General features: G+C 60.6%; 51 protein-coding genes. 27 read left to right on the top strand and 24 right to left on the bottom strand.

Going from position 1 to position 49,165, the window contains the following annotated elements:
- The 4 genes from ACIONG_RS21400 to sutA form a co-directional block, all read left to right on the top strand.
- Window positions 1-272, top strand: a 272-nt coding sequence (locus ACIONG_RS21400) for a P-II family nitrogen regulator (RefSeq protein ID WP_401302553.1), incomplete at its 5' end; no start/stop codon positions are given.
- A gap of 38 nt (window positions 273-310) precedes the next feature.
- The gene (locus tag ACIONG_RS21395) at window positions 311-1,648 is read left to right on the top strand and encodes an ammonium transporter (protein WP_201236321.1); all 1,338 of its coding nucleotides are present in this window, start codon (window positions 311-313) and stop codon (window positions 1,646-1,648) included.
- 216 nt (window positions 1,649-1,864) lie between these two features.
- A complete protein-coding gene (locus ACIONG_RS21390; RefSeq protein WP_102901435.1) occupies window positions 1,865-2,290 on the top strand; it encodes a secondary thiamine-phosphate synthase enzyme YjbQ in 426 nt (141 codons plus the stop codon).
- 102 nt (window positions 2,291-2,392) lie between these two features.
- Complete coding sequence (sutA, locus tag ACIONG_RS21385) at window positions 2,393-2,719, top strand: transcriptional regulator SutA (RefSeq protein ID WP_007920420.1); 327 nt, start codon at window positions 2,393-2,395, stop codon at window positions 2,717-2,719.
- 197 nt (window positions 2,720-2,916) lie between these two features.
- Here sutA and ACIONG_RS21380 read toward each other — a convergent pair whose 3' ends face one another.
- From ACIONG_RS21380 to ACIONG_RS21355, 6 genes are read right to left on the bottom strand one after another with little or no spacing between them, the layout of a single operon-like run.
- Window positions 2,917-3,621 carry an HAD family hydrolase gene (locus ACIONG_RS21380; RefSeq protein ID WP_401302550.1) on the bottom strand — a complete coding sequence of 235 codons (705 nt, stop codon included), beginning with the start codon at window positions 3,619-3,621 and terminating at the stop codon, window positions 2,917-2,919.
- A complete protein-coding gene (gene xerC, locus ACIONG_RS21375; protein ID WP_039757393.1) occupies window positions 3,618-4,517 on the bottom strand; it encodes a tyrosine recombinase XerC in 900 nt (299 codons plus the stop codon). Before xerC ends, ACIONG_RS21380 begins: the two co-directional genes overlap by 4 nt.
- A 2-nt stretch (window positions 4,518-4,519) precedes the next feature.
- Window positions 4,520-5,245 (bottom strand): DUF484 family protein, encoded by a 726-nt coding sequence (locus ACIONG_RS21370; RefSeq protein ID WP_103302558.1) that lies wholly within the window; start codon window positions 5,243-5,245, stop codon window positions 4,520-4,522.
- 13 nt (window positions 5,246-5,258) lie between these two features.
- Entirely contained in the window at window positions 5,259-6,089 is an 831-nt protein-coding gene (gene dapF / locus ACIONG_RS21365) for a diaminopimelate epimerase (RefSeq protein WP_103302557.1), read from the bottom strand.
- Window positions 6,090-6,092: 3 nt separating this feature from the next.
- Window positions 6,093-7,340: a diaminopimelate decarboxylase gene (gene lysA, locus ACIONG_RS21360; RefSeq protein WP_103302556.1), complete on the bottom strand. Its 1,248-nt coding sequence runs from the start codon at window positions 7,338-7,340 to the stop codon at window positions 6,093-6,095.
- A 9-nt stretch (window positions 7,341-7,349) separates the two neighbouring features.
- Window positions 7,350-7,523 (bottom strand): lipoprotein, encoded by a 174-nt coding sequence (locus ACIONG_RS21355; RefSeq protein WP_042561715.1) that lies wholly within the window; start codon window positions 7,521-7,523, stop codon window positions 7,350-7,352.
- Window positions 7,524-7,841: 318 nt separating this feature from the next.
- On the opposite strand from ACIONG_RS21355, the gene cyaY reads away from it, so the two are divergent.
- From cyaY to rnk, 3 genes are all read left to right on the top strand, one after another.
- A complete protein-coding gene (gene cyaY, locus ACIONG_RS21350) occupies window positions 7,842-8,174 on the top strand; it encodes an iron donor protein CyaY (protein WP_008084571.1) in 333 nt (110 codons plus the stop codon).
- 4 nt (window positions 8,175-8,178) lie between these two features.
- The gene (locus tag ACIONG_RS21345) at window positions 8,179-8,397 is read left to right on the top strand and encodes a DUF1289 domain-containing protein (RefSeq protein WP_103302555.1); all 219 of its coding nucleotides are present in this window, start codon (window positions 8,179-8,181) and stop codon (window positions 8,395-8,397) included.
- 258 nt (window positions 8,398-8,655) lie between these two features.
- Window positions 8,656-9,066, top strand: coding sequence for a nucleoside diphosphate kinase regulator (rnk, locus tag ACIONG_RS21340; RefSeq protein WP_103302553.1), 411 nt, complete (start codon window positions 8,656-8,658; stop codon window positions 9,064-9,066).
- A gap of 6 nt (window positions 9,067-9,072) precedes the next feature.
- On the opposite strand, the gene ACIONG_RS21335 is transcribed toward rnk, so the two are convergent.
- From ACIONG_RS21335 to ACIONG_RS21325, 3 genes are all read right to left on the bottom strand, one after another.
- The gene (locus ACIONG_RS21335) at window positions 9,073-11,916 is read right to left on the bottom strand and encodes a class I adenylate cyclase (protein ID WP_401302546.1); all 2,844 of its coding nucleotides are present in this window, start codon (window positions 11,914-11,916) and stop codon (window positions 9,073-9,075) included.
- 183 nt (window positions 11,917-12,099) lie between these two features.
- Window positions 12,100-12,345 carry a TIGR02647 family protein gene (locus ACIONG_RS21330; RefSeq protein WP_039757399.1) on the bottom strand — a complete coding sequence of 82 codons (246 nt, stop codon included), beginning with the start codon at window positions 12,343-12,345 and terminating at the stop codon, window positions 12,100-12,102.
- Window positions 12,346-12,601: 256 nt separating this feature from the next.
- Window positions 12,602-12,886 (bottom strand): hypothetical protein, encoded by a 285-nt coding sequence (locus ACIONG_RS21325; protein ID WP_103302551.1) that lies wholly within the window; start codon window positions 12,884-12,886, stop codon window positions 12,602-12,604.
- Window positions 12,887-13,010: 124 nt separating this feature from the next.
- Here ACIONG_RS21325 and ACIONG_RS21320 point away from each other — a divergent pair, with 124 nt between their 5' ends.
- A complete protein-coding gene (locus tag ACIONG_RS21320) occupies window positions 13,011-13,670 on the top strand; it encodes a glutathione S-transferase family protein (protein WP_401302544.1) in 660 nt (219 codons plus the stop codon).
- Window positions 13,671-13,790: 120 nt separating this feature from the next.
- Here ACIONG_RS21320 and argH read toward each other — a convergent pair whose 3' ends face one another.
- Window positions 13,791-15,185, bottom strand: coding sequence for an argininosuccinate lyase (gene argH, locus ACIONG_RS21315; RefSeq protein ID WP_401302542.1), 1,395 nt, complete (start codon window positions 15,183-15,185; stop codon window positions 13,791-13,793).
- Window positions 15,186-15,654: 469 nt separating this feature from the next.
- On the opposite strand from argH, the gene ACIONG_RS21310 reads away from it, so the two are divergent.
- The 7 genes from ACIONG_RS21310 (at window position 15,655) to rsd (ending at window position 22,046) form a co-directional block, all read left to right on the top strand.
- Window positions 15,655-16,401: a LytTR family DNA-binding domain-containing protein gene (locus ACIONG_RS21310; protein WP_103302550.1), complete on the top strand. Its 747-nt coding sequence runs from the start codon at window positions 15,655-15,657 to the stop codon at window positions 16,399-16,401.
- Between the two features lie 138 nt (window positions 16,402-16,539).
- Window positions 16,540-17,481, top strand: coding sequence for a hydroxymethylbilane synthase (gene hemC / locus ACIONG_RS21305; RefSeq protein ID WP_103302549.1), 942 nt, complete (start codon window positions 16,540-16,542; stop codon window positions 17,479-17,481).
- Entirely contained in the window at window positions 17,478-18,245 is a 768-nt protein-coding gene (locus ACIONG_RS21300; RefSeq protein ID WP_315445059.1) for a uroporphyrinogen-III synthase, read from the top strand. The genes hemC and ACIONG_RS21300 overlap by 4 nt, the downstream gene beginning before the upstream one ends.
- Before the next feature lie 16 nt (window positions 18,246-18,261).
- Window positions 18,262-19,404: a uroporphyrinogen-III C-methyltransferase gene (locus tag ACIONG_RS21295; RefSeq protein ID WP_103302547.1), complete on the top strand. Its 1,143-nt coding sequence runs from the start codon at window positions 18,262-18,264 to the stop codon at window positions 19,402-19,404.
- Entirely contained in the window at window positions 19,401-20,639 is a 1,239-nt protein-coding gene (locus tag ACIONG_RS21290; RefSeq protein WP_401302538.1) for a heme biosynthesis protein HemY, read from the top strand. Before ACIONG_RS21295 ends, ACIONG_RS21290 begins: the two co-directional genes overlap by 4 nt.
- A gap of 218 nt (window positions 20,640-20,857) precedes the next feature.
- Window positions 20,858-21,409, top strand: a complete 552-nt coding sequence (locus ACIONG_RS21285; RefSeq protein ID WP_401302536.1) for a disulfide bond formation protein B — start codon at window positions 20,858-20,860, stop codon at window positions 21,407-21,409.
- Window positions 21,410-21,587: 178 nt separating this feature from the next.
- Window positions 21,588-22,046: a sigma D regulator gene (rsd, locus tag ACIONG_RS21280; protein ID WP_103302544.1), complete on the top strand. Its 459-nt coding sequence runs from the start codon at window positions 21,588-21,590 to the stop codon at window positions 22,044-22,046.
- Between the two features lie 58 nt (window positions 22,047-22,104).
- Here the strand turns inward: rsd and ACIONG_RS21275 are convergent, their stop codons facing one another.
- Window positions 22,105-22,770 (bottom strand): FKBP-type peptidyl-prolyl cis-trans isomerase, encoded by a 666-nt coding sequence (locus ACIONG_RS21275; protein WP_401302534.1) that lies wholly within the window; start codon window positions 22,768-22,770, stop codon window positions 22,105-22,107.
- Between the two features lie 192 nt (window positions 22,771-22,962).
- Between ACIONG_RS21275 and ACIONG_RS21270 the strand changes: the two genes are divergently transcribed.
- The gene (locus ACIONG_RS21270) at window positions 22,963-24,162 is read left to right on the top strand and encodes an AlgP family protein (RefSeq protein WP_401302532.1); all 1,200 of its coding nucleotides are present in this window, start codon (window positions 22,963-22,965) and stop codon (window positions 24,160-24,162) included.
- Here the strand turns inward: ACIONG_RS21270 and ACIONG_RS21265 are convergent.
- Window positions 24,159-24,620: a TIGR02444 family protein gene (locus ACIONG_RS21265; RefSeq protein WP_103302541.1), complete on the bottom strand. Its 462-nt coding sequence runs from the start codon at window positions 24,618-24,620 to the stop codon at window positions 24,159-24,161. The two genes, ACIONG_RS21270 and ACIONG_RS21265, sit on opposite strands and share 4 nt — an antisense overlap.
- A gap of 50 nt (window positions 24,621-24,670) precedes the next feature.
- Here ACIONG_RS21265 and ACIONG_RS21260 point away from each other — a divergent pair, with 50 nt between their 5' ends.
- The 3 genes from ACIONG_RS21260 (at window position 24,671) to ACIONG_RS21250 (ending at window position 27,993) form a co-directional block, all read left to right on the top strand.
- Window positions 24,671-26,581 carry an ATP-binding cassette domain-containing protein gene (locus ACIONG_RS21260; protein ID WP_401302530.1) on the top strand — a complete coding sequence of 637 codons (1,911 nt, stop codon included), beginning with the start codon at window positions 24,671-24,673 and terminating at the stop codon, window positions 26,579-26,581.
- Entirely contained in the window at window positions 26,581-27,162 is a 582-nt protein-coding gene (locus ACIONG_RS21255) for a mechanosensitive ion channel family protein (RefSeq protein WP_213026928.1), read from the top strand. The genes ACIONG_RS21260 and ACIONG_RS21255 overlap by 1 nt, the downstream gene beginning before the upstream one ends.
- 198 nt (window positions 27,163-27,360) lie before the next feature.
- Window positions 27,361-27,993 carry a LysE family transporter gene (locus ACIONG_RS21250; RefSeq protein ID WP_103302538.1) on the top strand — a complete coding sequence of 211 codons (633 nt, stop codon included), beginning with the start codon at window positions 27,361-27,363 and terminating at the stop codon, window positions 27,991-27,993.
- Between the two features lie 193 nt (window positions 27,994-28,186).
- Here ACIONG_RS21250 and ACIONG_RS21245 read toward each other — a convergent pair whose 3' ends face one another.
- From ACIONG_RS21245 to ACIONG_RS21225, 5 genes are all read right to left on the bottom strand, one after another.
- A complete protein-coding gene (locus ACIONG_RS21245) occupies window positions 28,187-28,930 on the bottom strand; it encodes a penicillin-binding protein activator LpoB (protein ID WP_213026927.1) in 744 nt (247 codons plus the stop codon).
- Between the two features lie 3 nt (window positions 28,931-28,933).
- The gene (gene lpoB / locus ACIONG_RS21240; RefSeq protein WP_103302536.1) at window positions 28,934-29,521 is read right to left on the bottom strand and encodes a penicillin-binding protein activator LpoB; all 588 of its coding nucleotides are present in this window, start codon (window positions 29,519-29,521) and stop codon (window positions 28,934-28,936) included.
- A 36-nt stretch (window positions 29,522-29,557) separates the two neighbouring features.
- Entirely contained in the window at window positions 29,558-29,932 is a 375-nt protein-coding gene (locus ACIONG_RS21235; RefSeq protein WP_011336502.1) for a YcfL family protein, read from the bottom strand.
- A gap of 15 nt (window positions 29,933-29,947) precedes the next feature.
- A complete protein-coding gene (locus ACIONG_RS21230; protein ID WP_103302535.1) occupies window positions 29,948-31,342 on the bottom strand; it encodes a COG3014 family protein in 1,395 nt (464 codons plus the stop codon).
- Between the two features lie 208 nt (window positions 31,343-31,550).
- Window positions 31,551-32,942 carry a COG3014 family protein gene (locus tag ACIONG_RS21225; RefSeq protein WP_401302526.1) on the bottom strand — a complete coding sequence of 464 codons (1,392 nt, stop codon included), beginning with the start codon at window positions 32,940-32,942 and terminating at the stop codon, window positions 31,551-31,553.
- A gap of 178 nt (window positions 32,943-33,120) precedes the next feature.
- Here ACIONG_RS21225 and ACIONG_RS21220 point away from each other — a divergent pair, with 178 nt between their 5' ends.
- The 3 genes from ACIONG_RS21220 to ACIONG_RS21210 all read left to right on the top strand — a co-directional run bounded on the left by ACIONG_RS21220 (window position 33,121) and on the right by ACIONG_RS21210 (window position 36,565).
- A complete protein-coding gene (locus tag ACIONG_RS21220; RefSeq protein ID WP_401302524.1) occupies window positions 33,121-34,020 on the top strand; it encodes a LysR substrate-binding domain-containing protein in 900 nt (299 codons plus the stop codon).
- 85 nt (window positions 34,021-34,105) lie between these two features.
- Window positions 34,106-36,001: an FTR1 family protein gene (locus tag ACIONG_RS21215; RefSeq protein ID WP_401302522.1), complete on the top strand. Its 1,896-nt coding sequence runs from the start codon at window positions 34,106-34,108 to the stop codon at window positions 35,999-36,001.
- A 108-nt stretch (window positions 36,002-36,109) separates the two neighbouring features.
- Entirely contained in the window at window positions 36,110-36,565 is a 456-nt protein-coding gene (locus ACIONG_RS21210; RefSeq protein ID WP_315445066.1) for a YaiI/YqxD family protein, read from the top strand.
- Between the two features lie 140 nt (window positions 36,566-36,705).
- Here ACIONG_RS21210 and elbB read toward each other — a convergent pair whose 3' ends face one another.
- Window positions 36,706-37,374, bottom strand: a complete 669-nt coding sequence (gene elbB / locus ACIONG_RS21205; RefSeq protein WP_103302530.1) for an isoprenoid biosynthesis glyoxalase ElbB — start codon at window positions 37,372-37,374, stop codon at window positions 36,706-36,708.
- Between the two features lie 115 nt (window positions 37,375-37,489).
- On the opposite strand from elbB, the gene ACIONG_RS21200 reads away from it, so the two are divergent.
- Complete coding sequence (locus tag ACIONG_RS21200) at window positions 37,490-38,725, top strand: sterol desaturase family protein (protein ID WP_401302519.1); 1,236 nt, start codon at window positions 37,490-37,492, stop codon at window positions 38,723-38,725.
- Here ACIONG_RS21200 and ACIONG_RS21195 read toward each other — a convergent pair.
- Window positions 38,706-39,356, bottom strand: a complete 651-nt coding sequence (locus ACIONG_RS21195) for a DedA family protein (protein ID WP_103302528.1) — start codon at window positions 39,354-39,356, stop codon at window positions 38,706-38,708. The two genes, ACIONG_RS21200 and ACIONG_RS21195, sit on opposite strands and share 20 nt — an antisense overlap.
- 207 nt (window positions 39,357-39,563) lie before the next feature.
- Here ACIONG_RS21195 and hemB point away from each other — a divergent pair, with 207 nt between their 5' ends.
- Window positions 39,564-40,577: a porphobilinogen synthase gene (gene hemB / locus ACIONG_RS21190; RefSeq protein ID WP_401302517.1), complete on the top strand. Its 1,014-nt coding sequence runs from the start codon at window positions 39,564-39,566 to the stop codon at window positions 40,575-40,577.
- An 18-nt stretch (window positions 40,578-40,595) separates the two neighbouring features.
- Window positions 40,596-42,821, top strand: a complete 2,226-nt coding sequence (gene ppk1, locus ACIONG_RS21185) for a polyphosphate kinase 1 (protein ID WP_103302526.1) — start codon at window positions 40,596-40,598, stop codon at window positions 42,819-42,821.
- A 180-nt stretch (window positions 42,822-43,001) separates the two neighbouring features.
- Here ppk1 and ppx read toward each other — a convergent pair whose 3' ends face one another.
- The 5 genes from ppx to ACIONG_RS21160 form a co-directional block, all read right to left on the bottom strand.
- On the bottom strand, window positions 43,002-44,504 hold the full coding sequence (gene ppx, locus ACIONG_RS21180; protein ID WP_103302525.1) for an exopolyphosphatase: 1,503 nt from the start codon (window positions 44,502-44,504) through the stop codon (window positions 43,002-43,004).
- Between the two features lie 235 nt (window positions 44,505-44,739).
- Entirely contained in the window at window positions 44,740-45,477 is a 738-nt protein-coding gene (locus tag ACIONG_RS21175; protein WP_401302514.1) for an amino acid ABC transporter ATP-binding protein, read from the bottom strand.
- Window positions 45,464-46,114, bottom strand: coding sequence for an amino acid ABC transporter permease (locus ACIONG_RS21170; RefSeq protein WP_401302512.1), 651 nt, complete (start codon window positions 46,112-46,114; stop codon window positions 45,464-45,466). Before ACIONG_RS21170 ends, ACIONG_RS21175 begins: the two co-directional genes overlap by 14 nt.
- The gene (locus tag ACIONG_RS21165; RefSeq protein WP_213026920.1) at window positions 46,111-46,779 is read right to left on the bottom strand and encodes an amino acid ABC transporter permease; all 669 of its coding nucleotides are present in this window, start codon (window positions 46,777-46,779) and stop codon (window positions 46,111-46,113) included. Before ACIONG_RS21165 ends, ACIONG_RS21170 begins: the two co-directional genes overlap by 4 nt.
- Window positions 46,780-46,800: 21 nt before the next feature.
- Entirely contained in the window at window positions 46,801-47,586 is a 786-nt protein-coding gene (locus tag ACIONG_RS21160; RefSeq protein ID WP_103302521.1) for a transporter substrate-binding domain-containing protein, read from the bottom strand.
- 255 nt (window positions 47,587-47,841) lie between these two features.
- Between ACIONG_RS21160 and ACIONG_RS21155 the strand changes: the two genes are divergently transcribed.
- Window positions 47,842-48,549: a FadR/GntR family transcriptional regulator gene (locus tag ACIONG_RS21155; RefSeq protein WP_401302510.1), complete on the top strand. Its 708-nt coding sequence runs from the start codon at window positions 47,842-47,844 to the stop codon at window positions 48,547-48,549.
- A 120-nt stretch (window positions 48,550-48,669) separates the two neighbouring features.
- Window positions 48,670-48,999 (top strand): thioredoxin TrxA, encoded by a 330-nt coding sequence (gene trxA, locus ACIONG_RS21150; protein ID WP_003206727.1) that lies wholly within the window; start codon window positions 48,670-48,672, stop codon window positions 48,997-48,999.
- The last annotated feature ends 166 nt before the right edge of the window (window positions 49,000-49,165 follow it).

Raw genomic sequence — 49,165 nt, 5'->3', positions numbered from 1 at the left:
CCCAATCTCCCCCCCCGCCACACCGCGGGGGGCCCCCCGGCGCCCGGCCGAGGGGCCACCCCGTGCTTAACCGCGGCGCGGAATATGTGGTCGATTTTCTGCCCAAGGTGAAAATCGACGTGGCCATCGACGACAAGGATCTGGATCGGGTTATCGAGGCGATAACCAAGGCGGCCAACACCGGCAAGATCGGTGACGGCAAGATCTTCGTGGTCAATCTGGAACAGGCGATTCGCATCCGTACCGGCGAAACCGATACCGACGCGATTTAAACGCCGCCACAAACCCCAACGCCCCAGGAGAAAACAATATGACTCTGCGTAAATTCGCAGGGCTAGGAGCCCTGTTGTCCATCGTAATGCCAAGCCTTGCTATGGCGGCAGACGAAGTGGCGGCCCCGGTCCTCAATTCCGGCGACACTGCCTGGATGCTCACCTCGACAGCCCTCGTGCTGTTCATGACCATCCCGGGCCTGGCGCTGTTCTACGGCGGCATGGTTCGCTCGAAAAACATTCTTTCCGTGATGATGCAATGCTTCGCCATTACCGGTCTGATCAGTGTCCTGTGGGTCATTTACGGCTACAGCATCGCGTTCGACACCACCGGCATGGAGCAGGGCGTCGTCAACTTCAACTCCTTTGTCGGCGGCTTCGGCAAGGCGTTCCTCGCGGGTATCACGCCAGCCAGCCTGACCGGGCCTGCGGCGTTGTTTCCTGAGGCAGTGTTCGTCACCTTCCAGATGACCTTCGCGATCATCACCCCGGCGTTGATCGTTGGTGCATTCGCCGAGCGGATGAAGTTCTCCGCGATGCTGATCTTCATGGGCATCTGGTTCACCCTGGTTTACGCACCGATCGCGCACATGGTCTGGTCCGGCAACGGCGGCCTGCTGTGGGACTGGGGCGTGCTCGACTTCGCGGGCGGCACCGTGGTGCACATCAACGCCGGTGTTGCCGGTCTGATCTGCTGCCTGGTTCTGGGCAAGCGCAAAGGTTTCCCGACCACCCCGATGGCTCCGCACAATCTGGGTTACACCCTGATGGGCGCGGCGATGCTGTGGGTCGGCTGGTTCGGCTTCAACGCCGGTTCTGCTGCTGCGGCCAATGGCACTGCCGGCATGGCGATGCTGGTCACCCAGATTGCTACCGCTGCTGCTGCACTGGGCTGGATGTTTGCCGAGTGGATCACTCACGGTAAGCCAAGCGCACTGGGCATCGCCTCGGGTGTGGTTGCCGGCCTCGTAGCGATTACTCCGGCTGCCGGCACCGTGGGCCCGATGGGCGCACTGGTGATCGGTCTGGCGGCGGGCGTGGTGTGCTTCTTCTGCGCCACCACCCTCAAACGCAAACTCGGCTATGACGACTCCCTGGACGCGTTCGGCGTGCACGGCATCGGCGGTATCCTCGGCGCGATCCTCACCGGTGTGTTCGCCGCACCGTCGCTGGGTGGCTTCGGCACCGTCACCGACATCGCCGCACAAGTGTGGATTCAGTGCAAAGGCGTCGGCTTCACGGTTATCTACACCGCGATCGTCACCTTCATCATCCTCAAGGTTCTGGATGCTGTGATGGGTCTGCGTGTGACCGAGGAAGAAGAGTCGGTGGGCCTCGATCTGGCACAACACAACGAACGCGGCTACAACTTGTAAGTACGCGCATTGAAAAAATTTGCCCGGCTCGCCGGGCATTTTTTTGTCTGGAATTTGTCGATCACGATACAGCTGAAAGGATTTTTCGTACGCCTTTGGTCGTGTTTACGACGGGTGTTTTTCTGCGGGCAATGGCTTACATGATTGCAGGAATATTAGGGCCTTTGTTTTTTCCCAGAGCGCGCTAGAATGCGCCCCGAACGTGCGGAGAACTGTATGTGGCAACAGACTCTGATAACCCTGCGGGCACGGCCCCGGGGCTTTCATCTGGTAACGGACGAGTTGATCAAAGGCCTGCCTGAACTCAGGGAGTGCCGGGTCGGTCTGTTGCATTTGTGGCTGCAGCATACCTCGGCGTCGTTGACCATCAACGAGAACGCCGATCCGGCGGTCCGTCGCGACTTCGAACGATTTTTCAATCGTCTGATCCCACAAGGAACAGACGGCTATGAGCATAACGACGAAGGCCTGGACGACCTCCCGGCGCACTTCAAGGCCAGCGTGCTTGGCTGTCAGATCAGTCTGCCGGTTTCGGCAGGCCGTTTGGCACTGGGCACCTGGCAAGGCGTTTATCTGGGCGAGCACCGTGATCATGGCGGTGCTCGAAAAGTCCTCGCCACCTTGCACGGTGAAGGGGCATAAACCGTTGGTCACCAATGGTTACTGATTTTTTAACGGCGACTTTCGACAGTTGCCAAAGCTGGTCTATAACTAATCTGCTTTTCGCAAGTCATGAGGTAGAACATGAGCGACGATGATCTGGAAAACGACGACCTCGAAGTAGGCGACGAAGACGAGGCCGAGGAAGGCCTGGAAGCAGCAGCGGAAGACGTTGCTGACGACGATGGCGGTGACGATACGCCGGCGCCGGCTGCCAAAGGCAAAGCCAAGGCTGCGGTGTCGGTAGACGAGTTGCCGAGCATTGAAGCCAAGAACAAGGAACGCGACGCCCTGGCCAAGGCCATGGAAGAGTTCCTGTCGCGCGGCGGAAAAGTGCAGGAAGTGGAGGCCAACGTGGTCGCCGATCCGCCCAAGAAGCCGGACAACAAGTACGGCAGCCGCCCTATCTGAGGCCTGCCGCTTGCTTGCTGAAAAAGCCCGCCGTCGCTGCGGGCTTTTTCATGCCTGAAATAAACATTTGAAGGCGATGCAGACCCTGTGGGAGCTGGCTTGCCAGCGATGGCGGCCTGTCAGACAACATTGATGTTGAATGTGCTGGCCTCATCGCTGGCAAGCCAGCTCCCACAGGGGATGAGGTGAATTCAGGGTCAGTGCTGGGCATTCCAGCGGGCAAGCACCGCTGGCAAATCGGTCAGGCTGCGAACTTCTGCATCCGGCAGGCGATCCGCTTCCCAGACTTTTCCCGCCGGGTTAAACCAGATAGCCCGCAACCCGGCTTGCTGCGCCCCGGCGATGTCATCGCCCGGATGATCACCAATATGCACGGCTGTTTCAGCCGTGGCGCCACCGCGTTGCAAGGCTTCGTGGAACAACCGGGCATCCGGTTTGGCGATGCCGATGTCTTCCGCACACAGCGCAAACTTGAAGTAATCCGCCAGCCCCAGCCGACTTACATCGGCATTGCCATTGGTGACCACGCCAAGCGAGTAATGATTGGCGAGAATCTCCAGCACCGGCTCGACTTCAGGAAACACCTCAATCTGATGTCGCGCATGCAGAAACACTTCAAAACCCTTGTCTGCCAAGTCGTTGGCTTCGCCATGGGCGTATCCAGCGTCTTCCATCGCATGAAACAACACCCGCCGGCGTAACGCACTGATCCGATGCTTGAGACCTGGCTCGTTTGCCAATACACGCTCACGAATCGCCCATAGATGCTCCACCGGTACCGCGCCCAGGTTCGGTGCATGTTCGCTCAACCATTCGCGCAATACGGCTTCGGCGCTGACGATCACCGGGGCGGTGTCCCACAGGGTGTCGTCGAGGTCGAAAGTGATCAACTGGATGCTCATGAATCATCGCCTTTCATGCGTTTGGCCCGTGGGTGGGCACTGTCGTAGACCGCCGCCAGGTGCTGGAAGTCCAGGTGGGTGTAGATCTGCGTGGTCTTGATGTCCGAGTGTCCGAGCAGTTCCTGCACCGCGCGCAAGTCCTGCGAGGATTCCAGCAAGTGGCTGGCGAAGGAATGACGCAGCATGTGCGGGTGCAGGTTCTGCCCCAGTTCACGCTCGCCAGCCAGTTTCACTCGTACCTGAATGGCTCGCGGACCGAGGCGTCGGCCTTGCTGACTGACGAACACGGCATCGTCCGCCGGGTTGGTCATGGCTCGCAGCGGCAGCCACTGTTCCAGAGCTTCACGGGCCTTTTTGCCGACCGGCAACAGACGGGTTTTACTGCCCTTGCCGAGTACCTGAACCATGCCGTCGGCGAGGTCGAGTTGATCAAGATTGAGTCCGGTCAGTTCGGAAAGGCGCAGGCCGGAGGAATAGAACAACTCCAGAATCGCCTGATCGCGTCGCGCCAGAAAATCATCCTCGACCGCGCCCTCAAGCAGTTGCAGTGCACGGTCGGTGTCGAGTGTTTTTGGCAGGCGACGTTCGCCTTTCGGTGGCGCCAGACCGGTCGCCGGATCGTGGTCGCAGAGGCCTTCGCGATTCAGATAGTGATAGAGCCCGCGCACCGCCGAGAGCAGTCGCGCGAGGCTGCGCGAGGACTGGCCCTGCGCGTGCAGGCGGGCGATCAGACTGCGCAGGCGCTGAATATCCAGCGCGGCCCAGCTGCCGATGTTCTGCTTGATGCACCAGCCGAGGACTTTATCGAGGTCGCGGCGGTAGGCCGACAGCGTGTGCGGCGACACCTGCCGCTCACTGCGCAGGTGTTCGCAGTAAGCGTCCAGTTGTCGTTCCATGCTCAGCGTACCGAGCGCAGGGAGCTGTTGACCCGTGGCAGCACGCGGCCCATGACTTCGGCGATGTAGCTCAGGAACAGTGTGCCGACCGAGCTCTTGTAGTGCTGCGGATCACGGCTGGCAATCGCCAGAATCCCGTGGATGCCTTGATGACTGACCGCGACCACGGCGGTCGAACCGATCTGCTTGCGCTGTTCTTCGCCGAAGAGGAAATCCAGTTCATGTTCGCGCAGGTTGCCGCTGACGCTTTTGCCTTCGGTGAGCAAACCGCCGATGGCCGTTTGTGCGTCGGCGTGGGTCACCCAGCGACCGACCGGCGCCGGGTTGTCGCCGAGCAGAATCAGGCTGACGAAGGGCACCTGAAAGTCCTGACGCAGGCTGTCTTCGACACTGATGACCACGTCTTCCAGGCTGGCGGCGTCCATCAGCGAGAGGATCAGGCGGCGGGTCTTGTCGAACAGGCGATCGTTGTCACGGGCGACATCCATCAGATGCGAGAGGCGGTGACGCATCTCGACATTGCGGTCGCGCAGGATGGTCATTTGCCGTTCGACCAGCGATACGGTGTCGCCGCGCTGATGCGGAATACGCAAGGCCGGGAGCAATTCTTCATGTTCGACGAAGAAGTCCGGATGAGCCTCCAGGTACGCGGCAACCGCTGCCGCCTCCAGGCTCTCGGACGCTGATTCGTCGGACTGTCGGGCGGGTACCTGAGGCTTATCGGTCATGGCTTCTGCTCACTCAAAGACGCACTTGTCCTTCGTATACACGCACTGCCGGACCGGTCATCAGCACCGGTTGGCCAGGGCCTGCCCATTCAATGGACAGACGCCCGCCGGGCAAGTCGATCAACAGCGGCGAATCCATCCACCCCTGACTGATTGCTGCGACAGCCGCCGCACAGGCGCCGGTACCGCAGGCCTGGGTTTCCCCGGCGCCGCGCTCCCAGACGCGCAATTGCGCGCGGTTGCGGTCGATGACCTGGAGAAAACCGACATTGACCCGTGCCGGGAAGCGCGGGTGGTGTTCGATCTTCGGTCCCAGCTCATGCACCGGAGCACTGTTGATGTCCTGCACGCGCAACACCGCGTGTGGATTGCCCATCGACACCGCCGCCAGTTCGACCGTGGTGCCGTCGACTTCCAACTGATAGCTTGCGGCCTGCGCCGGTGCTTCGAACGGAATGTCCGCCGGCACCAGGCGCGGGGCGCCCATGTTCACGCCGATCTGGCCGTCGTTACGCACGTCCAGCTCGATGATGCCGCCCTTGGTCTCGACGCGGATCTGGCGCTTGGCGGTCAGACGCTTGTCGAGCACGAAACGTGCGAAGCAGCGCGCACCGTTGCCGCACTGTTCCACTTCGGAACCGTCGGAGTTGAAGATCCGATAACGGAAATCCACGTCCGGGTTGCTCGGCGCCTCGACGATCAGCAACTGGTCGAAGCCGATACCGGTGTGCCGGTCGCCCCATTGCTTGGCGTGCTTTGGCTGAATATGCGCGTGCTGGCTGACCAGGTCGAGAACCATGAAGTCATTGCCCAGGCCGTGCATTTTGGTAAAACGCAGCAGCATGGGTTACTCCGGCAGCAGGCTTTCGCCGGCAAACAGCTCGGCCACGGTTTCGCGGCGGCGCACTTCAAATACCTGATCACCGTCTACCAACACTTCAGCGGCACGGCCACGGGTGTTGTAGTTGGAACTCATCACGAAGCCGTAGGCACCGGCCGAATGAACCGCCAGCAAGTCGCCTTCTTCCAGTGCCAGCTCGCGGTCCTTGGCGAGGAAGTCGCCGGTCTCGCAGATCGGGCCGACCACGTCGTACTTGCGCGCAGCAGTGTCACGCGGTTTGACCGCAGTGACATCCATCCAGGCCTGATACAGCGCCGGGCGGATCAGGTCGTTCATCGCCGCGTCGACGATGGCGAAGTCTTTGTGCTCGGTGTGCTTGAGGTACTCGACCTGCGTCAGCAGTACGCCGGCATTGGCGACGATGAAACGGCCCGGCTCGAACACCAGCGCCAGATCACGACCGTGCAGACGCTCACGCACGGCTTTGATGTAGTCGGCAGCCAATGGCGGCTCTTCATCGCGATAACGCACACCCAAGCCGCCACCGAGATCGATGTGGCGCAGATGAATGCCGCAATCGCCGAGACGGTCGACCAGATCGAGCAAGCGATCAAGGGCATCGAGGAACGGCGGCAGGGTGGTCAGTTGCGAACCGATGTGGCAGTCGACACCGACCACTTCCAGGTTCGGCAGATGCGCGGCGCGCACGTACACATCTTCGGCGTCGGCAATGGCGATGCCGAACTTGTTCTCTTTGAGACCGGTGGAAATGTACGGGTGGGTGCCAGCATCGACATCCGGGTTCACACGCAGCGAAACCGGTGCGCGAACGCCCAGTTCGGCGGCAACCACTTGCAGACGCTCGAGCTCGTCGGTGGATTCGACGTTGAAGCAGTGCACGCCGACTTCCAGCGCACGACGCATGTCGTCTCGGGTCTTGCCGACACCGGAAAACACGATCTTGTCAGGGCTGCCGCCAGCGGCGAGTACGCGCTCCAGCTCGCCACGGGAAACGATGTCGAAACCGGCGCCGAGACGGGCCAGGACATTCAGTACACCGAGGTTGGAGTTGGCTTTGACCGCATAGCACACCAGATGCGGCATGCCGGCCAGCGCATCGGCGTAGGCCAGATACTGGGCTTCGATGTGTGCGCGCGAGTAAACATAGGTGGGCGTGCCGAAACGGTCGGCGATGGCGGACAGCGCCACACCTTCCGCGAACAGCTCCCCGCCACGGTAGTTAAAAGCGTCCATGGCGATCCCTTAGTAAACGTCGTGCTTGTGTGCCTTGGAGGCAGGCTGCTTTTGCGAAGACTGGGCTTGCTCGGCCGGGTCCTGATCGTCATCGGGCAGGTACAGCGGGCCTTTTTGACCGCAGGCCGAAACGAGGCAGGCAACCGCGACGAGCGCAGCAAGGGAAGAGATCAGGCGCTTCATGGCGAAATCCTTGAAAATGCGTTAATTGCGCCGGAGTATACCGGCCACCCGGCGGCTTGCCTATGTGATGGCCCACCCGTCCGGCGGGGCTCGTCCGCCAGTACGTAGAACCCTGTGGGAGCGGGCTTGCCCGCGATTGCGGTGGTTCAGTCGACATTGATGTTGAATTTGCCGGCCTCATCGCGGGCAAGCCCGCTCCCACAGGTACGGTGTTTACAGTGCCATAGAGGTGCTTGGTCGTTAATCTTTGCAATCGGCCAGCGGCGTCCGTATCTTTCGGCGCTTGAGCCTGATCAGACATTTTTTGAGGTTGCCGCAATGAGTTTGTCCGAAGCCCGTTTCCACGATCTGGTCGATGAAACCCAGGAAAAACTGGAAGACATCTTTGACGAAAGCGACCTGGATATCGACATGGAGAACTCGGCCGGTGTGCTCACCGTCAAGTTCGAAAACGGCTCGCAGCTGATCTTCAGCCGTCAGGAGCCACTGCGTCAGCTGTGGCTGGCGGCGGTGTCCGGTGGTTTCCACTTCGACTACGACGAAGAGAGCGAACGCTGGATGTGCGACAAGAGCGAAGAGCAGCTAGGCGAAATGCTCGAGCGCATCGTCAAGCAGCAGGCCGGCGCTGATTTCGATTTCGAAGGTCTGTGATTCCGTGACTGACACCGCTCCTGTTCGTCCGCCCAAGCCGCTTTACAGCAACGTCAGCCCGGCCGTTCCTTCGCCGTGCAGCGGCGTGTGCCGACTGGATGAACAGAAGGTTTGCCTCGGTTGTTTCCGGCATGTTGAGGACATTCGCGAATGGCGCTCGGCAGACGACGAGCGGCGGCGGATCATCTGTCAGCAGGCTGCCGCACGAAAATCCCTGACTTGACTTGACCCTGTGGTGAGGGGATTTATCTCCGACAGACTGCGCAGCAGTCTCAAAAGCTTGGGGCCGCTGCGCGACCCATCGGGGATACATCCCCTCCTCACAGGGGGTTCTTGCCAGATCAAAAGTGGGTGGCTTGTATATTTTTTGAGCTGTGATAGTGTCCGAACACGCCTCAACCCACCGAGGCTCGGTGAAAACCCCGTCTTTTTTGGCGGGGTTTTGCTTTTTTTGTGCAGAAGAAAGGAGTCTGCCCGGATCATGACCGCACCTTCCATCACCCTTACCCGTCTGGACGTACAACGTCTGGAGCGCCTGATCGACAGCCTGGATGACTCGCTGCCGGGCGTGATTGCGCTGCAAACCGAACTGGACCGCGCCGATACAGTGGTCGGTCACGATGAAGTCCCCGCCGATGTCGTGACGATGAATTCCCGCGTGCATTGCCGCGAAGAAGGCAGTGGCAAGGATTACCACCTGACGCTGGTCTATCCCAAGGATGCCAACGCCGATGAAGGCAAGATCTCCATTCTGGCGCCGGTCGGCAGCGCGCTGCTGGGCCTGAAGGTCGGTCAACACATCGACTGGCCGGCTCCCGGTGGCAAGACCCTGAAGCTGACCTTGCTGGAAGTTGAATCGCAACCGGCCAACGGTGGTGATTTTCGCGAGTGACCCGCCTCAGACCTGTTCGAGCGCCTCGTTCAGGGCGCGCTCCAGGTCGGCCTTGTAGCGCAGATACAGATTGCTTGAACTTTGCCCGTCACCGAGCAGGCCCGAAAGGTCCAGATCGGTGATGTAGCACCGATAGCGCTCGGTCTCGCGGCGCTGCTCGACGATCTCCCGTGCGACCACGCTGAACAGCTGGTCGCCATGTTCCAGCTCGCTGAATTCCCGTTGATTGCAATACAGAGTGACCTGCACTTCCCCCGGTGCGGCTTTGCCGACGATCGCCTGCACGTCGTAGAACGGTTTGTTCACTGGCGTCTGCGGCGCCGGCCGCGCTTCGACCCGTCGCGCCCGTCCCGGCCCCGAAGGTAATAACTGGTAATACAAAGTCTCAAGGCTTGCCGAAGGCGCGGCGTCCATCGGCAGCGACGCTTCGCGTCGATACTGGATCGATTGCAGGAAACGCTGCATGGGCACCAGCAGACTTTGCTCATCGTGATACGGCAAATGCTGCTGCCACAGCGCGTTGAATTCATCCAGCACGTACAGCTCGGCTTGCTGTTCGGTGATCCTGTAGAACACCTGAATGCTTTCCGGCTGGCCCATTGGCAGGATCAGCGCGAGGTCGTGATCCTCCAGCGCCATCGGGTCCAGGTGCAGTGGGCTGTAGCGCGGCTGTTCTTCGCCGAGGTAATCGAGCAATGCCGGCAGTGTCGCGAGGGCGACGTGGTTGATTTGCCCCGGCACCAGTTCCAGAACGTGGTAGTGCTGCTGCACCTGAATCAGGTAGCGGTGATTCAATTCGCTGAGCAGCAGGTTCTGCGCGGTATCGACAATTTCTTCCACGCGACGGGCGATGAACTGCGCACGGTTATGGCAGAAGCAGCGCACCTTCAACGACGGTTGCAACGGCCCGCGCGGCAGATTGTTGAGGTAGTCACGCAGGCAGTCGAGCAGGGCGTGGGGGCCGTCGAAGCGGTTGACCAGCACTTCGTTCCAGCTGTTGAGCGTGACCTGATCGAGGGTCAGCACGAGGTTTTCGCGCACCCCGGCGTAACTCAGCGAATCGGTGCGCTCGGTGGTCATCAGAATATTGAGGTCGCGGTGATGCTTGAGCGGATCGACGCCGACGTTGACCAGCATCAGCACTTCGCTCGGCACGGCTGCGCGCAACAGCGGTTCTTCAGCCACGGTGGGCAAGGGCAGGGCGATGCACTGTTGCAGGCTGCCGAGCAGATTGAACAGTTCGAACTCGCTCAGGTCGCTGGTGCCGGGGTGCAGGGCCAAGCGGGTGCTGCTGTCGATCACGCCGTTGCGATGGCACCAGGTCAGCAGTTCGAGCAACTCGCGGCTGCGCTTGATCGGCGCAAAGTGTTCCCATTCCAGCGCCGTGAGGCTGCCGTTGTACAAGCCCCACTGGGTTTGCCCGGGTTCCTTCTTGTTGCGCGACTGCACCAGGGTCAGGGTGTCTTCAGCCAGATCGGGGGCGATGCCTGGGTTGATGAACTCGACCTTGTCGGCCTTGCGCTCGAACGCGGCATAAAGCCTGCGACCGAGCACATTGAGATCGCGCTTGTTGATCAGGCTGACGGTTTGTTCGGTGCGGGCGAACTGGGTCAGGAAGCGATAGCTGTAATTGAGCTCGTTCACCAGAGCACGACGTTCGGCGCTGACCTGACGGACTTTCCACTGGCTGCGACTGTCGAGCAGCGCCAGTTGTCGCTGATCCCAATGCCATTCGTTGGCCAACCGTTCCAGCAGCGAACGTTGCCAACCCTGGCTGCGACTGCTGCCGGTGAGCTTGCGATTGACCTTCAGGTACAGCGCGCGGCGCACCAGCTCCAGACGCTCCGGCTCGTTGCGCGCGATGAGGTATTCCTCGATGCGCCGGTACACGACCATGTAGGGGTCGAGCTCATCAAGATCGAGCTGATTGGCAAACACGGCTTTTTTGAAGCGCAGGCTCAGACACTGCACCTTTGGGTGTTCGCTGGCGTAAACCTCGGTCAGCAGCAGTTTGAGCACTGACTTGTACGGCGACTCGATGCCCTTGAACAGCTGCCACAGTCCGGCACCGATGAATTCTCCCGGCGGAATCGTCGCCAGATGGCCGAGATCCAGGGTTTCGTCGGCGCGGATGAAGCGCTTCGACAGCAGCGTGTGGGTGTAAAGGTCGTAGGCGTTTTCTTCGTAGACCGGCACCAGCCACCAGATCGGTGTGCGCCCGGCCAGCCAGATTGCGGTGCGGTAGAACTCGTCCAGCAGTAGAAAGTGCTGAGTGGTACCGCAGTTTTCCGAGCTGAGTTGGGTGTCGCGTTCGCCTTTGACGAAGCGCACCGGGTCGATCAGAAAGAAATGCGCCTCGGCGCCCTGACTCGCGGCCCAGGTTTCCAGTAGCTGGCATTTCTTGCTCAGCTCGGCCAGTTCGCTTTCAGTCAGGTCCGGCGCATGACAGACCCACACGTCCATGTCGCTCTGATCGGCCTGGGCCAGGGTGCCGAGGCTGCCCATCAGGAACAGCCCGTGAATCGGTCGCGGCGGATTGCTGCCGTGGCGCGGCTTGTAGGAAAAGGAACGGGTCAGGCGCTGGGCTTCAGCGAGGGTGCTGGCATCCGGCTCGTAATTCGACAGGCCGGCCGGCGTGCTGCCCGAGACATAGCCTGGCAGCAGCGGATGATTGACGTGGAAGAACAGCGGCAGCAGCGTCAAAACGCCTTGCTGGCGTGTCGACAGCCCCTCCATTGCACGGCCCAGGCGACCTTCGTTGAGTTTGAGAAAACGTGCGCGCAACTGGCTGAGGACCTTGCGGTCGATTCCCTCGTCCAGATCGGGGCGGATTTCATGGGTGCGCGTCATGTCAGCTCAAACCGGCTCGCAGGCTCGGACGTAGAGGGTCTCGGAATGTGGGAGAGTTTAGCCTTTGCGCAATGGGACTTTTAAGCTGAATTTGTTTTTTGACGTCAGATTTTTATCGTGGGGTGACTTGGTGGGCCCGCGGAAATCCCGTGGCAGGAGTTCCCGTGGGCAAAGTCAGGGGGATCAGGCGGTTTCTTGCTCTCTCAGAATGGTCAGCACGGTTTGCACATTTTGCGCGGCGTCACGGCCCAGGCTGGTCAGATAACCGCCATCGGGCTGGTCGGTGAGTTCTTTTTCAAAGAGGCGTTGGGCAGCAGCGATGTGCTTCGGGGCAGCGGTCTGATGAATTTTCAAACCTTCCTGGGAACTGTCCAGGTTGAAGAGTGCGAGGACTTCCAGTTCGGCAACCAGCTCAGGGGTAAGCGACATAAGGACTCCAGACTTTCTAGGAATTGGACGACAGCGTCCCTAAGGTGAACCCGCTTTTGCGGCGTGTCCAGTGCTCAGATCAGGGATTTTGTCTTGAGGCGGATTCCAGTGTAGTCGGGGTCAGTGAGATGGCTGGCCGGATACGTAACAAACCTTGTGGGAGCGAGCCTGCTCGCGAATACGGTGTGTCATTGAGCGTGTTTTTGCTGATGCACCGCATTCGCGAGCAGGCTCGCTCCCACAGGGGATTGTGTTGTTACTGCTTTTCGGGCGGCAGCTCTGGCAGTGCGCGCAGTGCCGCTTCGTACCATTCGGTGTTGAATGGGCGGTCTTCATCAAGCATCGCGTCAATCTCGTAGGCCAGTACGTGAGCCATCAGATTGAGGATCTCTTCGCGCTCGACACCGACCAGAGTCAGCTTGTTTAGCGTGGCTTTGGCTGCCGGTGGGTTGTCGCTTTCGATCTGATTCTCGATCGCTTCGATCAGCGTGCTCTCGGTGAACTCTTCTTCGTCGTTGTCGATGTCTGTCGGCTCGCTCATGGCAGGCTCCTCAAGGAAAGGCGCCAGTTTACCCGCATTCAGCGCCATGATGCTGCTGGCAGGAATCGCCCGGGCGATCTATAAACAGACACCGCCCACCCCGCACGGCCTTGGAGGCAATGTGATGCTCAAACTCTACGGATTCTCTGTCAGCAACTACTACAACATGGTCAAACTGGCGCTGCTGGAAAAGGGCCTGCCGTTCGAAGAAGTCACGTTCTACCCGACGCCGACCCCGGAATCCCTGGCCATCAGCCCGCGTGGCAAGGTGCCGGTACTGGGCGTGGACGCGGGGTTCATCAACGAAACCGCGATCATCCTCGAATACCTCGAACAGACCCAGAAAGGCACACCGCTGCTGCCGAGCGATCCGTTTGCGCGTGCGCAGGTGCTGGCGATTGCCAAGGAAATCGAGCTGTACATCGAACTGCCGGGCCGTGCCTGTTATGGCGAAGCGTTTTTCGGCACAACGCTGCCGGAGGCGATCAAGGAAAAGACCAAGGCCGAGCTGCTGCTGGGTTTTGCCGCACTGGGCCGTCACGGAAAATTCGCCCCGTATGTGGCGGGCGACAGTCTGAGTATTGCTGACTTGTACTTCCTCTACAGCGTGCCGTTGGCGTGCGCGGTCGGGAAGAAGTTGTTCGATCTGGATTTGCTGGCAGATATGCCGAAGGCGAAAGCGCTGCTGGAGCGGCTTGAGCAGAATCCGCATGTGCAGAAAATCGCTGCGGATAAAGAGGTGGCGATGCCGACGTTTTTGGCGATGATCGCTGCCAAAAAGTGAGTTTTCCAGCGTTCTGAAGTCAGTCATCGCTGGCAAGCCAGCTCCCACAGGTCTTTGGGTCAAACGCAAAATTGTGTTCCAGTAAAGACCCCTGTGGGAGCTGGCTTGCCAGCGATGCTTTTAGCGACTGGCGATCAGCGCCTGACCCCGAACCACGGCTGCCTTGACCTGCGCCGGCGCAGTGCCGCCGATATGGTCACGGGCATTCACCGAGCCTTCCAGGGTCAGCACGGCAAACACGTCCTGTTCGATCTGGTCGCTGAACTGACGCAATTCTTCCAGGCTCATCTCGGCCAGATCCTTGCCAGTGTCGACGCCGTACTTCACCGCGTGGCCAACGATTTCGTGACAGTCACGGAACGGCAGGCCGCGACGTACCAGGTAGTCCGCCAGGTCGGTCGCAGTAGAGAAACCGCGCAGTGCTGCTTCGCGCATGATTGCGTGTTTCGGCTTGATCGCCGGGATCATGTCAGCGAACGCACGCAGCGAATCGCGCAGGGTGTCGGCGGCGTCGAACAGCGGTTCCTTGTCTTCCTGGTTGTCCTTGTTGTAGGCCAGTGGCTGGCCTTTCATCAGGGTCAGCAGGCCCATGAGTGCACCGAACACACGGCCAGTCTTGCCACGCACCAGCTCTGGCACGTCCGGGTTTTTCTTTTGCGGCATGATCGAGCTGCCGGTGCAGAAGCGATCAGGCAGATCGATGAACTGGAACTGCGCGCTGGTCCACAGCACCAGCTCTTCGGAGAAGCGCGACAGGTGCATCATCGCGATGCTCGCAGCCGAGCAGAATTCGATGGCGAAGTCGCGATCGGACACGTTGTCCAGCGAGTTGCCGCCGACGGCGTCGAAGCCCAGCAGCTGTGCGGTGTATTCACGGTCGATCGGGTAAGTGGTGCCGGCCAGCGCGGCGCTGCCCAGCGGCATGCGGTTGGTGCGCTTGCGGCAGTCGACCAGACGCTCGTAGTCGCGGCTGAGCATTTCGAACCAGGCCAGCATGTGGTGCCCGAAGGTCACGGGTTGTGCGGTCTGCAAGTGGGTGAAGCCCGGCATGATGCTCGCGGCTTCGCGCTCGGCCTGCTCCAGCAGGCCTTTTTGCAGACGGGTGATTTCGGCGAGGATCAGATCGATTTCGTCACGCAGCCACAGGCGGATGTCGGTAGCGACCTGGTCGTTGCGGCTACGCCCGGTGTGGAGTTTCTTGCCGGTGACGCCGATGCGGTCGGTCAGGCGTGCTTCGATGTTCATGTGCACGTCTTCGAGGTCGATGCGCCAGTCGAACTGGCCAGCCTCGATTTCACCCTGAATGGTGTTCAGGCCGTCGATGATGCTGTCGCGCTCGGCATCGGTCAGCACGCCGACCTTGGCCAGCATGGTGGCGTGGGCGATCGAGCCCATGATGTCGTGGCGATACAGGCGCTGGTCGAAAGTGACGGAGGCGGTGATGGGGGCTAGGAAGGCGTCGACGGGTTCACTGAAGCGGCCGCCCCAGGACTGATTGGTCTTGTCAGTGCTCATGAATTCGCTCGTATCGGCTTGAAGAAAGAAGGCGTGAAACGCTGGCGCGGATAATAACAGGGTTGCCAATCCTGTCGCTGACACCGGTCGATACGTTTTTTTCTCATCGTGTCCTTCATAGTCAGCGTGTTCCCCGGGAATTTGCGTAAGGATATTTTTCGATTGAGCAATATCGGCCCGACGAACGTCTACAGTTGGACATAAGGGTCGGTGCAAGTCGGATCGCGCAAAGGTCTGGCTGCCGACTATAAGAAGAGGGGGTGGGTGTATTGTCCTTGGGCAAACCCCGCGCAAAGCGCAGGAAACAGCGGGCTTCGAGCAGTACGACCCGGACACTGGCAAATATTGCTGGCCGACGTACGGCACTTTTTGGCGCTCGGGCTAGTCTTAGCGTGGATCGCGGTGACGGACGTCACTTCACCTGTCTACGCTATCCTTGTGCGAGACTCACGCAGGAATCCAGCGCAATATGAATGTCCTGATCGTTGATGACGAACCACTGGCTCGCGAGCGCCTTAGCCGAATGGTGAGCGAGCTCGAGGGTTACACAGTCCTGGAGCCCAGCGCCACGAATGGCGAAGAGGCGTTGGCGCTGATCGACAGCCACAAGCCGGATATCGTGCTGCTCGATATCCGCATGCCGGGCCTGGATGGCCTGCAGGTCGCTGCCCGTCTGTGCGAGCGTGAAACGCCGCCTGCCGTGGTGTTTTGCACCAGTCCCGATGAATTTGCCGTGGAAGCCCTGCAGGCCAGCGCCGTGGGCTATGTGGTGAAACCCGTGCGAACCGAACATCTGCATGACGCCTTGAGAAAGGCTGAACGTCCCAATCGGGCGCAACTCTCGGCCCTGACCCGTCCCGCCGCTGAAAGCGGCAATGGCCCGCGCAGTCACATCAGTGCGCGTACCCGCAAAGGCATTGAACTGATCCCGCTGGATCAGGTGGTCTATTTCATTGCCGACCACAAGTACGTGACCTTGCGCCATGAAGCCGGCGAAGTGCTGCTGGACGAGCCGCTCAAGGCCCTCGAAGACGAATTCGGCGAGCGCTTTGTGCGCATCCACCGCAATGCGCTGGTCGCCCGTGACCGCATCGAACGTCTGCAACGTACGCCGCTGGGGCATTTCCAGTTGTTCCTCAAAGGCCTTAATGGTGATGCGCTGATCGTCAGCCGTCGGCATGTGGCGGGTGTGCGCAAGATGATGCAGGGCCTGTAACCCGGTCTTCCCGGGCGATTCTTCAGTCTATTCACCAGGCATCGCAGGCCAGGGAGGCCGCGCCGTTTCTGATTCAAGTCAAAGTGGATTTGGCTGAGCTGTTATTATCCGCCGTATCTATTCAGTACGGATTGATCCATGTCCTCTCGCGAAATCCGCATCGCCACCCGTAAAAGTGCGCTGGCCCTCTGGCAGGCCGAATACGTCAAAGCCCGTCTGGAAGCGGCCCATCCGGGCTTGCTGGTGACGCTGGTGCCCATGGTCAGTCGCGGCGACAAGTTGCTCGATTCGCCACTGTCGAAAATCGGCGGCAAGGGACTGTTCGTCAAGGAACTGGAAACCGCGCTGCTGGAAAATGAAGCCGACATTGCCGTTCACTCGATGAAAGACGTGCCGATGGACTTCCCTGAAGGCCTCGGTCTGTTCTGCATCTGCGAGCGCGAAGACCCGCGTGATGCCTTCGTTTCAAATACCTATGCAAGCCTTGAAGCGTTGCCGGCCGGCAGCATCGTTGGCACCTCCAGCCTGCGTCGTCAGGCACAGTTGCTGACCCGTCGGCCGGACCTCGAAATCCGTTTCCTGCGCGGCAACGTCAATACCCGTCTGGCCAAGCTGGATGCCGGTGAGTACGACGCGATCATCCTCGCGGCGGCCGGCCTGATCCGTCTCGGATTCGAAGACCGCATCACCTCGGCCATCAGCGTCGATGACAGTCTGCCGGCCGGTGGCCAGGGCGCAGTCGGCATCGAATGCCGCAGTGCCGACACTGAAATTCACGCCTTGCTGGCGCCGCTGCATCACGCCGATACCTCTTCGCGGGTGACCGCTGAACGTGCGCTCAACAAGCATTTGAATGGTGGCTGCCAAGTGCCGATCGCCTGCTACGCGGTGCTCGAAGGCGAGCAATTGTGGTTGCGCGGTCTGGTCGGCGAGCCGAGTGGCGGTCGTTTGATCAGCGCCGAAGCCCGCGCGCCACGCGCCGATGCCGAAGCGCTGGGTGTGAAGGTTGCCGAAGACTTGCTCGGTCAGGGCGCCGAAGAAATTCTCAAGGCAGTCTATGGCGAGGCAGGTCACGAGTGATCGGTTGGCGCCTGCTGTTGACGCGCCCTGCGGATGACTGTGCGGCGCTTGCCGCGACGTTGGCTGCCGAGGGGATTTTCAGCAGTTGCCTGCCGCTTTTGGAAATCGCGCCGCTGCCGGTCTCTGACAAAATATGTCAGGCGATCGCGCGCTTGCCGAGTTGTAGCGCGGTGATTGTGGTCAGCAAGCCGGCGGCACGCATTGCGGTGGAACTGCTCGACGCTCAAGGGTTGCAGTCGCTGGCGATGCCGTGGTTCAGCGTCGGCGCGGCGACGGCGCAGATTCTTCAGGATCGTGGCCTCGACGCACATTTCCCGGACGGCGGTGATGACAGCGAGGCTTTGCTGCAATTACCGAGTCTGCGCGAGGCTGTCACTCAGCCCGGTTCGCAGGTGTTGATCCTGCGCGGGGTGGGCGGCCGCGAGTTGCTCGCCGAGCGCCTGCGCGAGCTTGGTGCTAGTGTCGAGTATCTGGAATTGTATCGACGTGACTTGCCAGCCTACGCGCCGCAAGCACTGCCACGACGGATCGAAGCGGAACGCTTGAACGGGCTGGTGGTCAGCAGTGGACAGGGTTTCGAGCACTTGCGTCAGTTGGCCGGCGATGCCTGGCCGACGATTGCGCGGTTGCCGTTGTTTGTTCCAAGCCCAAGAGTTGCCGAGCTGGCACATGCCGCCGGGGCTCAAACAGTTGTGGATTGCCGCGGCGCGAGTGCCGCGGCTTTGCTGACGGCGTTACGGGAGCATCCCGTGCCCGTTCTCTAATGCAAAGGATGGATACGTGAGCGAAACAGCCTTGCCAAAAGATGACGTCCAACCGGTGATTGATGCACAGGTTGAAACTCCACTGCCGGCCAAAGAGCCGCGCCGAGGCAATGGCCTGGCCATCGTCGCCCTGTTGCTCGGTGCTGCCGGTGTTGCGATCGGTGGCTGGGGAGTCTGGCAGGTGCGTCACCTGCAAACCAACACCCAACAGCAGTCGGGTCAGGTGCAGGCGTTGAACGATCAGGCGCAAAGCCTGAAGCTCAACGAGCAGCGTCTGACCGAGCGCCTCGCGCAGTTGCCGGGGGCTGACGAACTCGCCGAACGCCAGCGTCTGGTGACTCAGCTTCAAGGCGATCAACAGCGCCTCAATCAGCGTCTGGAAACTGTCCTCGGCGCCAGCCGCAAGGACTGGCGTCTGGCCGAAGCCGAACACTTGCTGCGTCTGGCCAGCCTGCGTCTTTCGGCGTTGCAGGACATCAGCAGCGCCCAGGCCTTGGTGCAGGGCGCCGACGAAATCCTGCGTGAACAGAACGATCCCGGTTCCTTCGCTGCCCGTGAGCAAGTGGCGAAAACCCTGGTCGCGCTGCGCAGCACCGAGCAGCCGGATCGCACCGGATTGTTCCTGCGTCTGGGCGCGCTGCGTGATCAGGTCATCGACCTGACCGAACTGGCGCCGGAATACAAGGATCGCGGCGAGTCGCTGCTCGGCCTGACCGCCGATGGTGATGGCGCGAGTCGCTGGGCGCAGTGGTGGGACAAGGTTTCTCGCTACATTCGCATCGATTTCAACGCCGACAAGAATGTGAAGCCGCTGTTGGCCGGGCAGAGCCTGAGCCAGGTGCGTCTGGCCCTGAGCCTGGCGCTGGAGCAGGCACAGTGGGCGGCGCTCAACGGTCAGGCGGCGGTCTACACCCAGGCGCTGACCGAGGCGCGTGACGTGCTCAAAGGCAACTTCAACCCGGACAATCCGCAAAGCAAAGTGATGCTCGAACAGGTGGGTGAGCTGAGCAAGGAACCGGTCACGGTCAAGACTCCGGATCTGACCGGCACTTTGAGTGCGGTGCAGGCCTACCTCGAGCGGCGTAACGTCAACGCCGAAGAGTCGGTGAAACCCTTCGCCAAACCTGCTGCCAACACTGCGCAGGAGGCCACGCCATGAAACGCCTCTATGTGATCGTGTTTCTGGTGATCGCGGCGACGGCGGCGCTGGGCCTGGCGATTGCCGAGCATTCCGGTTACGTGCTGGTCGCCTACAAGTCCTTCCGTTATGAGTCGAGCCTGTGGGCGACGTTGGCGCTGATCGCGGTGTTGTGGTTGCTGATCTGGGGCATCAAGGCCTTGGTCGAGCTGGTCACGGCGTCCACCGGGGTGGTCAATCCATGGTCGCGGCGCAACCGCAGCCGGCGCGTGCAAGTGGCGATCGAACACGGTCAACTGGATCTGGCCGAAGGTCGCTGGGCCAGTGCCCAGCGTCATTTGTACCGGGCCGCCGAAGCCGAACGCCAACCGTTGCTGTATTACCTCGGCGCCGCCCGCGCGGCGAACGAGCAAGGCAATTACGAAGAATCCGATCACCTGCTGGAGCGTGCGCTGGAGCGTCAGCCACAGGCGGAGTTGGCGATTGCCTTGAGCCACGCACAGTTGCAGACCGACCGGGGCGATACCGACGGTGCGCTGGTGACATTGCAGGCCATGCATGAACGCCATCCGCACAATGTGCAGACGCTGCGCCAGTTGCAGCGTCTGTATCAGCAGCGCGGTGATTGGTCGGCGGTGATTCGTCTATTGCCGGAACTGCGCAAGGACAAGGTCTTGCCGGCCACTGAACTGGCTGAGCTTGAGCGCCGCGCCTGGGGTGAAAACCTGTCGCTGGCGGCGCAGCGCGAGGAGGATGGCTCGGTGGGCGTGCAGTCGCTTGATCGGGCTTGGCAACAACTCACTTCGGCGCAACGTCAGGAACCGCCGCTGGTGCTGGCCTATGCCGAACAGCTGCGTCAGTTGGGCGCGCAAGTGCAGGCGGAAGAAGTGCTGCGCACGGCACTCAAGCGCAGATACGACAGCCATCTGGCGCGTCTGTATGGCCTGGTGCGAGGCAGTGATCCGGCGCGTCAATTGCAGACCGCCGAAGGCTGGCTCAAGGATCATCCGAATGATCCGAGCCTGCTACTGACCCTGGGGCGTCTGTGTCTGCAAACCAGTCTGTGGGGCAAGGCACGGGATTATCTGGAAAGCAGTCTGCGCGTGCAGCGTAATCCGGAAGCCTGTGCAGAGCTGGCACGTTTGCTCGCTCAATTGGGTGATACCGAGCGCAGCAATCAGTTGTTCCAGGAAGGTCTCGGCTTGCTGGATGAGCGCTTGCTGGCCGCACCGTTGCCAGTCCCGGCTCGCGTCTGAAGTCACGAGGGAGATTGCTCCCTCGTTCATCCTTGATGCACGAAAATTCACCTTCCTTGGGTGTCTGGGGCGAAGTCCTACAGCGTGCTACACCTTTTCCTCCTGAACCTGTCGGGTTTTCCCTACACCTCTGGTGAACTGTCGGCAGGGCCTTGCCTTGAAAGGCTGACACGCTTTCCTCTACCGTAACCGCCTGTCTCTAAAGTTACGGAAAAGCCATGTCGTTGGCCTGCTCACGCTCCTTGTTCTTCATGGTTTTCACTGCGGGTGCCTTTGCTCTGGGAGCTTCCTATTATCTTGAATACGTGGTCGGCCTGACGCCGTGCAGTTTGTGCCTGGTGCAGCGGCTGTTCCTGACGTTGCTGTGCGCATCCTGCGGTCTGGCGGCGGTGCACGGCCCCGGTCGTGGCGGCTTGTGGCTTTACTGGCTACTCGCGCTGGGCGCGAGTCTGGGTGGCACCACCGCAGCCTGGCGGCAAGTGTTGATCCAGAGTGATCCGGTGCTGCAATTGCTCAGATGTACCCCGGATCCGCAGACGCTGTTTAGCGGGCTGCCTTGGATCTGTGCGTTGCAAAAGATGTTTGACGGTGGTGCCGATTGCGCCGAAATCTCCTGGACGCTGTTCGATCTGAGCATCCCGGAGTGGAGCCTGTTGTTCTTTGTCGCGGTGTCGATTCTTGCCGTGTATCAATTGTTGCGCCTGCTCTGGAACGCCTTGCAACGACCGCTCAGCGGCGAAGCGTCGCACCGGGCGCCGCTGCGGGATTAAACACTTGTATGAACTTTATCTCCTGCGTACCTTGAAGCCATAAGCGTGCGGGCATAATCTGGCCCGCACGTGTCATTGGATTTATGTTGCTCGATGACGCTCTGCCCGATCGCCCCCAAGCCAAAAAGAGAGGGCGCGGGTGTAGAGCAGCATGACCCACAAGGGAAGAGAGATCGCCATGCTCGAAAGTTGTCAGAATGCTCAGGAACGTTGGGGTGGGGTTCATCTGCTGATCGACCGCTGGTTGCAAGAGCGTGAAGAGCTGATCGGCGCCTACGACAACCTCGGTGCACAACCTCAGGCGTTGTCCGAGAACCGCAAACCCTTGCAGGAGTTCTGCGGCGTGCTGGTCGATTACGTTTCGGCCGGGCACTTTGAAATCTACGAACAGCTGACTGGCGAAGCCAAGGCGTTCAACGACAAGCGTGGCCTGGAGCTCGCCGAGACGATCTATCCGCGTATCGACGTCATCACCGAGAAGCTGCTCGCCTTCAATGACCTTTGCGATGAAGGCAAATGCGTTGCCGAGAAATTCAAGGAGCTCGGTGGCCTGCTTCACGAACGCTTCGAACTGGAAGATTGCCTGATTGAAGTGCTGCACACAGCACACAAGGAAGAAGATCCGGTGCAGGCCTGATCCTTTTTTCTGATCAAAAAAACGGTGCGCCCAAAGCGCACCGTTTTTTATTGCCTGCTCAACTCGTCGCGCCACGCAACTCCACTTCAAATACCAGTGGTGTAAACGGTGCAATCAAGTCCCCGGCACCGTCGGCGCCATAGGCCTGATCCGATGGAATCACCAGCCGCCATTTCGCACCCACCGGCATGTTTTGCAGGGCTGTACGCCAGCCGGCAATCACGCTGTCGAGATTGAACCATTGCGGCTGAGTGTTCTGATCGAACACCGTGCCGTCGGGCAACCGACCGATGTACAACACCTGCACTTTTCCATCCGGCCCGGCTTTGGCGCCAGTGCCCGGTACCAGTTCGGTCAGAAGGATGCCGTCGGCCAGTTCCTTGACGCCCGGTTTGGCTTTTTCAGCGGTCAGAAAACGCTGTTCGTTTTCCATCGCGGCGTCGCTCGAAGGCTGTGCGGAGTGCTCGGCATTTTGCGCTTCATGATCGGCCAGAATCTGCTCGATACGTGCCTCGCTCAGCGCCAGTGGCTTGCCTTGATAGGCCTGTTGCAAACCATCAATCAGTGCCTGGATCTGTAACTGCGGAACCTCTTGGCGCAGCCGTTCACCCAGACTTGCACCGAGGCTGTAAGCCAGATCGTGTGCATCTTTCGCGGTGGTTTTTTCGTCAGCGTGGGCGGCCGAAAAGATCATGCAGAGGGATAAAAAAAGGTAGCGCGACATGGGCACTCTCCGTCCTGAGATGCGGGGGATTATGCCAGCGCGAACGTCTGCAACGGTGAACTGCTTTTGACTTCGTGCAGAACATTTTCACTTCGTTGCAACGCAACCGTTTCGATACTGTCAAGATGACCTAGCGGCGGTAACTGCAGAGGTCTAGTATGAGCCGCACTCACGTCAGCCAGGAGGTAAACCATGTCGGCCACCAAGAAGCCTGTAAATACTCCGTTGCACTTACTCCAACAACTCTCGGGCAGCTTGCTCGAGCATCTGGAAAACGCTTGCTCCCAAGCCTTGGCTGATGCTGAAAAACTGCTCGCCAAACTGGAAAAGCAACGCGGCAAGGCGCAAGAAAAACTGCACAAATCCCGCACCAAATTGCAGGATGCAGCGGCCGCCGGTAAAGCCAAGGCGCAGACCAAGGCCAAAGGCGCAGTGAAAGAACTGGAAGACCTGCTCGATGCGTTGAAGGATCGTCAGTCCGACACTCGCAGCTACATTCTGCAACTCAAGCGCGATGCTCAGGAAAGCCTGAAACTGGCCCAGGGTGTTGGTCGCGTTCAAGAAGCCGTGGGTAAAGTATTGTCCACTCGCGCAGCCAAACCGGCAGCGGCACCAGCGAAGAAAGCAGCTGCAAAACCTGCTGCGGCCAAAGCCCCGGCGAAAACCGCAGCGGCCAAACCGGCTGCTAAAACTGCAGCCAAACCTGCGGCCAAAGCACCGGTGAAAGCGGCGGCCAAACCTGCTGCCAAAACCGCTGCAAAACCTGCAGCGAAAAAACCGGCTGCCGCGAGTGCTGCAAAACCGGCGGCTAAAACCACCGCTGCAAAACCAGCGGCCGCCAAGCCAGCTGCCAAACCTGCCGCAGCAAAACCGGCTGCAAAATCAGCCGCTGCCAAAGCAGCTCCAGCGAAAACCGCAGCCGCCAAACCTGCTGCTAAAACCGCTGCCAAAGCATCGGCAAAACCAGCAGCAAAACCTGCTGCTAAAACCGCCGCTGCCAAACCAGCCGCCAAGACTGCCGCCAAACCGGTTGCAGCCAAACCAGCTGCAAAAGCGCCTGCCAAGCCGGCTGCCAAACCAGCCGTGAAAGCCGCCGCCAAACCGGCAACCAAGCCTGCCGCGAAACCGGCCGCCGCTGCCAAGCCAGCGACTGCTGCCGCCAAGCCTGCTGCTGCAAAACCAGCTGCCAAGCCAGCCGCAAAACCAGCCGTGAAAAAGCCAGCCGCTGCCAAACCAGCCGCCGTCAAACCGGCAACCGCGCCAACGGCCAAGCCTGCCACGCCAGCAACTCCGGCTGCACCGGCACCTGCCGCCTCTACCTCGACCCCTTCGACTGCGCCAACGCCAGCCGCCGTGTCGAGCGTCACCAGCAACCCGACCAGCGCTTCCTAAGTGCCGGTTGCCGCGACGCGCAGCACTTGCAGCGCGTCGCGGTTCGGACTGGCCGTCGCACCGGCCAAGCCTTCCAGCCAGGTGTTTGAACCTGCGCCGTTTCGCGTCCACTCCTGCGCCAGACCCTCAAGCCGTGACAGCAACGCTCGCTCAGCCTCAAGCTCGAGTGATTTGATCTGCTCGCGCATGCCTTTCAGCACCGCATCATCAATCGCCCGCGCTTTCCATTGCATGCGCATTGCTCGCAGCGGCTGCACCACCTCGACATCCCAAGGCTCGGTCAACGCCTGAAGCAGCCGTACGCGTTGTTCATCGCACGTCACCCCGCGTTGCTCCAGCCATAAACCGCACAACAGCAGACACACATTGGCCCCCGCCGTTTGCAGTTGCAGGCAGGCGTCTTCCACGCCCGGGCGGGCGTAGGTGGCAAGGGAAAAGCTCCACAGGTCAGAGGACATCGTGCTACTCGCGCCAGTTGTGAGCGAAGCTGGTAGACTCCGCCGCCATTATGATCCGACTTCAGAACCTGACTTTACAGCGTGGCCCGCAACGTCTGCTAGAAGACGCCGAGCTGACCCTGCACGCCGGCCACAAAGCCGGCCTCATCGGTGCCAATGGCGCCGGCAAATCCAGCCTGTTCGCCTTGATTCGGGGTGAGCTGCACCCTGATTCGGGTGACTGCTATTTGCCGGCCGACTGGCGCATCGCTCATATGCGCCAGGAGATCGAGACGCTCGAGCGTCTTGCCGTCGACTATGTGCTCGACGGCGACCTGCGTCTACGCGAGGTGCAACGTGACCTCGCGGCCGCCGAAGCAGCGCAGGATGGTGCCGCTCAGGCCCGTCTGCACGCCGAGCTCGACAGCGCCGACGGTTACACCGCCGATGCGCGAGCGCGCAAGTTGCTCGCCGGTCTGGGTTTCACCAACGAGCAGATGGATCGTCAGGTCGGCGATTTCTCCGGTGGCTGGCGGATGCGCCTGAATCTGGCGCAGGCCTTGATGTGCCCATCGGACCTGTTGTTGCTCGACGAACCGACCAACCACCTGGACCTCGACGCGATCATCTGGCTCGAAGAGTGGCTGAAAAGCTACCCGGGCACCTTGCTGCTGATTTCCCACGACCGTGATTTCCTCGACGAAGTCGTCGATCACGTCGCCCATGTCGATCAGCGCAAAATCACCCTCTATCGCGGCGGCTACACCGCGTTCGAACGCGCCCGTGCCGAGCGTCTGGCCCAGCAACAACAGGCCTACGAGAAGCAGCAGGCGCAACGTGCGCACATGGAAAGCTACATCGCCCGCTTCAAGGCCCAGGCCACCAAGGCCCGTCAGGCGCAGAGCCGGATCAAGGCGCTGGAGCGTATGGAAGAGCTGTCGGCGGCCCACGTCGATTCGCCGTTCGACTTTGTGTTCCGCGAGTCGACCAAGATCTCCAGCCCGCTGATCGACCTCTCCGATGCACGTCTCGGCTACGGCGATAAAACCATCCTGGAGAAGGTCAAGCTGCAACTGACCCCAGGTGCGCGGATCGGCCTGCTTGGTCCGAATGGCGCGGGTAAATCGACGCTGATCAAGAACCTCGCCGGCGAGCTGTCACCGATCGCCGGGCGCCTGACCCGCGGCGAGAACACCGTGGTCGGCTACTTCGCCCAGCATCAGTTGGACTCGCTGGACGCCAAAGCCAGTCCGCTGCTGCACTTGCAGCGCTTGGCGCCAACCGAGCGTGAGCAGACCCTGCGCGACTTCCTCGGCGGTTTCGACTTCCGTGGCTCGCGCATTGATGAGCCGGTGCTGAATTTCTCCGGTGGTGAAAAGGCGCGTCTGGCCTTGGCATTGATCGCCTGGGAACGGCCGAACCTGCTGCTGCTCGACGAACCGACCAACCACCTCGATCTGGAAATGCGCCTGGCGCTGACCATGGCGCTGCAGGAATTCAGCGGCGCGGTACTGGTGGTGTCTCACGATCGGCACTTGCTCAAGAGCACCACCGATAACTTCTACCTGGTCGCTGACGGCAAGGTGGAAGAGTTCGATGGCGACCTCGAAGACTATGCGCGCTGGCTGGTCGAATACCGTCAGCGCAACGCGCCGGTCAGCAACACCCCGGTCAATCCGGACAAGACCGACAAGAAGGCTCAACGTCAGGCTGCTGCTGCGTTGCGTCAGCAATTGGCGCCGCACAAGCGCGAAGCCGACAAGCTGGAAGCCGAACTGGGCAAGCTCCACGAAAAACTCGCCAAGGTTGATGCCAGCCTTGGCGACAGCGATATCTACGAGCCGGCGCGCAAGAACGAATTGCGTGATCTGCTGGCCGAGCAGGCCAAGCTGAAGGTTCGCGAAGGCGAACTGGAAGAGGCGTGGATGCAAGCCCTGGAAACGCTGGAAAGCATGCAGGCGGAGCTGGAGGCGCTGTCCTGATGGAGGCGTTCAAGCTGCCGCTGCCGGCGATGTGGGTCGAGCCGATCTGGCTCGGCGTACAGATTCTGCTGATTCTGTTGGCCGGTTACATTGCCCAGCGCTTTGTCGCCAAATGCCTGACCCGTCTGGGTGAGCGTTATCCGTTCCCGCCGCAGTTGCTGATGCCACTGCGAGGCGTGCTGCGCTGGCTGATCATGGGCAGTGCGGTGATTTTCGTGCTCGAGCGCCTCGGTGTTTCGGCCACGGTGTTGTGGACGGCGTTGTCCGGTTTTGTTGCCGTGGCGGCGGTGGCGTTCTTCGCGATGTGGAGTGTGCTGTCGAACCTGCTCTGCGCGATTCTGATCTTCACCGTCGGGCCGTTTCGCCTGGGGGATATCGTCGAGTTGGTCGACACCACGGACAAGCCCGGTGTGAAGGGGCGAGTGGTGGCGATCAATCTGCTCTACACCACGCTGATCGAGGCTGAGGAACTGGGCACCGGTAGCGCGATGGTGCAGGTGCCGAACAGTTTGTTCTTCCAGCGCTCGGTGCGGCGTTGGCGCGGGACGGATGTGTTTCCGTCGAGCGGCTTCGAGAAGTAGATTTCGGGGCGTCTGTTCTGACGCTTTCGCGAGCAGGCTCGCTCCCACATTTGAAATGCGTTTCCCTGTGGGAGCGAGCCTGCTCGCGAAAAGGTCCACCAGCCGTGATTGCTGCACCATCCTGCAAAAAATTAATGGTCAACCATTCCAAACCGCATTAGCTTGGACGTCTGTGACGATTCAGAGTCGAGGTGTGCGATGGAGCTTCAAACATGGCTGGCGTTTTTCGCCGCCTGCTGGGTGATCAGTCTTTCTCCGGGCGCCGGCGCTATTGCGTCGATGTCCAGCGGTCTGCAATACGGCTTTTGGCGTGGTTACTGGAACGCCCTGGGCCTGCAAATCGGCCTCGCGGTGCAGATTGCAATTGTTGGTGCCGGTGTCGGCGCGATTCTCACTGCTTCGGCCACCGCGTTTCATGCGATCAAATGGTTCGGCGTGGCCTATCTGGTGTATCTGGCGATCAAGCAATGGCGCGCACTGCCCATGGACATGAGCGACGACGCGGCAGTGCGGCCGATCGGCAAGCCGCTGGCGCTGGTGTTCCGTGGCTTTTTGGTGAACATCAGCAACCCCAAGGCACTGGTGTTCATGCTGGCGGTGCTGCCGCAGTTCATCAATCCGCATGCACCGCTGTTGATCCAGTACGTGGTGATCGGCGTGACCATGATCGCCGTTGACCTGGTCGTCATGGCCGGCTACACCGGACTGGCGTCGAAAGTGCTGCGCCTGCTGCGCACGCCAACGCAGCAGAAACGCATGAACCGCACCTTTGCCGGTTTATTCATTGGCGCGGCGGCGTTTATGGCGACGTTGCGTAAAGCGGCGGTCTAAAAGCCCCGGCCAGAAAAAAGGCGACCTCTTGAGGTCGCCTTTTTATTGCCCTTTCTGGAGTGAGCTTTTGTGGCGAGGGGATTTATCCCCGTTGGCTCGCGCAGCGGGCCCTCTTGATCTTAAAAGAAAGGGCCGCTTCGCAGCCCAACGGGGATAAATCCCCTCGCCACAGGAAAGCATTTCTCCAAATCAATCAGCGCAAGATCACCGGCGCAGTATCACGCGGCAGATTGTTGCGCTGCGGCGCTTCACGCGGCTGCTCGTAGCCGCCACCACCGAGCTGTTGGCTCAGTTGCCCGGCGACGTCTTCGCCCAGCGCCTTCGACACTTCACGCACTACCCGCGGGCGGTTCAGCGAGATCTTGATGTCGCGGCCGTTCACCAGTTTGGTGTCCTGCGCTTCACCCATCGCCGTGAAGGCCGAAGTGATTTCGAAGGTCTTGGTGTTGATCAGGCTGAAATCCGCCACCAGCGTCAGGCCCAGTACCGCCGAATAGCTGTCGGTGTGCGCCAGCTCGTTCATGTCCTGGGTGAAGTCGATGTCCGATACCGTGCCAAACAGTACGTAGTCGGCGCCTTTGAAGTTGCCGGCCTTGATGCGTTTGATCACGTCATAGACATCGCCCTTGGACGACGCGGTGTACGGCGTGCCCTGCACCAGCTGGAACATGCCGGTACGCAGAATTTCACCCTTGATGTCGCCGGTGAATTTGCGCAGCTCGCCCTGTTCGATGTAGCTGGTGGTCGCTTCGATCTCGTTGTAGCTCGAAGAACCGCTGGCGCTGTAATAACTCTCGCGATGATTGCTCTGGGCCGAAACGATGTGGATGTATTGCTCCACACGCTCCTGATACGCCAGATCCGTCACCGCGACTTTCGGGGCCGCTTGCGCGCCAAACGCGCAAGCCAGGGCCATCATGCCAATCCATGCGCGCATCGATTAACGCTCCGTGGTTTTGCGGATCTCTTTTTCGTCCATCCACTCGGCCAGACCGCTTTCCACGTCAATCAATTGCAGGCTGAATTTGTAGAAGACGTCTTTGTAATCGCTGCTGCGCTTGACGATCGAGCTGATCGAGCCTTCGATGCGGTACTTGGCAGCCACCATGTTGCCGGTCTTGGCCACGGTGCTCTTCTTGTACAGACCGCTCTGGTTTTGCAGCTTCAGCTGGTCAACCTGGCTCTGCATCGCATTGTTGTCGCTGGCAAAACGCGCAACGCCGGTTTTCATCAGCTGGGTCTTGATGCTGGTGGTGATTTCGCGGGTATCGATGTACTCGCTGGTCTTGTTTTTCACGTCGTAGACCTGAACCACAGGACGGTTCTGCAGAATGCCGGACTGAGCCAGCGAGCGGGTCATCGACTCGGCGATCATTTGCAGGTCGGTCGAACCGAATTCGTTGGTCACGGTTTCAACCGCTTTGGTGTCGCCGTAGCTGATGTTCTTGCTGCCCAGGGTCGGCGAGGTGTTGGCGCAGCCGGAGGCCAGCAGGGCGATAACGGCGATGCAGGAAAAGCGTACAAACATGGCAGTGTTCTCTAAATCAGAAATAGGGTGGCGGGCTTACGGCGTCTTGAGTTCCAGACGGAAGTCCACGGCTTTCGGGGTCGGGGCGATGCCCTGGATGAAGCTGGTCTGGGCGCCATACATCATCTGGCTCTTCCAGACTTCTTCCTCGGCAATCGGGAAACCTTCCGGGCCGAGCCAGGCGAAGCGGTAGTAGAACGTCTTGTTGCTGTTGAGGGTGTTGCTCAACTGCACGTTGACGGTCATGAAACCGTTTTCGCGGGCGACGCGCATGGCGCCGACGACGATGTGTTTCTGCGGCCCCATGGCCACGACTTTGCTCGCGGCGCTGCCCGGCTCAGGTGGCGGCGGGGTGGCGCAGCCGCTCGCCAGCAAGGCGAGGGCGGCGACGGCGATGAGTTTGAAGCGCATGCAAAGACTCCGTTCTTAAGGTTGTTTGAGGCTGGCAACGTTGGTCGCGCCGGCGCTCGGGATGACATGGGCGGCGAGACCGCCAGCGAACACCTGATTGCCGACGGCGCGCAGGCTGATCACTTGATAGCGCTGGTCAACGGTGACCTTGACCACCGAACCGCCCACGGCGCTCGGCAGGGTAACCTGATGCTCACCCTTTTTCAGGCGCAGACGCACCACTTGAGTGTTGTCCGGCAGGGTGCGCCACGTACGGGTATCGGCACCTTCGAGCACGGCTGAAGAAATACCGACCGCGAGACCTGCCAGCGGGTTGGTTTCGTTGATCTTCTTCTGCGCTACGCCTTTGGTGATCGCGCGCACGGTGGTGCGCACGATGATCCCCGGCATGTCATCGCGCAAGGCGCGGCGGGACATGGCGGTGGTGCTGTTGAGGGCGGTCAGATTGACCTGCTGGCCGTCGACACCGATCTGCGCGAATGGCGCGGTGGAGGTGTCAGCCTTGATGATCGGGAACGACAGCGGGGTGATCACCACGTTGTTGGAGATCGGCAACGGCAGCGGCACCCGAATCGAATCACGGGACGGCGCCAGGCCGCTTTGCACGACGATCAGGATGTCGCTGTCGTCGCTTTTGCTCGGCTTGTCGAGGTTGACCAGCGCCTGTTCCAGCAGCGGCGTGTTCGGGCGCAGTTCGGCTGCCTTGCGGTAGCCCGGCGCAGCCAGATCTTTTTCACCGAGGGCTTCATAGACGAAGCCGGCCAGGTAATGGCTGAACGCACTCTGGTAGCTGTTTTTCAGGCTGACCACTTCCGGCGCGTCGAGGCTGGCGACCGGATAGCCTTGCAGATCCTTGTATTGAGTCTTGATGCCTTCTTTCTCGGCCTCTTCTTCGCTCTTGAGGTATTCCTTGTCACGCAGGTCGGCGATCACCGCTTCGCGTTCGTGAGTCTTCTTGATCGCGGTGCGTGCGCCGTCGAAGTCATTCACCGCCAGCAGGTTCAGGGCCATCTGCGTGGTCAGCATGACTTTTTCGTAGTCGTAACCTTCGTAGCGGCGAACCTTGTCGTTGACGACGAAGCTGCCGAACTGAGCGAGGTATTTGCCGGTGTCGAGCTTGACCGAATCTTCCCACTGACCGACCACTACATCGGCGCTGGTCCAGGCGTTCTGGCTGCCGGACAGGTCGCCCTTGGCGCGCAGCAGTTCACCTTTCTCGAAGTAATAGAGCAGGTCTTTGTCAGGGCCGGTGTTGTTCTTTTCCAGCAAGGTCAGCGCGGCGTCGACGTTGCCGGAGGCCAGTTGCTGGTTGGTCTGTGCCAGTTCGGAGTCGTAGTTGCGAAACGCCGAACAGCCGGACAGCAGAGTGACGGCGCTGAGCGCGATCAGAGTGGGAGCGCGGAATGCCATGGGGGTACTTCTTCCCTGGAGTAACTACAGCCGCGGATGCTGGTCGGGCTGGTGTGACCCATCGACAGTGGCGTTGGCCTCCTGCCAATTCCTCATAACCAGAGGAGCTTTAATGCCGTTTCGCAATAGCGAGGGCGCGGCATTATAGGCGGGCGGTGCTGGCTATGTAATAGCTTTTTAATTGCAATTGTTAGTTTGGTGCCATTAGTTATTTCAGACCGGATACGCGGTTGTCCGCAGAAGCTCCGGGCTGAAAAGCGCTGCCATTCGCGAAGATACGGTCTCCCAGCACGCGCAGGCCAATCATCTGACGGTTCTGATCGATACGGATTTTCAGCGGCACAGTGGCATTCGGCAGGCTGATCAGGTGATCGCCCTTTTTCAGGCGCAAACGCGCGACCTGTGTGAGATTGGGCAGGGTGCGCCAAGTGCGTGTATCGGCCTGCTCGAAACCATCCCAGTGAGTCACGTATGAGGCCTTGCTCGGATCGCGGCGATTGTCGGTGCCCTGAACGTCTGCTGCGAGGAATGCCCGGTAGGTGGTGCGCTGAATAATCCCCGGCATATCGTCACGCAACGTCCGCAAGGACATGTCAGTGATGTTGTTGACCGCGATCAGCTTTTTCTGGCGCCCGTCGATGCTGACCTGGCTGATTGGCTGGGTGGAGGTGTCGGGCACCATCACCGGGAAGGAGATATTGGCAACGATGACTTGCCCGTCCGCCAGCTTCACCGGGTAGGGCACACGCACCGAACTGCGCGCGGGCGCCAGGCCACTTTGCACGATGATCAGCACGTCGCTTTCGTCGGCTTTGAGTCCGGGGCTGTCGAGGTCGCGCAATGCTTGCTGGAAAAACGCCATGTCCGGGCGCAGCTCAATGGCCTGACGATAACCCGGTGCCGCGAGATCCTTTTCACCCAGCGCTTCGTAGGTGAACCCGGCGAGATAGTGGCTGAACGCACTCTGATAACCGTTTTTCAACGCAATGACGGCGGGCGAATCGAGCATGACTACCGGGTAACCTTGCAGATCCTTGTAGTGCACGCGCGCGCCCTGAGCCTTGGCCGCTGCTTCGACGCGTTCGTATTCCAGTTCTCGCTGACGGGCGATCAGCGTTTCTCGCTCGTGGGTTTTCTTGATGTCGGCACGGGCGCCGTCGAAGTCATTCGCGGACAACTGGTTGAGGGTCATTTGCGTGGTCAGCATGACCTTTTCGTAGTCGTAGCCATCGTAACGGCGAATCTTGTCGTTGATGATGCCGCCCCAGTGATCGCCCATCGCGGCGAGCAATTTATCGCCGGTGGTTTCGATAGTGTCCTGACGCTGAATGATCATCTGTTCGGCACTGCGCCACGCCACCTGACTCTGCGGCAGCTCACCGCCGGCACTGAGGACTGCACCTTTCTCCAGGTAATAGAGCAAATCCTTTTCGGCATCGGGGTTGTGCGCTTCGATCAGTGCGAGTGAGCCGTCGACGTTGCCGGACTTGAGCTGGTCGGTGGTCTGTTGCAGTTCCAGGTCGTAATTGCGGTAAGCGCCGCATCCCGCCAGTTGCACAAGGGTCGCGATCATGAGGGGCAGCAACAGGCATTGGCGCATTGGAAGGGGTCATCCTTGAGCAGAAAAACGACAAGTCGACGCAGTATAGAGGTGAGTAGTGGCCATATGCTGCTCTGTTTTGCGCCGACACTTCGTGCCCTGCAACGGTTACAGGTGGGATGGCCGAGTGGATTGAGCTAGCCTTGGCCACCTGTCTTTCACTGAGTCCGGGACTTCAATGAATCAACTGCTGGCCATGCGTGCGTTTCGTTGCATCGTCGAATGTCGCGGCTTCAGCGCCGCCGCCGAGCGACTCGACACCACGCACTCGACGGTCTCCCGGCAGTTGCAGCAGTTGGAAACCGAGCTCGGCACGCGCTTGATCAACCGCAACACCCGGCGCTTCAGCCTGACCACCGCCGGGCAGCAGTATTACGCCGCGTGCGTGGACATTCTTGATCGACTGGATCAAGCCGCCATCGCAGTCGGTCAGGCCCATGAAAGCCCCAGCGGCGTTCTGCGTATCAGCGCACCGATGGTGATCGGCACGCTGGAGCTGGCGAACTGGCTCCCGGCGTTTCAGCAGCGTTACCCCGATATTGAGGTCGATCTGTCCTGCGATGATCGCTTCGTCGATCTGATTGCCGAAGGTTTCGATGTTGCGCTGCGCATTTGCGGGCCACTGGCGGACTCGTCATTGGTGGCGCGATTGCTCACGGTCTCGGACATGTTGCTGGTGGCATCGCCGGCTTATGTGGCGCGCCATGGTCTGGTGCGTCAGGCCCGGGAGTTGACCGGGCATCAATTGTTGGCGTTTACCGGTGGCAGCGACTGGTTGTTGTCCGATGCGCGCGGAGCCACCACGCCGCTCCGGGCACAAGGTCACTTCAAGGCGAACTCGATCAGCTCACTGCATGCTGCCGCGCTGGCCGGTGTCGGCATCGCCTCATTCACCCGGGCCACGGTTCAGGACGACTTGTTGAGCGGGCGGCTGGTGCAGATCCTGCCCAACTGCACCCTCGGCCAGCGGCATTATTACGCGCTGTATCCGCATGCCCGACATGTCGCACTGAAGGTCAAAGTGTTCGTTGATTTCATGACCGAGCATTACCGGAACCTGAGCACACCCACGCGTTAAAAACGCCGAAACGCCGACAAAGCTTGAGGGAAACGTGTTCGAAGTGAACAATATGTAACTTCGCATTTCCACTTGAGACCTCTTCATGACTGCCTCGTCCCGATTTCTGGCCTGGCTGGTGTTTCCGTTGTGCGCCCTGAGCAGCTTCAACCTGCTGGCCGATACCGTGGAAGGCGCACCGCAAGCGCTGCACCTGCTTGATTACATCAGCGCCGACTACCCGCAGACGGTCGCGGCGGGCAAAGTCGTCGACGACTCCGAATATCGCGAGCAGCTCGAGTTCACTCAGGCGCTGCAAGGCTTGATCGCCGACATGCCGGCCAAACCCGAGAAAGCGGCGCTAGAGCAGGGTGTCGAAGCGCTGCACGCGGCGATCACGGCGAAGCAGGACGGCGCCGACGTTGCCCGTCAGGCCCGGCAACTGGGCGCACAACTGGCCGTGGCGTATGAAGTCAGCCAGGCGCCGATCATCACCCCGGATCCGACCCGTGGCGCGCCGCTGTATGCGCAAAACTGCTCGGTGTGCCACGGTGACAGCGGCGCCGGCGACGGTCCGGCAGGTCTGGGCATGACGCCAGCTCCGGCCAATCTGCGTGACGCGGCGCGTCTGGATCACCTGAGTCTGTACGCGATCTACAACACCCTCGGCCAAGGCGTCGAAGGCACCGACATGCCGGCGTTTGCCGATCAACTGGATGATCGTCAGCGTTGGGATCTGGCCACCTACATCGCCGGCTTCAGCGCCGACGCTGCGGCGGCCACCTCCGAGAAAACCTACAACATCGCCGATCTGGCTCGCCAGACGCCGGCCGAAGTGCAGGCCGCCGAAGGTCCGCAAGCCGCTGCGACGTTCCGTGCCCAACGTGCACAGCCGCCGCAGGTCAAACGCGGCCCGGCGCAGTTGCTCGACTACACCGCGGCAACCCTGGACAAGAGCCTCGCGGCTTACCGTGCCGGAGCACATGATCAGGCCTACGACCTGTCGGTAGCGGCGTATCTGGAAGGTTTCGAACTGGTTGAAAGTTCGCTGGATAACGTCGACGCCAACGTGCGCAAGGACACCGAGAAGTCGCTGATGGCTTACCGGCAGTCGTTGCAGGACGGCCTGCCGGTCGAACAAGCCGAAGAACGTCTGGACGCGGCGAAAGCCAAACTCAAAGAGTCCGCCGGGTTGCTCGGCAGCGATGGTCTGAGCTGGTCGCTGAGCTACATTTCCGGCCTGCTGATTCTGCTGCGTGAAGGTCTGGAAGCGATTCTGGTGCTGGCGGCGATCCTCGCGTTCTTGCGCAACACCGGTCAGCAATCGGCGGTGCGCAGCGTCAACGTCGGTTGGGGCCTGGCGTTGCTGGCCGGCCTCGGCACTTGGGCGCTGGCGGCGTACGTGATCGACGTCAGCGGTTCGCAACGTGAGCTTCTGGAAGGTGCGACGGCGCTGTTCGCCAGTGTGATGGTGTTGTGGCTCGGCGTGTGGATGCACGACCGTCGCCACGCCGCGGCCTGGCAGGATTACATCAAGAGCAGCCTGGTGGGCGGCGGCGGGCGTTTTGGTTTCGCGATTCTGGCGTTCTTCTCGGTCTATCGCGAACTCTTCGAAGTGATCCTGTTCTACGAAACCCTGTGGCTGCAGGCCGGTCCTGCCGGGCATGACGCGGTGCTCGCCGGTGGGGCGACGGCGCTGGTGCTGCTGGTCGGTCTGGCGTGGGTGATCCTGCGCGGTTCGGCGAAACTGCCGCTGACACTGTTCTTCAGCATCAACGCCGCGCTGCTGTGCGCGCTGTCGGTGGTGTTTGCCGGGCATGGCGTGAAGGCGTTGCAGGAAGCCGGAATCTTCGGCACGCGGCCGGTGGCGTTCTTCGAGTTCGATTGGCTGGGGATTCACGCCGATGCCTATTCGCTGACGGCGCAGGCTGTGGCGATCCTGGCGATTGTTGTGTTGTACGGGCGCAGTTGGGTGGCCGAGAAGAAGCGGGTCACCGCTTAACCGCATTCGCTGCGCTCACATTCGCGGGCAAGCCCGCTCCCACAGGATTTGCGCGTAACCTGTGGGAGCGGGCTTGCCCGCGATGCTTTTTGGGAAGAGGAAAAGATGATGCGTGTATGGATCGATGCCGACGCCTGCCCTCGGCAGGCGAAGGATCTGGTGGTGAAGTTCGCCCTCAAGCGCCAGTTCGAGGTGGTGCTGGTGGCGGGTCAGCCGCAGACCAAACCGGGGCTGGCCATCGTCAAGCTGATCGTGGTGCCGAGCGGCCCGGATGCGGCGGACGATTATCTGGTCGAGCACGCGGTGCCTGGTGAGCTGGTGATCTGCAGCGATATCCCGCTGGCCGATCGGCTGGTGAAGAAGGGCGTGGCGGCGCTGGATCCGCGCGGCAAGGAGTTCGATGCGCAGAACATGGGCGAGCGCCTGGCCGTACGCAACCTGTTCACCGATCTGCGTGAGCAGGGTCAGATGAGTGGCGGCCCCGCACCGTTCGGCGATCGCGAGAAGCAGGCGTTCGCCAATGCGCTGGACCGGATTCTCACCCGTCTTTCACGGCAATCCTGATTCATCCGAACATCTGTGGCGAGGGGATTTATCCCCGATGGCTCGCGAAGCGGGCCCCTCTTGATCTTGAAAAGATGGGGGCCTGCTGCGCAGGCCATCGGGGATAAATCCCCTCACCACAACGGGTTTAGCAATTAAGGTCAGGCATCGTTCTCGTGGGTCAGTTCGAGGACGCGGTCGACGAGTTTGTTGATCCCCGACGCCGCTTCGCTGATGTTCTGCGCCAGCATGTACGCCGGGGTGGTCACCAGTTTGCGCGCCTTGTCTTCGACGATGTCGGTCACCGCGCAGTCTTCGTGGGTTGCGCCCATCTTGTTCATCGCCGTGGCGGTGTCGGCGTCGTTGCCAATGGTGCAGGTCACGCCCGGGCCGTAGATCTTTGCCGCGAGTGCCGGCGAGATGCACATCAGACCGACCGGTTTGCCCGCTTCGGCGAACGCTTCGGCCAACGCCAGAACCTCAGGCTGCACGGTGCAACCCGCGCCCTCGACGGCGAAGTTTGAAAGGTTTTTCGCCGCGCCAAAACCGCCCGGCACGATCAGCGCATCGAAGTCGTCGACATCGGCCTCGCGGATGTCCTTGATGTTGCCGCGAGCGATGCGTGCCGATTCCACCAGCACATTGCGCGACTCGGGCATTTCTTCACCGGTCAGGTGATTGATCACATGCAATTGCGCGATGTTCGGCGCGAAGCACTGCACCTGCGCGCCGCGTTGATCGAGGCGCAGCAGGGTGATGACGCTCTCGTGGATTTCGGCGCCGTCGTATACGCCACTGCCGGACAGGATCACTGCAACTTTTTTGCTCATGGGTTTCTCTCCAGATTCATGGCGCTAAATGTCCACTAATTTGTCGTGTGTTGCCATAGGGTTAAGGGGCGGCTACACCTAGGATCTGTCCTTGGTATTCCAGTCAGGACGCGTCATGGACTTCATTCTGTATGCGGTGCCGTTTTTCCTGGTGTTGATCGCGGTGGAACTGATCGCTGACCGTTGGCGCGGGGTGAGCAACTATCGCCTGGCCGACGCGGTGAACAGCATCAGCACCGGAGTGCTGTCGACTACCACCGGCCTTTTGACCAAAGGTGTCGGCCTCCTGACGTACGCCTTTGCCCTGGAGCATCTGGCGTTGTTCAAGCTTTCGGCAGACAGCCCTTGGGTCTGGGCGTTTGCCTTCGTCCTCTATGACTTCTGCTACTACTGGCTGCACCGCATGGGGCATGAGCGCAACATCCTCTGGGCGGCGCACTCGGTGCATCACCAGAGCGAGGAGTACAACCTCTCTACTGCGCTGCGCCAGACCAGTACCGGGTTTCTGCTCGGCTGGATTTTTTTCCTGCCGATGGCCGTGCTGGGTGTGCCGCTGCTGGTGTTCGTCAGCGTCGCGGCGCTGAACCTGCTTTATCAATTCTGGGTGCACACCAAGCACATTCCCAAACTCGGCTGGTTCGAGTGGTGCTTCGTCACGCCATCCAATCATCGGGCTCACCATGCACAGAACGCTCTCTACATGGATCGCAACTACGGCGGGGTGTTCATTCTTTGGGATCGACTGTTCGGCACGTTTCAGGAAGAGGACGACAACGAACCGGTGATTTTCGGCGTGACCACGCCGCTGGCGAGCTGGAATCCGCTATGGGCGAATCTGCAGTTTTATGCGCAGTTGTGGGATGACGCGCGGCGGGCCGAGAGTCGGTGGGACAAACTGCGGATCTGGTTCATGCGCACCGGTTGGCGGCCAGCGGACGTCGCGGCGAAGTATCCGATGAGCAAACCGGATCTGACCCGGTTCCGTAAATTCGAAGTGCCGCTTGAGCGCCGCCAGCAGTGGTACGTGGCGCTGCAGTTCTGCGTCTATATCGCGTTGGGCAGTTACTTGATGAATCTGGAACACAGCCTGCCGATCGCCGCGTTGTTGCTCGGCTGGGGCGCGGTGGCGTTCGGTGTGTTTGGGTTGGGCGTAACCCTGGAGAATCGCCCGTGGGCGCTGAAGGTAGAACTGCTGCGGCTGGCGTTGAACCTGCCATTGGTGTGGCTGGCGCCGCTGGTCGGGCTATGGCCGGCCAGCCCGTTGGTGTGGGCCGGCCTGTTCGGTTACAGCCTGCTCAGTGGCATCGGGCTGTATGGCTGTCGCCAGCGAATTACTCGGCTGGCGTCTTAGGTTCGGCGGCTTTGGCCTGTTCAGCCTGGTGCAACTGCGCGGCTTTCGCGGCTTGCTCGTCGGCGTAGACCTGCTTCGCCAGACGGGCATTCTTGAAGCGACGACGCAGCCACAGGCCAACGCCCAATACCAGCAACGCCCCGAGTACCCACAGCTCGTATTTCTTGATACTGCCGAGCATGCCTTCCAGCACCGCGCCGAAGTGATAAGCGGCGGCTGCCAGTGCGGTGGCCCAGATCGCTGCGCCAATCCCGTTCAAAAGCAGATAACGTCCCGGCGGATAACCCGACAGGCCGATGGCCACCGGCATCACCGTGCGCAAGCCGTAAACGAAGCGGAAGCTCAGAACCCAGATGTCCGGATGCTTGCGGATGTGCTCCAGCGCGCGGTCGCCCATCAGCTGCCAGCGCGGCTTGCGCGCGAGCAATTTGCGCCCGTGCTTGCGGCCCAGGAAGTACCACAGCTGATCGCCGGCATAGCTGCCGAAGAACGCCACGACCACCACCAGATTGATGTCCATGTAGCCACGGAACGCAAGGAAGCCCGCGAGCACCAGGATGGTTTCGCCTTCGAAGAACGTGCCGAGGAACAAGGCAAAGTAGCCAAAGTCATGCAGAAATTGTTGGAGCATTGTCTGGGTGCTGGCGAAATGAACGCGCAGCCTAACCCTTCGGACACATTCATGAAAGTGTCGAAATGTGTCTCGACGTGAACAATTCCTACACTGAGAATGGAATGCGGCTACATGTCACGGGTCTCACACAACTGTCATCTGTTAGTCATAATGGCCGTCTATAACTGTCACGCTCGCCCGTTTGCGCGGGCTCAGGAGTCTGCCGTGAGCTTTACCCCTGCCAACCGTTTATTCCCAGCCACGCGCCTGCGCCGCAATCGCCGTGATGATTTTTCGCGTCGGCTGGTGCGGGAAAATGTGCTGACGGTCGATGACTTGATCCTGCCGGTGTTCGTGCTCGACGGTGAAAACCGTCGCGAAGCCGTGGCGTCGATGCCGGGTGTAGAGCGTTTGACCATCGACCTGCTGCTTGAAGAAGCGGCGAAATGGGTCGAGCTGGGGATTCCGGCGCTGGCGCTGTTCCCGGTGACGCCACCTGAACTGAAATCCCTCGACGCTGCCGAAGCCTGGAATCCTGAAGGCATCGCCCAGCGTGCGACCCGCGCGTTGCGTGATCGCTTTCCGGAACTGGGGGTGATCACCGACGTCGCCCTCGATCCGTTCACCACCCACGGTCAGGACGGCATTCTCGACGCAGACGGCTACGTGCAGAACGACATCACCGTCGACGCACTGGTCCGCCAGGCCTTGTCCCATGCCGAGGCTGGCGCTCAAGTGGTTGCGCCGTCGGACATGATGGACGGCCGTATCCAGGCGATCCGCGAGGCGCTGGAGATTGCCGGACACGTCAATGTGCGGATCATGGCCTATTCAGCCAAGTACGCTAGCGCCTATTACGGCCCGTTCCGCGATGCCGTGGGTTCGGCTTCGAACCTGGGCAAGGCGAACAAGGCTTCCTATCAGATGGACCCGGCCAACAGCGACGAAGCGCTGCACGAAGTCGGCGCGGACTTGTCTGAAGGCGCGGACATGGTCATGGTCAAACCGGGCATGCCGTACCTGGACATTCTTTTCCGGGTAAAAGATGCCTTCAAAGTGCCGACCTTCGTCTATCAGGTTAGCGGCGAATACGCCATGCACATGGCGGCGATCCAGAATGGCTGGTTGAGCGAGGCGGTGATTCTTGAATCACTGACCGCCTTTAAACGTGCCGGCGCTGATGGCATCCTGACTTACTTTGCTGTCCGCGCCGCTCAATTGTTACGAGAGCAGAAATAGCCCTCCCAGGAACATTCGATGAATACCGAAGGACTCACAGAAGTTGCAGTAAAAGAAGCTCAGCCGGTGGTGGAGCAAATCACCGAAACCCCGCCGGAACTGGAGCCTGCGCCACCCGCGCCGGTCACCGAACCTGCTGCGGCGGCACCGGTGATAGCGATTCCCGGCCTGGATGACAGCAGCCTGTATATCCATCGCGAGCTTTCGCAACTGCAATTCAACATCCGCGTGCTGGAGCAGGCGCTGGACGAGTCCTATCCGTTGCTGGAGCGGCTGAAGTTCCTGCTGATCTTCTCCAGTAACCTCGACGAATTCTTCGAAATCCGCGTTGCCGGCCTTAAAAAGCAGATCACCTTCGCCCGTGAACAGGCCGGCGCCGATGGCCTGCAACCGCATCAAGCGCTGGCGCGGATCAGTGAGCTGGTCCACGGTCATGTTGACCGTCAGTACGCGATCCTCAACGATATCCTGCTGCCGGAGCTGGAAAAGCATCAGGTGCGCTTCATCCGTCGCCGCCACTGGACGACCAAGATCAAAACCTGGGTGCGCCGCTATTTCCGCGACGAGATCGCACCGATCATCACCCCGATCGGCCTCGACCCGACGCACCCGTTCCCGTTGCTGGTGAACAAGAGCCTGAACTTCATCGTCGAGCTCGAAGGCATCGACGCCTTCGGTCGCGATTCCGGTCTGGCAATCATCCCGGCACCGCGCCTGTTGCCACGGATCATCAAGGTGCCGGAAGAAGTCGGCGGTGCCGGCGACAACTATGTGTTCCTCTCGTCGATGATCCACGCTCACGCCGATGACCTGTTCCAGGGCATGAAGGTAAAAGGCTGCTACCAGTTCCGCCTCACCCGGAACGCTGACCTGGCGCTGGATTCCGAAGACGTCGAAGACCTTGCCCGCGCCCTGCGTGGCGAGTTGTTCTCGCGGCGTTACGGTGACGCGGTGCGTCTGGAAGTCGCCGACACGTGCCCGAAACACCTGTCGGACTACCTGCTCAAGCAGTTCAACCTGAGCGAGACCGAGCTGTATCAGGTCAACGGCCCGGTCAACCTGACGCGTCTGTTCAGCATCACCGGTCTGGACAGCCATCCGGAGCTGCAATACACGCCGTTCACCCCGCAGATCCCGAAACTGCTGCAGAACAGCGAAAACATTTTCAGCGTGGTCAGCAAGCAGGACATCCTGCTGCTGCACCCGTTCGAGTCGTTCACCCCGGTGGTCGACCTGCTGCGCCAGGCGGCGAAAGACCCGCACGTTCTGGCCGTGCGCCAGACGCTGTACCGCTCCGGCGCCAACTCGGAAATCGTCGATGCGCTGGTAGACGCTGCGCGTAACGGCAAGGAAGTCACGGCGGTCATCGAACTGCGTGCGCGTTTTGACGAAGAATCCAACCTGCAACTGGCCAGCCGTCTGCAAGCAGCGGGCGCGGTGGTGATCTACGGCGTGGTCGGCTTCAAGACCCACGCCAAGATGATGCTGATCCTGCGTCGCGAGGCCGGCGAGATTGTGCGTTACGCGCACCTCGGCACCGGTAACTATCACGCCGGCAACGCCAAGCTCTACACCGACTACAGCTTGCTGACCTCCGACGATGCCTTGTGCGAAGACGTCGGCAAACTGTTCAGCCAGTTGATCGGCATGGGTAAAACGCTGCGCATGAAGAAGCTGTTGCATGCGCCGTTTACCCTTAAGAAGGGCATGCTCGACATGATTGCCCGCGAAACCCAGTTCGCCGTCGAAGGCAAACCGGCGCACATCATTGCCAAGTTCAACTCGCTGACCGATCCGAAGATCATTCGCGCGCTGTACAAGGCCAGCCAGTCCGGCGTGCGCATCGATCTGGTGGTGCGTGGCATGTGCTGCCTGCGGCCGGGCATTGCCGGGGTTTCGCACAACATTCATGTGCGCTCGATCATCGGCCGCTTCCTTGAGCACACCCGGGTGTTCTACTTCCTTAATGGCGGCGAGGAGCAGATGTTCCTCTCCAGTGCCGACTGGATGGAGCGCAACCTCGACAAGCGCGTCGAGACTTGCTTCCCGGTGGAAGGCAAGAAACTGCTGACCCGGGTGAAGAAAGAGCTGGAGCTGTACCTGACCGACAACACTCACAGCTGGAGCTTGCAGTCGGATGGTCGTTATATCCGCAACACGCCGACCGGCAACCAGAACCCGCGCAGTGCGCAGGCGACGTTGCTGGAGCGGTTGGGCAGCCCGATTTTGCCGGTGAGCAGCTGACCTTCAGCCCATAAAAAAGGCGATCCCACGGGATCGCCTTTTTTGTGCCTGCCGTTCACTCACCTGTGGCGAGGGGATTTATCCCCGATGGGGCGCGAAGCGGCCCCGGTCTTTTTCCCCAAAAAAAGCTGGGACTGCTCCGCAGTCCATCGGGGATAAATCCCCTCGCCACAAGGGTTATCAGTGGACGGTGAGGACGATGCCAACCCGCGTCAACCAATCCGCCTCAAGCCCGAAATCCGCCTGAGTCAGCTGATTCTCATCCAGCCAGTTTTCCGGGAATTCCACATCCAGAGTGTTGCCCTTCGCATGCAAAACCACCTGCGGCATCGCCTGCGTGCCGCGAATGTGGTGGAACAGAATGGCAAAGCGCAGCAACACGCAGAGGCGGATCAGCTTGTCGCCGTCGTCACCGAAATCGGCAAACTTGTCCTTGGGAATGTTGCGGCGATGGCCGCGCACCAGCAGGGCGAGCATTTGCTGATCTTCGCGGGAGAACCCGGCCAGATCCGAGTGCTCGATCAGGTAGGCGCCGTGCTTGTGGTAGTGATAGTGGGCGATGTCGAGGCCGACTTCGTGCACTTTCGCAGCCCAGCCCAGCAGTTCGCGCCAGATACCGTCATCCAGTTCCCAGTCCGCAGCCACCTGATCGAAGGCGTGCAGGGCTTTGCGTTCAACCCGCGCGGCCTGTTCCAGGTCGACGTGATAGCGCTCCATCAGCGAGGTCAGGGTGCGTTCGCGTACGTCTTCGTGATGGTGGCGACCGAGCAGGTCGTAGAGCACGCCTTCACGCAGCGCACCGTCGCAGTGATCCATGCGTTGCAGTTCAAGGGCGTCGAAGATCGCTTCGAGAATCGCCAGACCTGCCGGGAAAATTGCCCGGCGATCAGGCTTGATGCCTTCGAAATCGATCTTGTCGACATCGCCGAGTTTGAACAGCCGGCGCTTGAGCCACGCCAGACCTTCGGCATTCACTTCGCCGGTGCCGTGCCCGCCGGCCTTCAGCGCCAGGCCGATGGCGCGGATGGTGCCCGAGGAGCCGATGGCTTCATCCCAGGTCAGGCGATGCAGGGCGTGTTCGATGCTCATGATCTCCAGTCGCGCCGCCGTGTAAGCCTGGGCATAGCGGGCCGGGGTGATCTTGCCGTCCTTGAAATAGCGTTGAGTGAAGCTGACGCAACCCATTTGCAGGCTTTCGCGCAGCAGCGGTTCGAAGCGCTGGCCAATGATGAATTCGGTACTGCCACCGCCGATGTCGGCGACCAGGCGTTTGCCCGGGGTGTCGGCGAGGGTGTGCGACACGCCCAGATAGATCAGGCGCGCCTCTTCACGGCCGGAGATGACTTCCACCGGGTGACCGAGGATTTCTTCGGCGCGGTGGATGAATTCGAGGCGGTTGCGCGCTTCGCGCAGGGCGTTGGTGCCGACGATGCGTACGGCGCCCAGCGGCATACCGTTGATCAGTTGGGCAAAACGCTTGAGGCAATCGAGGCCACGTTGCATCGATTCTTCGTTGAGCTGGCGCTGATCGTCGATGCCGGCGGCCAGCTGAACCTTTTCGCCCAGGCGCTCGAGAATGCGGATTTCGCCGTTCTGGGCCTTGGCCACGACCATGTGAAAGCTGTTGGAGCCCAGGTCGATTGCGGCGATCAGGGACAGATTCTTGGCTTGGGATTGCGGCATGGTCTGGGGGTCTCGGTCGATAACCCCGACATCGTGCCACGATCAAACGCTGGCGCCAACGCGCATGGTTGAAACCGTTGATTCAGCGCAGAAAAGCTTGAGACCGCGGCGCGGTCAATCGCGGGCAAGCCCGCTCCCACAGGTTTTTGTGTCGAACAGACAATCATGTTCCGCCGCAGAACCCTGTGGGAGCGGGCTTGCCCGCGAAGGGGCCGCTAAAGTCCCTGAATAACCTTCAGGCTGTCGCTTCAACCGTACCAATGAAGTTGGCCAATTCCGCCGTCTGCGGATTGGCAAACAACACCTTCGGATCCCCCACCTCATGCACCTTGCCGTGGTGCATGAACACCAGTTTGTCCCCCACCTCGCGGGCGAAGCGCATTTCATGGGTAACCATGATCAGTGTCATGCCTTCCTTGGCCAATTGCCGCACCACGCTGAGCACTTCGTTGACCAGTTCCGGGTCGAGCGCCGAGGTGATCTCGTCACACAGCAGCACCTTGGGCGACATCGCCAGCGCCCGGGCAATCGCCACCCGTTGCTGTTGCCCGCCGGACAACCGATCCGGGAAGGCATCAAATTTCTCCCCCAGGCCGACCCGTTCGAGCATCTTGCGCGCCAGATCCGCAGCCTTGGCCTTGGGCACCTTCTGCACCACTTGCGGCGCGAGCATCACGTTTTCACCCACGGTCAGGTGCGGGAACAGGTTGAACTGCTGAAACACCATGCCGACCTTCTGCCGCAGGCTGCGCAGGTCGGCGCGGGCGGCGTCGAGGTACTCGCCGTCGACTTCGATCACGCCGTCGTTGATCGATTCCAGGCCATTGAGCGTGCGCAGCAGGGTCGATTTGCCCGAGCCGCTGCGGCCGATGATTGCCACCACCTGGCCTTCCTCGACGCTGAGGTCGATACCTTTGAGCACGTGGTGATCGCCGTAGTATTTATGCAGGGCGGAAATTCTAAGCAGAGGCATGCAGTCTCCTTTCCAGGTAGCGCGCACTGAGGGACAAGGGGTAGCAGAGCAGGAAGTAGCCGAGGGCGACGAGGCCGTAGACCATGAACGGTTCGAACGTGGCGTTGGCGAGCATGCCGCCGGTCTTGGTCAGTTCGGTGAAACCGATGATTGAGGTCACGGCGGTGCCTTTGACCACTTGCACCGAAAAGCCCACGGTCGGCGCCACGGCAATGCGCAAGGCTTGCGGCAGGATCACGTAGCGCAGCTGTTCCAGTGGATTCAGCGCCAGACTCGCCGAGGCTTCCCATTGGCCATTCGCGATCGATCCGACGCAACCACGCCAGATCTCCGCCAGATAGGCACTGGTGAACAGCGTCAGAGCAATCGCCGCCGCCATCCACGGCGAGATCTCGATCCCCGCCAGTGCGACGCCGAAGAACACCAGAAACAGCTGCATCAACAGCGGCGTGCCCTGAAACAGTTCGATCCAGGTCCGGGCAATGTTGCTCGACACAGAGTTTTTCGAGATACGCATGATCAGGATCAGCAGCCCGACGAGGCCACCGCCGATAAACGCCACCAGCGACAACGCCAGCGTCCATTGCAGACCGGTGAGCAGGTTGCGCAGGATGTCCCAGAAGGTGAAGTCGCTCATTGGCTGCTCCTCGCGATGTAGCGGCGGCCGACCCAGTTCAGCAGTTGGCGGATCAGCAGCGCCATGCACAGGTAGATCAGCGTGGTCAGCGCGTAGGTTTCAAAAGCGCGGAAGTTGCGCGACTGAATGAAGTTGGCGGCGAAGCTCAGCTCCTCGGTGGCGATCTGCGAACACACCGCCGAGCCGAGCATGACGATGATGATCTGGCTGCTCAGCGCCGGCCAGACCTTGCCCAGCGCCGGCAGCAGCACCACATGGCGGAACGCCTCGAAGCGCGTCATTGCCAGCGCGGCGGCGGCTTCCAGTTGCCCGCGCGGAATCGCCTGAATGCCGGCGCGAATTATCTCGGTCGAATACGCGCCCAGGTTGATCACCATCGCCAGCACCGCTGCCTGCCACTCGGAAATCTGTACACCAAGCGACGGCAAGCCGAAGAAGATGAAGAACAGTTGCACCAGAAACGGCGTGTTGCGGATCAACTCGACGTAGACGCCGAAGATCGCCGAGAACGGGCGAATATTCCACGCCCGCACCAGCGCCCCGACAATGCCCACGCCAACCCCGAGCAGCGCGCCAATGGCCGTCAACTCAAGGGTGAACAGCGCGCCGCGCAGCAACAGGTCGGTGTTTTCCAGCACCGGCATGAAATCGAACTGATAAGCCATGAAAGTCTCCCGCGCAGTCGATCAGAGATCGGCCGGCAGCGGCTCTTTCAGCCAGGTCTGCGAGTTCTTTTCCAGAGCGCCGTCAGCCTTGGCGGTGGTCAGGATGTCGTTGACCTTGGCCAGCAGCGCCGCTTCGTTCTTGTTCACGCCAACGTAGACCGGCGAATCCTTGAGCTTCACTTTCAGGGCTGGCACACGTTTTGGGTTCTTTTCGCTGATCGCGACCATCACCACGTTGCCGCTGGCGATCAGGTCGACTTGGCCGGCGAGGTACGCGGCGATGGTCGAGTTGTTGTCTTCGAAGCGCTTGATGGTCACGCCTTCGGGGGCAACCTTGGTCAGCTCGATGTCTTCGATGGCGCCACGGGTGACGCTGATGGTTTTGCCTTTGAGGTCGTCAAGGTTGGCGATCGCAGCGTCTGGCGGGCCGAACACGGCGAGGTAGAACGGCGCGTAGGCGCGAGAAAAATCGATGACTTTCTCGCGCTCGGGGTTTTTGCCGAGGCTGGAAATCACCAGGTCGACCTTGCCGGTGGTCAGGAACGGGATGCGGTTAGTGCTGTTGACCGGCGTCAGTTCGAGTTTGACCTTGAGTTGATCGGCCAGCAGTTTCGCCGTATCGATGTCCAGGCCACGAGGCTTCATGTCCGGGCCGACCGAGCCGAAAGGCGGGAAGTCCTGGGGCACCGCAACTTTCAATGTGCCGCGTTTGACCACATCGTCGAGACCGTCGGCGTGAGCAGGGGCCTGGCTTAGCAGCAGAGAGGAGAACAGGGCGGCGAGGAGGGCGCTGTAACGCTTGGTCATGGACAATCTCCGGATCGGCGGGAAGTTAAATCTGCGATCGGACAGAGCATGTGCCGTGCCAATACGCGGGTTTTGCCCCGGCAGGCCGCAGTTTCAGTGGGTTTGTTCGGTCTTACTGGTCTGAACAGTCAGGTAGTTTTTCGCACTGCCATGGCGCATCGGTCCGCCGCACCGAACCCCGCTGGGGCACGACTTGCCGGACTCGGCGAATAGCTTTACAACTAGCCGCACATTGGCCTGGCGCGTCTGAAAAACATGAATTCGATCTCCCGTGCGGTACCCGAAGTGGCGCTGCAAGCGATCCGCAAACTGATCACCGAACAGGGCTTTGGCGCGGGCGACGCCTTGCCGTCACAGCGCGATCTGGCGTTGCAGTTGGGTGTCAGCCGCGCTTCGTTGCGTGAGGCGTTGTCGTCGCTGAGTGCCCTCGGGGTGGTCAGCATTCAGCCGGGCAAGGGGGTTTTCGTACAGTCACCGGTCGAGTTGTCGCGCGGTGAGAATGCTCCAGGCTGGTCGTTCGCGGCGCAGGCCTCGCCGCTGGATATCTTTCAACTTCGCTATGCACTCGAAGGCTTTGCCGCCGGGCTGGCGGCGGTGACGCTGAGCACGTTCGATCTGGATGTGCTGGAAGACAACGTGGCGGCGATGCGCGAGCAGTTGAAGGCTGGCGATTTTGAAGCAGCGGCAAAACTGGACTTTGAATTCCACCGGCGAATCCTGCTGGCCAGCGGTAATCAGGCGATGCTGAGCATCCTCACCGCCAGCGCCGAGATCTTCCTGGAGAGCCAGAAACTACCGTTCATCCGCGCCGAACGGGCCATGGAAACCTGGCAGGAGCACCGCAAGATCCTTCGTGCACTGGCTCGCCGTGCCTCGGGCGCTGCACAAAAAGCCATGCAGGAGCACGTGCGCAACGCGGCACTGCGCACCGGAATCGCTTTCATCGCCCCCGCCACGGCGTGACTTGAGCTATACCCAAACTCATGGGGCACCATAGCAAGACTCAATCATCTGCGGCTTCCTGAACCGGGGAAGGGCGGATATGATGGGCCACGTTTTTTTGCTTACAACCTGGAGAATTCCATGAGCAGCGATCTTATCAAACACGTTAGCGACGCTAGCTTCGAAGCCGACGTACTCAAGGCCGAAGGCGCTGTACTGGTCGACTACTGGGCTGAATGGTGTGGCCCTTGCAAAATGATCGCTCCGGTTCTGGACGAGATTGCCGAGACTTACAAAGGCAAGCTGACCGTTGCCAAACTGAACATCGACGAGAACCAGGAAACCCCGGCCAAGCACGGCGTGCGTGGTATCCCGACACTGATGCTGTTCAAGAACGGCAACGTTGAAGCGACCAAAGTCGGCGCCCTGTCGAAGTCGCAACTGGCTGCTTTCCTCGACGCCAACATCTAAGCGTCGCTGTAAAGTGCCTGAAAAAAAGCCCCGCAATTAGCGGGGCTTTTTGCGTATTCAGGGCTAGACGCTCCGAAACTCAGGTGGTACATTCGGCCCCGCACTGGTTTCTCCACTGCCCCCTGCTAGCCGTCGCCGACGCACTCCTTTTCGAATAAGTTCGCGA

Origin of the sequence: Pseudomonas sp. NPDC087817 (genome assembly GCF_044742875.1) — a bacterium.
In the GTDB taxonomy this organism is placed as follows: Bacteria; Pseudomonadota; Gammaproteobacteria; order Pseudomonadales; family Pseudomonadaceae; genus Aquipseudomonas.
Note: the sequence above shows the minus strand (reverse complement) of the source record. Positions and strands in the feature narration are given on the sequence as shown.

What these genes read in the sequence shown, in the direction of transcription:
- ACIONG_RS21220 (WP_401302524.1), top strand. Translation starts at nt 33,121, where the DNA reads ATGAATCAACTGCTGGCCATGCGTGCGTTTCGTTGCATCGTCGAATGT.
- ACIONG_RS21260 (WP_401302530.1), top strand. Translation starts at nt 24,671, where the DNA reads ATGATCCGACTTCAGAACCTGACTTTACAGCGTGGCCCGCAACGTCTG.
- ACIONG_RS21200 (WP_401302519.1), top strand. Translation starts at nt 37,490, where the DNA reads ATGGACTTCATTCTGTATGCGGTGCCGTTTTTCCTGGTGTTGATCGCG.
- ACIONG_RS21380 (WP_401302550.1), bottom strand. Translation starts at nt 3,621, where the DNA reads ATGAGCATCCAGTTGATCACTTTCGACCTCGACGACACCCTGTGGGAC.
- ACIONG_RS21250 (WP_103302538.1), top strand. Translation starts at nt 27,361, where the DNA reads ATGGAGCTTCAAACATGGCTGGCGTTTTTCGCCGCCTGCTGGGTGATC.
- ACIONG_RS21390 (WP_102901435.1), top strand. Translation starts at nt 1,865, where the DNA reads ATGTGGCAACAGACTCTGATAACCCTGCGGGCACGGCCCCGGGGCTTT.
- ACIONG_RS21285 (WP_401302536.1), top strand. Translation starts at nt 20,858, where the DNA reads ATGTCGTTGGCCTGCTCACGCTCCTTGTTCTTCATGGTTTTCACTGCG.
- ACIONG_RS21310 (WP_103302550.1), top strand. Translation starts at nt 15,655, where the DNA reads ATGAATGTCCTGATCGTTGATGACGAACCACTGGCTCGCGAGCGCCTT.
- rnk (WP_103302553.1), top strand. Translation starts at nt 8,656, where the DNA reads ATGACCGCACCTTCCATCACCCTTACCCGTCTGGACGTACAACGTCTG.
- ACIONG_RS21210 (WP_315445066.1), top strand. Translation starts at nt 36,110, where the DNA reads ATGCGTGTATGGATCGATGCCGACGCCTGCCCTCGGCAGGCGAAGGAT.
- elbB (WP_103302530.1), bottom strand. Translation starts at nt 37,374, where the DNA reads ATGAGCAAAAAAGTTGCAGTGATCCTGTCCGGCAGTGGCGTATACGAC.
- lysA (WP_103302556.1), bottom strand. Translation starts at nt 7,340, where the DNA reads ATGGACGCTTTTAACTACCGTGGCGGGGAGCTGTTCGCGGAAGGTGTG.
- ACIONG_RS21275 (WP_401302534.1), bottom strand. Translation starts at nt 22,770, where the DNA reads ATGTCGCGCTACCTTTTTTTATCCCTCTGCATGATCTTTTCGGCCGCC.
- ACIONG_RS21270 (WP_401302532.1), top strand. Translation starts at nt 22,963, where the DNA reads ATGTCGGCCACCAAGAAGCCTGTAAATACTCCGTTGCACTTACTCCAA.
- xerC (WP_039757393.1), bottom strand. Translation starts at nt 4,517, where the DNA reads ATGGAACGACAACTGGACGCTTACTGCGAACACCTGCGCAGTGAGCGG.
- ACIONG_RS21195 (WP_103302528.1), bottom strand. Translation starts at nt 39,356, where the DNA reads ATGCTCCAACAATTTCTGCATGACTTTGGCTACTTTGCCTTGTTCCTC.
- argH (WP_401302542.1), bottom strand. Translation starts at nt 15,185, where the DNA reads ATGAGCACTGACAAGACCAATCAGTCCTGGGGCGGCCGCTTCAGTGAA.
- ACIONG_RS21245 (WP_213026927.1), bottom strand. Translation starts at nt 28,930, where the DNA reads ATGCGCGCATGGATTGGCATGATGGCCCTGGCTTGCGCGTTTGGCGCG.
- ACIONG_RS21320 (WP_401302544.1), top strand. Translation starts at nt 13,011, where the DNA reads ATGCTCAAACTCTACGGATTCTCTGTCAGCAACTACTACAACATGGTC.
- ACIONG_RS21330 (WP_039757399.1), bottom strand. Translation starts at nt 12,345, where the DNA reads ATGTCGCTTACCCCTGAGCTGGTTGCCGAACTGGAAGTCCTCGCACTC.
- rsd (WP_103302544.1), top strand. Translation starts at nt 21,588, where the DNA reads ATGCTCGAAAGTTGTCAGAATGCTCAGGAACGTTGGGGTGGGGTTCAT.
- ACIONG_RS21325 (WP_103302551.1), bottom strand. Translation starts at nt 12,886, where the DNA reads ATGAGCGAGCCGACAGACATCGACAACGACGAAGAAGAGTTCACCGAG.
- ppk1 (WP_103302526.1), top strand. Translation starts at nt 40,596, where the DNA reads ATGAATACCGAAGGACTCACAGAAGTTGCAGTAAAAGAAGCTCAGCCG.
- ACIONG_RS21160 (WP_103302521.1), bottom strand. Translation starts at nt 47,586, where the DNA reads ATGACCAAGCGTTACAGCGCCCTCCTCGCCGCCCTGTTCTCCTCTCTG.
- ACIONG_RS21265 (WP_103302541.1), bottom strand. Translation starts at nt 24,620, where the DNA reads ATGTCCTCTGACCTGTGGAGCTTTTCCCTTGCCACCTACGCCCGCCCG.
- lpoB (WP_103302536.1), bottom strand. Translation starts at nt 29,521, where the DNA reads ATGTTTGTACGCTTTTCCTGCATCGCCGTTATCGCCCTGCTGGCCTCC.
- ACIONG_RS21290 (WP_401302538.1), top strand. Translation starts at nt 19,401, where the DNA reads ATGAAACGCCTCTATGTGATCGTGTTTCTGGTGATCGCGGCGACGGCG.
- trxA (WP_003206727.1), top strand. Translation starts at nt 48,670, where the DNA reads ATGAGCAGCGATCTTATCAAACACGTTAGCGACGCTAGCTTCGAAGCC.
- ACIONG_RS21255 (WP_213026928.1), top strand. Translation starts at nt 26,581, where the DNA reads ATGGAGGCGTTCAAGCTGCCGCTGCCGGCGATGTGGGTCGAGCCGATC.
- sutA (WP_007920420.1), top strand. Translation starts at nt 2,393, where the DNA reads ATGAGCGACGATGATCTGGAAAACGACGACCTCGAAGTAGGCGACGAA.
- ACIONG_RS21165 (WP_213026920.1), bottom strand. Translation starts at nt 46,779, where the DNA reads ATGGCTTATCAGTTCGATTTCATGCCGGTGCTGGAAAACACCGACCTG.
- ACIONG_RS21230 (WP_103302535.1), bottom strand. Translation starts at nt 31,342, where the DNA reads ATGGCATTCCGCGCTCCCACTCTGATCGCGCTCAGCGCCGTCACTCTG.
- ACIONG_RS21215 (WP_401302522.1), top strand. Translation starts at nt 34,106, where the DNA reads ATGACTGCCTCGTCCCGATTTCTGGCCTGGCTGGTGTTTCCGTTGTGC.
- ACIONG_RS21355 (WP_042561715.1), bottom strand. Translation starts at nt 7,523, where the DNA reads ATGAAGCGCCTGATCTCTTCCCTTGCTGCGCTCGTCGCGGTTGCCTGC.
- ACIONG_RS21170 (WP_401302512.1), bottom strand. Translation starts at nt 46,114, where the DNA reads ATGAGCGACTTCACCTTCTGGGACATCCTGCGCAACCTGCTCACCGGT.
- ACIONG_RS21225 (WP_401302526.1), bottom strand. Translation starts at nt 32,942, where the DNA reads ATGCGCCAATGCCTGTTGCTGCCCCTCATGATCGCGACCCTTGTGCAA.
- ACIONG_RS21235 (WP_011336502.1), bottom strand. Translation starts at nt 29,932, where the DNA reads ATGCGCTTCAAACTCATCGCCGTCGCCGCCCTCGCCTTGCTGGCGAGC.
- hemC (WP_103302549.1), top strand. Translation starts at nt 16,540, where the DNA reads ATGTCCTCTCGCGAAATCCGCATCGCCACCCGTAAAAGTGCGCTGGCC.
- cyaY (WP_008084571.1), top strand. Translation starts at nt 7,842, where the DNA reads ATGAGTTTGTCCGAAGCCCGTTTCCACGATCTGGTCGATGAAACCCAG.
- ACIONG_RS21335 (WP_401302546.1), bottom strand. Translation starts at nt 11,916, where the DNA reads ATGACGCGCACCCATGAAATCCGCCCCGATCTGGACGAGGGAATCGAC.
- ACIONG_RS21175 (WP_401302514.1), bottom strand. Translation starts at nt 45,477, where the DNA reads ATGCCTCTGCTTAGAATTTCCGCCCTGCATAAATACTACGGCGATCAC.
- dapF (WP_103302557.1), bottom strand. Translation starts at nt 6,089, where the DNA reads ATGCTGCTGCGTTTTACCAAAATGCACGGCCTGGGCAATGACTTCATG.
- ACIONG_RS21395 (WP_201236321.1), top strand. Translation starts at nt 311, where the DNA reads ATGACTCTGCGTAAATTCGCAGGGCTAGGAGCCCTGTTGTCCATCGTA.
- ACIONG_RS21155 (WP_401302510.1), top strand. Translation starts at nt 47,842, where the DNA reads ATGAATTCGATCTCCCGTGCGGTACCCGAAGTGGCGCTGCAAGCGATC.
- ACIONG_RS21370 (WP_103302558.1), bottom strand. Translation starts at nt 5,245, where the DNA reads ATGACCGATAAGCCTCAGGTACCCGCCCGACAGTCCGACGAATCAGCG.
- ppx (WP_103302525.1), bottom strand. Translation starts at nt 44,504, where the DNA reads ATGCCGCAATCCCAAGCCAAGAATCTGTCCCTGATCGCCGCAATCGAC.